Origin of the sequence: Marinobacterium sp. xm-d-579 (assembly GCF_013282935.1) — a bacterium.
Classification (GTDB): domain Bacteria; phylum Pseudomonadota; class Gammaproteobacteria; order Pseudomonadales; family Balneatricaceae; genus Marinobacterium_E.
Window position 1 is genome coordinate 114,205 of the sequence record NZ_WBYP01000003.1, and the last position, 54,229, is coordinate 168,433.

The window sequence follows — 54,229 nt, forward strand, 5'->3', positions numbered from 1 at the left end:
TCCTTTTCAGCCATCCGAAAGACTTTACTCCAGTATGTACAACTGAATTTGGCGCAGTTGCTCAACTGGCCGATGAATGGGCGAAGCGCAATACCAAAGTGATCGGTCTATCGGTTGACGGTGTTGATGAGCACAAAGAGTGGAAGTGCGATATCGAGAGCTTTGCCAATGCAAAGGCTAATTTCCCAATCATTGCTGATGAGTCGCTAGAGGTTTCTAAAGCACTCGATATGTTGCCAGCGGAAGCATACCTTCCTGATGGCAGAACAGCAGCTGATTCTGCTAGTGTTCGAGTTGTATTCATTTTTAGCCCAGATAAAAAGCTTCAGCTTTCGATGACATATCCGATGTCTGTTGGTCGCAATTTTGCTGAAGTACTGCGTGCGCTTGACGCACTTCAAGCTTCTTACGGTGTGCCAATTGCGATGCCAGCTAACTGGGTGCCTGGTGAGGACGTAATCGTAGCTCTATCACTTAACGATGAAGAGGCTAAAGAGCGTTTTGGCGATGTAGACATCAAGCTGCCTTACCTACGCACCACTAAGCAGCCCTCTTAAGACCGGTTCTGTAATAAGACCCAGCCATGTGCTGGGTTTTTTATTGCTTGATGCAGTGCACAATGCGATAGTTGGGTGAGTCCCAACTTCTGGAGCCTTGTTGATGAAGCTAGTCATTGCCCCTGATTCGTTCAAAGAGAGCCTAGATGCAGAAGGCGTCGCACGTGCGATTGCCAAAGGCATTGAGTCAACGCTAACGGATGTCGACATTCACTGCGTACCTGTGGCGGACGGTGGCGAGGGAACGACGGAAGCGCTGATTGCAGCAACCTCTGGGAAGCAACACACGGCCGAAGTGACGGGGCCATTAGGGGGCTCCCTCAATGCTATCTGGGGCGTACTGGGTCACCAAGAGGGTGTGCCACTGACAGCGGTGGTCGAAACAGCGGCAGCCTCAGGATTGGATAAGATACTGCCTGAACAGCGTGATGCCCTAACAGCTTCAACCTATGGTACGGGTGAGCTGATCCTTAAAGCCCTGGATCAAGGCGCGCGTCGCATCATTATGGGCTTAGGAGGCAGTGCCACCAATGATGGTGGAACGGGATTGTTAAGGGCTCTGGGTGCTAAGTTTCTTGATGCGGCAGGTCATGAACTTGCCGAAGGGGGTGCGGCACTGGCTGATCTGGATCGTATAGATCTAACCGGATTTGACCCACGTTTAGCCGAGACAGAGTTCTTAGTCGCCTGTGATGTTGATAATCCGCTGTTAGGTGAGCGGGGGGCTTCTGCTATTTTTGGTCCGCAAAAGGGGGCGACACCTGAACAGGTTCAACAGTTGGATGACGCCCTAACTCGATTGGCCGACGTGAGTGCTGACTTGTTGGGTAAGGATTTACGAGATCGTGCCGGCGCTGGCGCAGCGGGTGGCCTTGGCTACGCGTTGGTTCAGTTTTTAGATGCTCGCTTAGCACCAGGTATCGATCTGGTGCTGGAGGCGGTCGATTTCCATAAAACGCTTGAGGGTGCCGATCTGGTGATTACCGGTGAGGGACGCATGGACGGTCAAAGTCTAAGCGGTAAAACCCCGGTTGGCGTTGCACGTTGGGCTAAACAGCACGACTTGCCTGTAATTGCACTCTGTGGCTCTATTGGTGAGGGTGCAGAGGGCGTGCATGATGTGGGCATTGATGCACTTTTCTCAGTGGTTCCAGGTGTTTGTAGCTTGGAAGAGGCGCTTGCTAATGGCGCTGAAAATTTAGAAAGAACTGGCGCCCAGATTGGACGCCTTTTGAGCCTAAAGACTATTCAGCTTTAGCTGCGGCTTGTTGCTCAATCTCTGCACGAACGGCATCCATATCGAGTTCACCTGCTTTTGTTAGCAGTTCGCGAAGCTGTCCTGCTTGCAGTGCACCGCCTTCGTTGTAGATCAGAATGTTGTCGCGGAAGATCATCAGTGTTGGAATCGAGCGAATGCGGAACTCAGCTGCAATTTGCTGTTCAACTTCAGTATTCACCTTGCCAAAGACAACGTCTGGGAACTCTTCAGAGACGGTATCAAAGGTTGGGCCAAAGGCTTTACAAGGACCACACCAAGGCGCCCAGTAATCGACAATCACAAAGTTGTTTTGCGTAATGGTCGATTCAAAATTCTCTTGGTTTAGCTCAATAACCGCCATGTTGCTCTCCTAATGTTTAGTTTATATTAGAAACAGCTTATCAATGATTGATGGCAGTTAATAGGATTAAAGCGGTCTAGGTCTAAAACACTAGCGTACGTGATACATTAATTAAAATTTAGAAGAGTCCTTTATATGAACATAGATCGTTCTCTTTCCGTCGCAGTGACGGGTGCTACAGGCTATGTTGCTGGTTGGATTATTAAGCGCTTATTGGAAGAGGGGTTAACTATACATGCCACGGTGCGTGATCCCGAGGCCACCGATAAACTTAAAGCGTTGAACGCCTTAGCTGATGGAAGCCCGGGTACGCTTAAATTCTTCAAAACCGATCTGCTCTCCAAAGAGGGGTTTGCCGATGCGATCGAGGGGTGTGGTGTTGTATTTCATACCGCATCGCCTTTTACCTCAAATTTTAAAGACCCGCAGCGGGAACTTATTGATCCTGCGTTGATCGGTACCCGCAATGTGCTCGAGACGGCTAAATCCTTCGAAACCGTTAAGCGGGTGGTGGTCACCAGTTCTTGTGCTGCAATCTATACTGATGCGACAGAGTGTGACTCGGTCGAGGGCGGCGTGCTAACGGAAGCAAACTGGAATGAAACCGCATCCATAGACTATCAGCCCTATTCGTATTCAAAAACTCTGGCCGAACGTGAAGCCTGGCGCATCGCTGAGGATGCATCGTTTGACTTGGTGACGATCAATCCCTGTTTAGTGATGGGGCCAGCGATAGGTGGCATTCCAACGTCAGAGAGTTTCTCGATCATCGAACGTGTGGGTTCGGGTGAGTTCAAACAGGGTGCGCCACGTTTAGGTATTGGTTTTGTTGATGTTCGAGAGGTCGCAGAAGCTCATCTACGTGCAGCCTTCACCCCTGAGGCAGTAGGGCGCTTTATTCTTTCTGGACACTGTAGCGACCTACTAACCGCACTACTGACACTGCAAGCGCGATTCGGAAAGGACTACAAACTTCCCAAGAGAGCTGCACCTAAATGGTTGGTTTGGTTGCTTGCTCCGTTCATTAAATTGGATCGAAAGTTTATTGCTAACAACGTCAACATCGAATGGCGAGCGGACAACAGTAAGAGTCGGGAGGTATTAGGTATTGAGTATCGTCCACTCTCTGAAACGATGAATGATATGTTCGAGTATTGGGTGGAGCATCGATCGTAAAACACCGATCTTTAGACAACAAAAAAGGAGGCATTCGCCTCCTTTTTATATTGTGTGCAGTGCGTGCTTATTCAGCCGCTTCAGCTTCGCCTTGCTCTGCTTTCTGCTGTTCCATTACTTGCTGAACTTTCTGTGCGTACAAAGCATCGAAGTTCACCTGTGCAAGCATCAGTGCAGGGAAGCTAGCTTTAGTCGCTAGGTTGTCTACTGCTTCACGTGCGTATGGGAATAGAAGCGTTGGGCAGTATGCACCTAGAGTGTGGTGCAGCTGTGCTGGCTCAAAGCCGCTGATCTGGAAGATAGCTGCTTGCTGTACTTCGATCAGAAAGGCTGTTTCATCTTCTGTCTTAACGGTCACAGTCAGTGTTAGGTTCACTTCGTAGTGATCATCGCCCAGTACACGGCTAGCCGAATTAACATCTAGACCAACCTGTGGCTGCCAAGCTTTGTTGAAAATTTCTGGGCCAGCAGGTGTTTCAAGTGATGCGTCTTTTAGGTAGACACGTTTCATACCAAACTGTGGTGCTGGTTGCTGATTCTCTTCAGACATGTTGCTTCCTTACTTTTAATCGTTCTAATTATTCGCCGGCGTTGTTTGCCAGCAGTCCGTCCAGTTCACCATTGCGCTCAAGTGCGAACAGATCGTCGCATCCGCCAACGTGGTGCTCGCCGATAAAGATTTGAGGAACGGTACGTCGACCACTGCGTTCCATCATTTCAGCGCGTTTTGTTGGATCCTGATCTACGCTGATCTCGTTAAATGAAACACCTTTGTGATCAAGTAACATCTTTGCACGAGTGCAAAAACCGCATAGAGCTGAGCTGTAAATTTCTACTGTCATTTTGTTACCACTGGCATGCTTTGGTGGCGCCACTCAGAGATGCCTCCGGTAAGACGCATCGCCTGTGTGAATCCAGCCGATTTCATTTTGCGACACGCGGTGCCCGCTGTCTGACCCATGTTACACACTACAATGATCGGCTTCTCTTTGTACTGATCCAACTCAGTCATGCGGCGATCGAAATCAGCCAGTGGAATGTTGATCGAGTTAGTCAGGTGGCCAGTGCTGAAATCTTTGTGCGCTCGGATATCAAGAACAACAGCATCTTCTTTATTGATTAGGCGCGTTGCTTCAGCCGCCGTCACTGATTTACCGCCTTTCATACGCTCAGTAAAGATCAGCATGGCTAGGGTAAATGCCCAAGCAACAACCATCATGGTGTGATTGCCGATAAATTCGATTACGTTTTCCATTTCAGACCTGTGTATGCAATAAAAATTAATGCGCGAAAGTATACATTGCAGAGCCTCAAGGGATAAGGGGGCTGACTGAAAAATCACCAATGTTTAATGGTTTTAACGGGCCTCAACGGTTAAAATCTCTATCAATCTAAAGTCTTATAACCGGAATATTCATAACTATGAGTGATATGCGCACCCCAAGAGCGCTTCTTATCCTAGATGGGTACGGAGTCGAAGCCACTGAATCATCAGCTGTAGCCGCTGCTAATACGCCTGTTTGGGATGGTCTATTGGCCAATAATCCAAACTCACGTATTCAAACATCGGGCATGGCCGTGGGCCTTCCAGATGGTCAGATGGGCAACTCCGAAGTAGGGCACATGAATATCGGTGCAGGCCGAACGGTTTACCAAAACCTGACACGTATTTCCAAAGCGATTGCCGATGGTGACTTCTTCGAGAACAGCGCGCTGGTTAACGCGATGGATGCCGCGATTGCAAAGGGTAATGCGGTGCATATTACTGGCTTGTTATCCCCTGGCGGTGTTCACAGCCACGAAGATCATATTGTTGCGTTGGCTAAAATGGCCGTTCAACGCGGTGCGAAGCAGGTTTACCTACACGCTATTTTGGATGGTCGTGATATGCCGCCTCGCTCTGCAGAGCCGTCTATTGCTCTCGCTGAGAAGGCGTTTGCAGATCTGGGCGTAGGCGCCATCGCTACCGTTGTCGGTCGTTACTACGCAATGGATCGTGATAACCGTTGGGATCGTGTGCAGACGGCATACGATGCCATGACAATGGGTAAAGGTGTTCAAACGGCTGCGTCCGCTCAAGAGGCGCTCTCTGCTGCTTACGCTCGTGATGAGAACGATGAGTTTGTCGCGGCCACCGTGATTACTGACGCATCGGGTGCGCCAGTGGGTACGATCAATGATGGTGATACTCTAATCTGTGCTAATTTCCGCCCGGACCGTGCTCGTGAAATTACGCGTGCCTTTGTTCTGGATGATTCATTCGATGGTTTTGAACGCGCTAAACGCCCAGCACTTGCTGACTTTGTCATGCTGACCGAATATGCAGCGGATATCCCGGCCTCTTGTGCCTACCCTCCTCAAAAGATCAGTAATGATTTGGGTGAGTACCTTTCGGGTATGGGTAAAACTCAGTTGCGTATCTCTGAAACCGAGAAGTATGCACACGTCACCTTCTTCTTTAACGGTGGTCAGGAAGAGGTCTACCCAGGTGAAGAGCGCATCTTGGTGCCCTCTCCCGATGTGGCTACTTACGATTTGAAACCTGAAATGAGCTTACCAGAGGTGAGTGAGAAACTCTGTGAGGCTATACGAAGCCGTCAATACGATCTGATTGTCTGCAACTTCGCCAATGGTGATATGGTCGGTCATACCGGTAAATTTGATGCAGCGGTTAAAGCCTGTGAAGCGGTCGACGAAGCGCTTGCTAAGGTGCTGGCGGCGATGGCAGAAGTGGACGGTGAGACACTGATCACAGCCGATCACGGTAACGTTGAGTTGATGGTTGATCCAAACTCAGGACAGCCTCATACATCCCACACCAACTGGCCAGTCGCTTTGATCTACGATGGTCCTCGTAAAGCGTCGCTAACCCTAGCGGATGGCGCGCTATGTGATCTGGCACCGACGCTGCTGGATCTAATGGATATTGATAAGCCGTCTGAAATGACCGGCTCTAGCCTGGCGTCACGCTAATCCGTGTTGCGCCACTGGCTCCTTCTAGGTCTCTTCTGTTGCTCCCCAGCATTAGCGGGAACGGCTGAAGAGACTGAGCAGAAAATCAAACAGCTGACTGCACAGATGCAGTCACTGCAAAAAAGTGTCGCTAAAAAACAGGGCGACCAGCAAGCGCTCCAGAAAAAACTTCGTGAAGATGAGCGTAAAATTGCTGAAATTTCCTCTAAAAAGCGCGAAGTGTCCCTATCTATCAATAAACTAACTGGTCGAGCGAATACGCTAACCAGTGATCAGACTCGTCTAAAACAGGCGGTCGAAAAAGAGCGCGCATTGTTAATCTCTTTGCTGCAAGAGCAGTACCGTAAAGGTCGTCAGCCAAGACTGAAAATGATTTTGAGTGGTACAGAGCCACAGACGGTTGATCGCATGCTGCGCTACTACGATCACCTCAGCGATGTTTTAAAAACGCGAGTGACTAGCTACCAAAGGCTATTAAGTGACTTTGATCAGAATCGCGCAGACCTCAGTGCGACAGAGTCGCAACTAGTGTCTGAAAAGCAGGCGCTAGTTGAGCAGGAAAATCGCTTAAAACAAGCCTACCAGCAGCGCTTAAAAACCTTGGATGAAATCAAGCGAGACATTGGCAGCGAGAAAAATCAGTTGGTCAAACTTGAGCAAGATCGCAAACAGCTTGAGTCTCTCCTCGTTGAGATAGAGCAGTCGCTGAAAGATAACTTCGTCGATATCGATACGCCGCAGATTGCCAAACGCAAAGGGAAGTTAGATTGGCCGGTGTCGGGTAAGTTGGCTCTTAAATATGGCAGTAAAAAGAGCACGCTATCGACCGATGGTATCTTCATCAGTTCCGATCCAGGTAAGGCTGTTAGAGTGATCCATCCAGGTCGTGTTGTCTTTTCTGAATGGTTAAGAGGCTATGGGCTTTTGATCATAGTGGACCATGGGGATGACTACCTCAGCCTCTATGGTCACAATCAGAGTCTGTTGCGTAACACAGGTGATTGGGTGCAAGCGGGCGAGACCATATCACTCACCGGTAGCAGTGGTGGCTATGATCAGACTGGCCTCTACTTCTCATTACGTCATAATGGTAAGAGTTTTAACCCGGTTCCCTGGCTAAATAAAAAGAGATAATTCGAATCAGTGATAGGTGGTTTTATGTTGTTCCGTTCCGTTAGCTTTCTGCTCCTTTCAAGCCTCTTATCATTGAACGTCTTTGCCTACCCGATAGAACAGACCAGTGAAGAGTCCTCCGAGAATCAGTTGCCACTCGATGAGCTGCGCCGTTTTGCGGAGGTATTTAGCAGTATCAAAAAGAGTTACGTCGAACCGGTTACTGATCAGCAGTTATTAGAAGATGCCATTGCCGGCATGGTACGTGGCTTAGATCCGCACTCGGACTACTTGATTAAAGAGGCGTTCGATAACCTGCAAGAACACACGAACGGCGAGTTCGGTGGATTGGGCATCGAAGTCGGTATGAAGGATGGCTTTGTACATGTCATTACGCCGCTGGACGATACCCCTGCTCAAGAGGCCGGTATCAAAGCGGGTGACCTCATCACTAAATTGGGTGATACGCCGGTTCAAGGTATGTCTCTCAGTGACGCAGTGAAATTGATGCGCGGCAAAATTGGTGAGTCGATTCGCATCACCATCATGCGTGAAGGCGTCGATGCCCCCTTTGAAGTTGAGTTGGTTCGTGCAGCAATCAAGATTCGAAGCGTCAGAAGTCGCCTGTTAGAGCCTGGCTTTGGGTATGTGCGAATCAGTGAGTTTCAAGCTAATACAGGTCAGGATCTGTTAGATGCTCTGGCTAAGCTGCAAAAAGATGAGGCGCTTAAAGGGCTTGTCTTGGATCTGCGAAATAACCCTGGTGGCGTGCTTCAGGCGGCTGTTGCGGTGTCGGATGCATTCTTGGATGAAGGTCTGATTGTCTATACAGAGGGCCGCATTGCTCGATCTGAGTTGGAGTTTAATGCCACAGATGATGTGGCGATCGGTAATGTACCGTTAATCGTGCTGATTAATGGTGGGTCCGCATCGGCGTCAGAGATCGTCGCAGGGGCTCTGCAGGATCAAAAACGTGCCGTAATTATGGGAACCCAGAGTTTTGGTAAAGGCTCGGTACAAACGGTTGTTCCGCTGTCAGAAGATCGTGCTGTTAAAATTACGACGGCACGCTACTTTACACCCAATGGACGATCCATTCAGGCGCAGGGTATCAGTCCTGATGTGGTGGTCGAAGACCTACAGCTGGATCGCAAAGCCCCTAATCTAGATCAGGTACGCGAAGTGGATTTGGCAGGTCACCTTGAGAACGAGTCAGAAGAGACAGTTCAATCCTCAGTGCAGTCCGATTTAGCCGGTGATGACTTCCAGCTCTATCAAGCGCTGACTATGCTCAAAGCGTTGAACATCCTTAATCGATGATTGATCAGTGATGAAGGTTCGAAATTTAGGTTGTTCAGGAGGCTTGGCAGAGGGGCTGTTCACCACCAGCTTTCTATTGGATGAGCGCACACTCTTAGATGGGGGCACTGGGGTTGGTCTCCTTAGCTTAGCGCAGATGAACCAAATCGAAACGGTGCTGCTGACCCATGCCCACATGGATCACATAGCGGGCGTCGCCATGATGCTCGCTTCTCTTTCTGAGCATCGTCACAAGCCAATTATCTTAGCGGCACCTAAAGAGGTGTTAGAGGCGGTTAAGGCGCACATATTGAACTGGGTGATCTGGCCAGACTTTTCAAAAATACCCAACGAGCAGACCCCGGTTCTTGAATATCTTGAGCTAGAGCCCTTACAAAGATTGGAGTTAAACGGCTATCAGGTGATGCCGATTCCTCTGTCGCATACGGTGCCGAGTTTTGCCTACCGGATCAGCAAAGGAGAGGGTGCTTTCTGCTTTTTTGGTGATACCGGACCGACCGAGTTGGTGTGGCAAACCCTGAATCAGCAGCCGGTCTCAGATATCTTCATAGAGCTCTCCTACCGAAATGACTCTGCCGAACTGGCTGGAATCAGTAAGCACTACACATCGGTTACTTTGGCTGAGGATTTGGCCAAGTTAGACGAGCCCATCAAGGTGCATATCATGCACCTAAAACCGGGGGTGGAAGATCAAATCATTGCAGAGTTTTCAGAACGGTCTAAATCACTGCCTCATAGCTTCGATCTCTGCCACGAGATCGAAACCTTCAACATTTAACGCGTTTCATCGACCTTGCCGGTGCCACTGATGGGCCAACCGGCCACCGCTTGTGCAATGAGCAGCAAGACAAGCGTGAGCATCGGCAGTGTCCAAGCTTGTTGCCAGTCGTAAAGAGCGCCGATCAAACTCGGTGCGATGCTTGCGAGCAGATAACCGACCCCTTGGACCATGGCTGACAGAGCGGTTGCTTGGCGCATATCATGCGACTTCATCGCGATCAGAGCCAACGCAAGTGAGAGCGAAGCCCCACCATAGGTACCTAAACAAGCGACCCACAAGTAGCGACCTTCAATGGGCGCTAGCCATATTCCAAAAACGCCCACCAAGCCGATTAAGGTGATGATCGCGACAATGCTGCGTTGCGTTGGCAACTTAGCCGCTATCATCGGGGTTAGGAGTGCCGCCGGTATACCGATCATGGTGAAGATGGCGGTCATCAGCCCTGCTTCTGCATCACTTAACCCTGCATCCATAAAGATGCGTGGAAGCCAAGTCGCTAATACATAGAACTGAATAGACTGCAGTCCCATGAAAGAGGCCAAAGACCAAGCTCGTGGTAAACGCCAAACGCTGCTGCTGACACTGGTCGGTGCAGCCGGTTTAAACTTAACCCGTAACATCGGCAGCCAGACCAATAGAGCAATGATCGGCAAGATGGCCCAAACGATCATAGGCACATGCCAATCATTAAAGGCATCTCGCATCGGGATCGAGGAGTAGAAGCTAAACGCGGCCCCTGTGGTTAGCACCAGTGTATAGACACCGGTCAGTGAGCTCGCGTTCTCTGGGAAGAGTCCCTTAACCAATGATGGAATCAGTACATTCAAAATGGCGATGCCGGCCCCCAGTGCTAGCGTGCCAGAGACCATCATCCCGTAGTCGCCAAAGAGGCGTGCCGCTGCGCCTATGCCAAGAGTCAGCAGCGCCAGAGCCACCACTTTCATCGGTGCTAAACGGTTAGCAACCCAGGGCACGACCAGAGAGAATGAGGCAAAACAGAGCAGTGGCAGTGTCATCAAGAAGCCGAACGCGGCAGCTGAAATCCCAAGGTCAGTCCGAATATCTTCGACTAGTGGGCCGATAACGACTAGGCCGCCGCGAAGGTTGGCCGCGGCCAGCATCAAGGCAAAGATCGCCGCAAAAAAGCTGAGGCGATCTTTGAAGTAGTTGTTGCCCATCAGTTCGATGGGCTTCTGAAGAGACCGATCGACATGCGGGACCACTGTTCTGGCCAGAACTCAGTGGGGCGTTTCTTGAAGTCCGTTCTAACGTACTGGCGAATGCGACCTTCAGCCGTTGCCAAAATTAGGTTGGCGGTAGAGCCGGCTGGAAGTTGGGTGCGAATACCCTCTTTCAACTCGGCTTCGCGTAAGGTCTGTTTAATTTGCGTCTCGATACGCTCGAACAGTTGATTAATTTGACCGCGCAGACGCTCATTTTCGCCCGAAAGCGCATCACCACCGAGCAGTCGGCACATTCCTGGGTTGCGCTCTGAAAAGGCGAGTAGCAGGGTAATGATCTGCTCAACTTGACGAACGGCGCTGACATCGGATTGTGTGATGGTCTTAATGCGTGTGAATAGGGTCTGTTCGATAAATTCGATTAGCCCTTCAAACATGCGCGCTTTACTTGGGAAGTGGCGGTAGAGAGCCGCTTCTGATACCCCAACATCTTTTGCAAGGGCCGCCGTTGTAATACGTTGTCCTGGATTGACCTCCAGCATCTGGGCGAGTGCCTGGAGAATCTGGTCGCGTCGTGAAATTTTGGCCTCGCTCATGCTTCCACCTTCAACGATTTGTTAGAGATCAGAGTGCCGACACCTTCATCAGTGAAGATCTCCAGCATGCAGGAGTGCTCGACACGACCGTCGATGATGTGCGCTGAAGTCACGCCTGATTTTACCGCACTCAATGCACAGTCGATTTTAGGCAACATACCGCCGTAGATAGTACCGTCGGCAATTAGAGCATCGACCTGTTGGGTTGAGAGGCCTGTTAACACTTCGCCCTCTTTGTCCATCAAACCTGCAATGTTGGTCAGTAGGATCAGTTTCTCTGCCTGAAGAACCTCTGCAATTTTACCCGCGACTAGGTCCGCATTGATGTTGTATGAGGCACCGTCAGCACCTACGCCGATTGGGGCGATGACTGGAATGATGTCCGAATCCACCAGCATCTCTAGAACGCTGACGTTAACACGCTCAACTTCACCGACGTGACCGATATCGATGATCTCAGGTGCTTCCATCTCAGGCGTCTTGTGTTTCACTTTCAGCTTACGTGCACGAAGCAGGTCGCCATCTTTACCGGTCAGGCCGATCGCTTTACCGCCGGCGGAGTTGATGAGGCCGACAATCTCTTTGTTGACCATGCCGCCGAGAACCATCTCAACCACATCCATGGTTGCCGTATCGGTGACACGCATGCCATTAATGAAGTGAGATTCGATCTTCAATTTGTCGAGTAGATCACCAATCTGCGGGCCACCACCGTGCACAACAATGGGGTTCAGGCCAATCAGTTTCAGCATAACGATGTCGCGTGCAAAGCTGGCTTTTAGCTTCTCATCGGTCATGGCGTTGCCGCCGTATTTAACGACGATGGTTTTACCGACGAAGCGTTGAATATAGGGAAGCGCTTCAGAAAGGACGGTGGCGGTCGAGATCGCTTGTTGGCGTGTTAATGGCATGGTGAAAAAACCTCTAAATCAAATCTAAAAATTAGTGACGACCCGAAGAGCCAAAGCCGCCTTCGCCGCGATCCGTTTCAGTAAATTCTTCAACAAATTCAAAATCAGCTTGAACCACAGGAACCAAAACTAACTGTGCGATGCGCTCGCCTGGCTCAACTGTGAAAGTGGTTTGACCACGGTTCCAGCACGAGACAAATAGCTGGCCCTGGTAGTCAGAATCGATCAAGCCAACCAGGTTGCCAAGCACGATGCCATGCTTATGCCCCAGGCCAGAACGTGGAAGAATCATTGCGCAGAGGCTAGGGTCTTCAATAAAGATCGACATGCCGGTTGGAATCAGTTCGGTTTGGCCTGGCTCTAGAGTCAGCGGCGCTTCAACACAGGCACGAAGATCCAGACCCGCTGATCCAGTGGTGGCGTAAGTTGGCATGGGAATCGAGTCACCTAGGCGCTTATCTAGGATTTTTACTTGTAGCTTTTGCATATCAATCCATCAATTGTGAAATGTGTGAAATGAGTTGTTCGGCCAATTCGCTCTTACCGGCTTTGGGAAGAGGGAGTTCGCCGTTAGGTCCGACCAGAATGACTTCATTCTGATCAGCATTAAATCCAATATCGGCTTGCGAGACGTCGTTAGCAATCACCAGATCCAGCCCTTTGCGAACCAGTTTGCTGCGAGCGTACTCAACAAGATTTTCAGTCTCAGCAGCGAAACCGATCATTAGTGGGCGCTCAGGTTGCCCGGCAATGGTAGCGATGATGTCTGGATTCTTGGTTAATAGAATCTCCATCACCTCTTCGGCCCCTTTCTTGATCTTCTGCTCTGCGACCAGTTGCGGACGGTAATCGGCCACAGCGGCGGCGCCAATGAAGATGTCCGCCTGTTCTGACGCAACCAAAGCGGCTTCAAGCATCTGCTCTGCTGACTCGACATCAACTCGTCGAACCCCTTTAGGCGTTGGCAGTGATACAGGCCCTGCGATCAAGGTGACATTGGCACCCGCTTTAGCGGCTGCTGAAGCCAGTTCGAATCCCATTTTGCCTGAGCTGTGATTCGAGATGAAACGAACAGGGTCGATCGCTTCACGGGTAGGACCAGCGGTAATCACAACGCTCTTCTCATTGAGCGGACCGTTCGCAATTAGATTGGCGCAACTGGCTAGGATTTCAGTGGGATCAATCATGCGACCAGGCCCAGTGTCACCACAGGCCTGTTCACCCGAACCAGGTCCAAAGATATTGACGCCTTGAGATAGCAACGTCTCTAAGTTCTGCTGGGTGCGAGGGTCACGCCACATAGCCTGGTTCATGGCTGGCGCTAACGCGATAGGCGCGTCCGTCGCTAGACAGAGAGTGGTCAGCAAGTCGTTTGCCATGCCGCCTGCAAATCGAGCCATAAAGTCAGCCGTCGCTGGCGCTACGATGATGAGATCCGCCCAACGGGCCAGTTCAATATGCCCCATGCCCTGTTCAGCTTCCGGATCGAGCAGGGATTGATGCACAGGGTTGCCTGATAGCGCTTGCAGGGTCAGCGGGGTGATGAACTCGGCACCAGCGTCCGTTAGAACAACGCGTACCTCCGCGCCGACTCCTTTGAATAGACGCGTCAATTCAGCTGCTTTATACGCTGCAATACCGCCAGTGATACCGATCAAAATGTGGCGGTTAGTAAGTCTATGCATACCTCGAAAGCCTTATAAACAGTGACAATGTTTAAATTGAATTATCTTCTATACTGGGATCAGAGTATAGCGAAATATCGTTCATCACAGGGAGGTGATATGAAAATTTTGGATTGGCCAAGTTCAGAGAGGCCGCGTGAGAGGCTATTACAACAGGGCGCATCGGCGCTGAGTGATGCTGAACTCCTGGCCGTTTTTGTAGGGCAGGGGTTACCGGGCTGCAATGCCGTCGATCTTGGCCGTCAATGGTTGGATCAAGCGGGTAGCTTAAATGCACTGCTCAATAGAGAGTGTGAAAGCTTTATCGATTTGGCCGGCGCCGGCCTTGCTCGGTACGTTCTGCTTCAGGCAGCTCTGGAGCTGGGGAAACGCTACCTAGCCAGTGAAATAGCACAACGTTCGGTGATCGAGAGTCCGGAATCGGTTAAGGCCTATCTTAGCCATGAGCTGGCCGGCGCCAGCCGAGAGCACTTCGGCTGTCTGTTTCTGGATGCACAGCATCGAGTGATTAAATGGCAGGTGCTCTTTTCTGGTACGTTAAATGCGGCTGCGGTCTACCCCAGAGTTATTGTTGAAGCGGCGCTGTCGCTCAACGCCTCAGCCATTATCCTCGCCCATAACCATCCCTCAGGCGTCTGCGAGCCCTCGATGGCCGATCAAACCATTACCCAAAGAATCTCAGAAGCGCTAGCTCTGATCGACATCAAAGTGCTCGATCATCTGATCATAGCGGGCAGCCAATCGATGAGCTTTGCAGAGCGGGGGCTGCTATAGGGCACGGTTTGCCTACGGCAATTCGTTCCTACAGGGTGGGGGTTGCGATGATGCGTCGCGGTTTGCCTGTGGCAATTTGTTCCTACGGGGTGTGGGATGTGATGATGTGTCACGGTTTACCTGCGGCAATTCGTTCCTACAGGGTGGGGGTTGCGATGATGTGTCGCGGTTTGCTTGTGGCAATTTGTTCCTACGGGGTGGGGGTTGCGATGATGTGTCGCGGTTTGCCTGCGGCAATTCGTTCCTACAGGGTGGCGTTGTAGGAGCGAATTTGAGCGAAGCGAAAAACCGCGAAAATAAAAAACCGCGCATAAAATCGCAAAACACAAACAAATACCGCAAACATAAATTACATAACTCAAGGATGAGTCATGATTAAAAAACCAGGTTACAGTTCGTTAAGAAAAGGCCGTGTTTCGATTCCAGGGCAGATTTATCATCTAACCACGGTGACGCTGGGGCGCCAGTGCTTTTTTGAAGATTTTCATGTGGCTCGATCTCTAGTTAAATGCCTGCACAGTCAACAGATTGAGAGTCTGGCCTATGTCATAATGCCCGATCATTTCCATTGGCTAATTCAACTCAATGAACACTCAGGTTCAATTTCACATGTGATGAGAAAAGTTAAGCTGAGTTTGGTTAAAGGTCAGGGTATCAGCTGGGAAAAAGGCTTTTATGATCGAGCGATTAGGCGATCGGATGATATTGAGAGTATTGCTAGATACATTGTGATGAACCCAGTAAGAGCGGGTTTGGTAACAACAGTCAGAGAATATCCGCATTGGGATGCCATATGGCTTGATTAGACGTGTCACGGTTTGCCTACGGCAATTTGTTTCTTCGGGGTGTGGGTTACGATGATGTGTCACGGTTTGCCTGCGGCAATTCGTTCCTACAGGGTGGAGGTTTCGATTGGGTGTCACGGTTTACCTGCGGCAATTCGTTCCTACGGGGTGTGGGTTACGATGATGTGTCACGGTTTACCTGCGGTAATACGTTCCTACGGGGTGTGGGTTACGATCATTTGTCACGGTTTGCCTGTGGCAATTCGTTCCTACGGGGTGTGGGTTACGATGATTTGTCACGGTTTACCTGCGGTAATTCGTTCTTGCGGGGTGGGGGTTGCGATCATGTGTCACGGTTTACCTGCGGTAATTCGTTCTTACGGGGTGGCGTTGTAGGAGCGAATTTGAGCGAAGCGAAAAACCGCGAAATCTAAAAACCGCGAACAAAACCGCAAAACCACGATCTCACATCACTCCTAAGATTGAACAAAAAACAGACAAAAAGGTGGCGTTTGGGGTGGTTCTTCTGTAATATCACGCGCCTCTGTCTCATTGGTACGGGATTTCTGTCTCGTTTTCGGACGCTCCGCCTGAGATTGCCAAGGTTTTCGTTATGAAAGTGGCATTCAATAAATATCTGACAGAGTAAAAGAAAACACTATTAACTGAGGTTTTAAAATGTCTCGAGTATGTATGGTTACTGGCAAATCCCCAGTAACAGGAAACAACGTTTCCCACTCACAACGTAAAACACGTCGTCGCTTCCTACCAAACCTGCACTGGCACCGTTTTTGGGTAGAGAGCGAAAACAAATTCGTTCGTCTACGCGTATCTTCTAAAGGTATGCGCATCATCGACAAGAAAGGCATCGACGCTGTTCTTGTTGACGTTCGTAAAAATGGCAACAAAGTCTAAGCATAAGGAGCTAAGTCATGGCTAAAGGCGCACGCGAAAAGATCCGACTAGTCTCTTCTGCAGGTACTGGTCACTTCTACACTACAGATAAGAACAAGCGTAACACTCCGGACAAATTCGAATTCAAGAAATACGATCCGGTTGTTCGTAAGCACGTTATCTACAAGGAAGCTAAGATCAAGTAATTGATACAGCATCCCAAAGATACCCGCATTCGGTTACACTGATGCGGGTATTTTTTTGCCCAGCGTTTACCCATTTAAGGATGTTCGCATGACTAAGTCATGGATGAGTGTTGTACCTTTTGCATTTGTTCTGCTTTGGAGCACCGGCTTTATCGGTGCTCGATACGGTTTGCCCTATATTGAACCGTTTAACTACCTATTTATCCGTATGCTGTTCACGTTGGCGGTCTTCTTTTTATTGATTCAGATCTTCCGTGGACGTTGGCCGAGCTGGGATGTCGCTAAACATCAGTTGGTTACGGGATCGTTGATTCATGCAGGCTATTTGGGTGGCGTATTTGCAGCCATCAAGTTGGATATGCCGGCTGGTGTTACAGCCATTATTGTCGGTCTGCAGCCGCTACTGACCGCCTTTATGTCACAGATGTGGCTCAAGTCGAAGTTGAGCCCTATGGGTTGGATTGGATTGTGGCTTGGCTTGATCGGCGTCGTGACAGTGCTCTGGTCGGGTGTGGCTGACGAGGAGATTACTCTTACAGCGGGTGCGATCACGGCCGCCTTGGTGGCACTGTTTGCGATCTCTATTGGCACGCTCTATCAGAAACGTTTTGGTGGGGGTGCGGATCTTCTAACTGGATCGTTCATTCAATACGTGATGACGGCGATTATCATGGGTGCTCTAACCTTCGCTTTTGAGACTCAAGAGGTGGTTTGGCATATTGAGTTAATTGGCGCCTTGACCTGGTTGGTACTTGGTCTGTCGCTCTCTGCCATTTTGCTATTGATGTTGATGATCCGTGAAGGTGAGTCAGCCAAGGTGGCCAGCTATTTCTACCTTGTTCCGCCCGCAACAGCGCTAGAAGCTTGGTATCTGTTCGATGAGCGTCTATCGATGCTAACCCTGGTGGGTGTGGCTGTGACGGTGCTAGGCGTCTTTTTAACCCAACGTGCAGCTAAGGTGAGTTAAGTGCCAGAGTTACCCGAAGTAGAGACAACACGACGTGGCATAGAGCCGCACATTGATCAGCAGCGTGTTGCTGATTTTGTGGTGCGTGAGCCTCGTCTGCGTTGGCTTGTACCTAGTGAAATTCCTGAAAATATCGTTAAAAAAAGAGTCAATAGCGTCGAACGTCGAGGAAAGTATATCCTGATACGTTTTGATGAGGGCGATCTCATGGTGCACTTGGGTATGTCAGGTAGCTTGAGAGTCCTTCCCACAGGAACCGAACCGGCCCAACATGATCATGTGGATCTGGTGATGGAAAATGGCTTGTTGGTACGCCTAACCGATCCTCGCCGTTTCGGTTCTGTGCTCTGGCAGCCCAAAGGCGAGACGCATAAATTATTAGAGAAGCTAGGCCCAGAGCCTTTGTCTGACGCGTTCAACGTCGATTATCTGTTTAAGGCGTCACGTAATCGTTCTCTAGCCATTAAACAGTTCATCATGACCTCTGAAGTCGTCGTCGGTGTTGGCAACATCTATGCTAACGAGTCGCTATTCAAAGCGGGTATCGACCCTCGCAAGCCGGCGGGCAAGGTGTCAAAACAGCGTTATGAGCGGTTGGTCGTTGAGATTAAGAGCGTACTTGAATACGCCATTACGCGCGGCGGTACCACCTTAAGGGATTTCCTCTCCAGTGACGGTAAACCTGGTTATTTTGCGCAAGAGCTCTCTGTCTACGGTCGAGGCGGTGAGGCCTGTAAATCCTGTGGCTCGACGCTTAAAGAGATTCGTCAGGGTCAACGGGCGACGGTATTTTGTCCTAGGTGTCAGCGTTAATGAGCTTTAGGCAGGCGTTCCCCGTTGAGACGGTAGAGCAGAAGGCTCGTCGTCAGGGGTTGGGTATTTCGGATGCGCTGACACATCGTGAAGTGTGGCGATTGGATGCCAGCATTAATGTCGAGATCTACCCTGTCTCGCACAGCGCCCCCAATATTCTGTTTCTCGCAGGGATCGGCACCTATGTCGAGCTCTATGCTGAATTAGCTGTAGCCCTTAATCAGCAGGGTTTTAATGTGATTGCGGTCGATCCTCCGGGACACGGCTACTCTGCAGGTAATCGCGGTCGATATACTGTTGAACAGTTCCAGCATCACCTTTCCCATGTGCTGAATGCCCTTGAATCCCGCTTTACCGGTCCATGGTCCGTCTATGGTTACTCGATAGGGGCTGTCACGGCGGTTGCGTTGGCTGAGCTAGATCAGCGCATTCAATCGGTGCTCTGTACCACGCTGCTGTTAGGGCAAGAGCCTCCCGATATGATGTATGCCTTGGGTTGGAGCTGGACTCGCTTCAGCGCTCTGTGGTTTCCCAATATGCGCCTGCCACTTAAGAGCTTTATCGATTTTGAGTCGCTTCTGGGTGATCACCCCGCAGGGCCCTACATCAATGACGATCCATTGATTATCTTTGACTACCCTCTGGCAACGCTTGCTTCACTGTTTACCCATCAAGCTGGGATTGCTGATTCGGTGTTCCCATTTACATTGATCAATCTGCAAGGTGATCATGATGAGGTGTTATCCAAAGAGTATGCGCTACGTGTGGCTAATAGGATTAAGCAGCCGATGCATTTGGAGTTCATTGAAGGGGCTGGGCATATGATGCCCTGGGATGATCCCGAGGATCTGGCGCATCGCATCGCATTGCTGTTGGGCAAATAGCAGGCAAAAAAATAGGGCGGCCACTCCATGGCACGCCCTGTTGGAAGACTTTCCTTGCAACCTAGTCGCGTCCTGCGATGTCCCTGTGTTGCTTTACTTCCATTGAAACCAATCCTTGGTCTCACCGGGTCAATCCATGACCTCAGTTATTCCGTGGTGCGTACTTTAGGGATTGAGATAGGGTTTGTATATAGTCATAACAGCTAAAAAGAGGTTATTTATATATTATTTAGTTATATGTAAATAACCAAAGCCATTTTTGTGTCGATTTGTTGGTCGGCGGGTTAGTCTTGCCGCCATCTTGAGCGTTATACTTGTTAAAAATCATCTACTAATGAGGTGTCTCGTGGCATTCGATCCTAGCCAACGCATTTTTCCACTCACTCGCATGCGTCGTATGCGTGCTAGCACTTTCTCTCGTGATTTGATGCGTGAGAACCAGCTGACAGCCCAAGATCTGATCTACCCAATGTTTGTGATTGAGGGCGAAGGTGAGCGTGAAACGGTCCCCTCTATGCCGGGTGTTGAGCGACTCAGCATTGATCTGCTTGTTGATGCCTGTCAGGAAGCTTATGAACTAGGTATTCCTGCCGTGGCTCTATTCCCAGTCACACCTGCATCCGCTAAGTCTGAAATGGCCGAAGAGGCATTCAATCCAGAGGGTTTGGCACAGCGTGCCGTGCGAGCGATCAAAGCAAAATTACCAGAACTGGGTGTGATTACTGACGTTGCGTTGGATCCATTTACTACCCATGGACAGGACGGCATCATCGATGAAGAGGGTTACGTACTCAATGACATCACTGTTGATGTATTGGTGAAGCAGGCGCTCTCACACGCTGAAGCAGGCGCTGATGTGGTGGCCCCGAGTGATATGATGGATGGCCGTATTCAGGCGATCCGTGAAGCGCTAGAGGCCGGTGGTCATGTCAATACTCGCATCCTTGCCTACTCTGCCAAGTATGCAAGTGCTTACTACGGTCCTTTCCGTGACGCAGTAGGCTCTGCCGGTAATCTTGGCAAAGGCAATAAATACAGCTACCAGATGGACCCTGCTAACAGCGATGAAGCCCTGCACGAGGTTGCTCTCGATCTAGCTGAGGGTGCTGATATGGTGATGGTAAAACCGGGTATGCCCTATCTTGATATCGTGCGCCGTGTGAAAACTGAGCTACGTGTGCCTACCTATGCTTACCAAGTGAGCGGCGAATATGCGATGCACATGGCGGCGTTTCAAAATGGCTGGTTGGATGAGGAGTCGGTGATGATGGAGTCACTGCTGGCATTCAAACGAGCAGGTGCCGATGGCATCTTGACCTACTTTGCCGTTAAAGCGGCACGCCTGCTTAAATCGAAGGCTTAACCGCTGTTAAGTGATCTGCCTCTGTTGCGATTTGAAATCATCCAGCAGAGGCGTAAATCCGGCTTTGTAGTCCTGGTATCGACAGACAAAGCCACTCTCCCTCATCGCTCTGTTAGCGATGCGTTTATTCCCGCCACGCTGTATCGGCTCCTGATGATGGGCTGCCACGCCCAGTTGCTCTGCAAGCCACTTGGTAATCTCATGAATCGGTGCTGGGTGACCGTCGCTGGCTAAATAGAGCTCTTGAAGGGGTTGTTGGTCGATCGCTTTGCCAATTAAGTGCACAACAAAATCGGCCAAGTCGTCACTGTGTATACGATTGCTAAAATGAGTCGGCGTCTCTAACGCAATGGTTCCACTGAGGATGCGTTTTAGAAGGTGGGTACGGCCAGGGCCGTATATGCCGCTGCTGCGGATCAGGGTGCAAGCTGATCGCTGTTTAAACTGTGATTCGCCTTCCAAAAGTAGAACGGAGTGCGCCGTGTTAGGTTCAGCAGCGCTGAATTCATCAATCCACTCACCACGGTTTTGAGCATAGACGCCGGTTGAGCTAACCACAAAAGAGCGTATCGGTGCAGTTGGCAGTGCTTTTAATATGGCAGCCGGGGCATCGACGTATATCTGTCGGTAGTGCTCAATATCGCGTGATTTTGCGGCGGCCGAGAAGATGACGTAATCGACTTCTGGAAGGGGCGGGAGATTTTCAATTTCATAAAAGTCGCACGCTATTGGTTGTACGCCTTCCGATAGCTGGTCTATATTACGTCTAAGACCATAGACCTTATGTTGTTGACTGATGAGCTTGGTTGCAATGGTATTGCCCAAGTCACCACAGCCAATGATTAGAAAACGTTTCGACACGGTAGTGTTCTCCCTTTAGTCGTTAAAGATTACCAGAGGATCGAAAATGACGCTTACAGAACTTCGCTACATCGTCACGCTAGCTCGTGAACAGCACTTCGGCCATGCCGCCGAAAAATGCTTTGTCAGTCAGCCGACGCTCTCTATCGCCGTTAAAAAGCTGGAAGATGAGCTCGGTGTCGCGTTGTTTGAACGCAGTAAAAACGCCGTACGCGTGACGCCCATAGGTGACAAAGTAGTGCGTCAAGCACAGCGCGTATTAGAGCAGGCTGAAGCGATTAAAGAGCTCTCCCGTGAAGGTAAAGATCAGCTGGCTACCCCGTTACGTGTGGGTGCGATTTACACCATCGGTCCCTACCTTTTCCCTCGTCTAATTCCCGAAGTTCAGCAGATTGCTCCGCAAATGCCTCTCTACATCGAGGAGAATTTGACCGAAGTTCTTCGAAGCAAAATACGCACTGGTGAGTTGGATGCGATCATCATCGCGTTGCCTTTCCATGAGCCCGATGTGCTGACTCGGGCGGTTTATGATGAGACCTTCAGTTTAATTACTCCAAAAGGGCATGAGCTGAGCAAAACGGGCTCAGTGGACTCTCAGAAGTTGAACGAGCTGGATATGCTGCTGCTAGGTGAGGGGCACTGTTTCAGGGATCAGGTACTGGAGGCCTGCCCAAGCTTGAATCAGTCGTTCCATGATCAACACAGAGTCACTGAAGGCAGTTCACTAGAGACCATTCGTATGATGGTCGCCTCTGGCTTAGGAACCAGCGTGTTACCAGAGTCGGCTTTAGCGAACCACCCCTCCAATGCGTTGGTTGATATTGTGCCGTTCAATGATCCCAAACCGATGCGATCGGTTGCTGTTGCTTGGCGTGCCAGTTTCCCTCGTCCACAGGCGATTGATGTGTTGGTTGATGCCATCGCTAAGTGCCGAGCGTTGGATAGTTAACTGGCCGTGTCTTCTCAGGTAGCCCATCGAAAGGTCACTGAGCTAAAGGGTGTTGGCGCTGCGCTAGCGTCCAAACTTGGCAAGCTAGGTATTCATAACTTTCAGGATCTGCTGTTTCACTTGCCGTTGCGCTACCAAGATCGAACGCGCATCACTGCGATAGGAGCGATGCGCCCCGGTGATGAGGTGGTGGTTGAGGCGCGTGTAATCGCGTGTGACATCGTGATGGGGCGCCGCCGAAGCCTGGTCTGCCGTATTCAGGATGGCACTGGTACCCTAACTCTGCGTTTTTTCCACTTCAGCGCTGCGCAAAAGAGCGGCTTGATCAATGCGGATATTCGCTGTTTTGGCGAGGTGCGCCCTGGTGCAAATGGTTTAGAACTGATTCATCCCGAGTACAAGCTGATGAAGGGCGATGGCTTTGATCAGTTGGAAGAGACGCTGACCCCAATCTATCCATTGACTGAAGGTTTGACTCAACCGCGCCTTAGAAGCCTGGTAGGGCAGGCACTCTCCGCTTTAGGTTCTGAACCCTTAGATGAGTTGCTGCCGGACTCTGAGCTAGCGCGCAACCATTACCCCTCACTAACCGATGCCGTGCGCTTTCTTCACCAGCCTCCTGTTGGTGTGGATTTGGAGTCGCTACTTGAAGGGCAGCATCCAGCGCAGAGACGCTTAGCTTTCGAAGAGTTATTGGCACATAACCTATCGCTTCGCGTGGTACGTCATCAGATGCAGACGCAAGGTGCGCCAGCGCTGAAATCGACGGGTCGACTCACGCTGCCGTTTCTAGATCGGCTGCCTTTTTCACTTACAGAGGCTCAGCTTCGTGTGGCACGAGAGGTGGCCCGTGATATGGGGCGCCCTTTGCCGATGTTGCGGTTGGTGCAGGGTGATGTGGGCTCAGGTAAGACCATGATTGCTGTATTGGCCGCGTTACAAGCGGTTGAAAACGGCAAACAAGCGGCGGTTATGGCTCCGACAGAAATTCTGGCCGAACAGCATCTAATCAACTTTAAAAGTTGGCTGGAGCCGCTTGGGATTAAGGTCTCGTGGTTGGCGGGTAAGGTAAAAGGTAAAGCACGGGAAGCGGCATTAGCTGAGATCAGTGGTGGTGAGGCTCAGGTGGTTGTCGGAACCCACGCCCTGTTTCAAGGTGAGGTCGCCTTCCATGATCTGGCGATGGTTGTGATTGATGAGCAGCATCGATTTGGCGTCGATCAGAGGCTAAGTTTGCGTGAAAAGGGGCGAAATGACGGTAAAATACCTCATCAGCTCATAATGACCGCTACCCCCATCCCTCGTACACTAGCAATGAGTGCTTACGCTGACCTGGACTGCTCCATCATCGATGAGCTACCACCGGGCCGAACGCCAGTGCAAACGGTCGTGATTGATGACAGTCGTCGCGATCGAGTGGTTGAGCGCGTTGAACAGAACTGCAAACAGGGCCTGCAGGCCTATTGGGTCTGTACGCTGGTAGAGGAGTCCGAAGCGCTGCAGTGTCAGGCAGCCGAAACGACTGCCGAAGAGCTGCGCGAGGCTCTGCCCGATCTTAGAATTGGTCTGGTGCATGGTCGTCTGAAACCGGCCGAAAAAGCGGATGTGATGGCGCAATTCAAAGCGCATGAGTTGGATCTTTTGGTGGCTACGACGGTGATTGAGGTCGGCGTAGACGTTCCGAATTCGAGTTTAATGATCATCGAGAACCCCGAACGACTGGGATTATCACAGTTGCATCAGTTACGCGGCCGTGTAGGTCGAGGGTCGCGAGAGAGTTTTTGTGTTTTGATGTATCATGCGCCTCTTTCGCAGCAGGGTCGCGACCGTTTGGCAATCATGCGTGAGACCAGTGACGGTTTCCGTATTGCAGAGCGTGATCTTGAGTTGCGAGGCCCGGGTGAGGTGTTAGGCACCCGCCAGACAGGCATGATGAGTTTCAGAATCGCCGATCTGCAACGTGACGCTGACATGCTCGACAGTGTCCAGCAGACAGCAGAGCGCATAGAGACATCAACAGAATTAACCCGTCAGCTGTGTGATCGATGGATCCTCAATGCTGATCAATACGCACAGGTTTAAGATGCAACCAACAGAGAGACAGCTTCAAATAGTACGCCAGCAGATCGGTCGCGAGCCTCGCGGTATCGAGGCGATAGCGGCACAAACCCCTAGTGGTGTGCCATTGGTGTTACAGATGCGAAGCCTGATCGATGATAAGCCTTTCCCAACCCTCTATTGGCTGAGCAGTAAGGATTTAAGTGTTGAGATCAGTCGTGTCGAGATGACGGGCTGGATTAAGCGTTTTGAGGAGGAGCTGCAAGAGGATGCAGAGCTTCGTGATACCTACATGGCGCAGCAGAAACACTACATGGAGCGCCGCTGGGAACTGATGCGTCCGGAGGACAGACAGCGAATCGAAACTCTTGGGTTCACTAAGATGTTCAACGAGGTAGGCATTGGCGGTATTGCTAACTGGGACAAAGTTCGTTGTCTGCACATGAACTACGCCTACCACTTGGTGGAGCCCAATGTGGTTGGCCAGCGTCTTGATCAAGAGTTTCAGATGAACGAGCTGGCGCCGGAGTTTTAGGTTAATCAGGCACAAAAAAACGCGACCCAAGGTCGCGTTTTTTTGTCTTTGAGTTCGATTAGCCAACCAGCTTCTCGTACTTGATCATCAGTTGCTCTTCAGTTTCAACGTGATCAGGATCTTTTGGAATACAGTCAACCGGACAAACCTCAACACACTGTGGCGTGTCGTAGTGGCCTACACACTCAGTACATTTACTTGGCTCGATCTCGTAGATCTCATCCCCTGGGCTGATCGCCTCGTTAGGACATTCTGGTTCACACACATCACAGTTGATGCATTCGTCGGTAATCATTAGTGCCATCGTGTCTACCTCACTCTAGGCTCAAATCTAAACTAGTTAGAAAAATGTCGTTTCAATGCCGCATCGACAGCCGGATGAACAAACTCTGTCACGTCTCCACCTAATGACGCGATTTCGCGAATCAGCGTCGATGAGATGTACGACAAGTGTTCAGCCGGTGTTAAAAACAGGCTCTCAGCTTGTGGAGCCAACTTTCGGTTCATATTGGCAAGCTGAAACTCATATTCAAAATCTGAAACCGCTCGCAAACCTCGTAAAATGACGTCGCATTGATGATCTTTCAAAAGATCGATCAGTAGGCTGTTAAAGCCAACCACTTCTACGTTGTCGAGGTGTGCCAAGGATTCGCGTGCAAGTTCTACTCGAACATCCAAATCCAGCAGGGGACGTTTTTTTGGGCTCTCTGCCACAGCTACTACAATCTGACCAAACAGTTTGGAGGCTCTCTCCACCAAATCTACATGGCCGTTCGTAATAGGATCAAACGTTCCTGGGTAAGCTACCCTTTTCATCCCAGCTACTCCTAATAGCGGTAATATTCCCGCGGATGGTAACGGAATTGCGTCAAGGCGACAAATTATAGGAGAAACTTTTAATAATTAATAGATATATTAAATTATTTATATATAACTAAAATTAATTTCTTTTATACAAGCGGTAGCTGACGTCACCTGCCTGTTTGTCGCGATACAGTTGCCAGTTATCTGGAACTAATAGGGTACTTAGCGATCTCTCAGTCTCTATATATATCATCGATCCATCTGCAAGAACTTGATTTTCCTCAAGTAGCTGACAGATGCCTGAAACTAAGTCTTTGTTGAAGGGGGGGTCTAAGAAGACCAGGTCGTATCGAAATTCACGGCTCGCTTGCTGCAGGAGCCATTGAGTAGCGTCTGTTTCGAGCACTTCAGCGTTTTGTGCCTTCAGCTCTTGCAGATTGTGTTTAAGTGAATTGCAGACCAAGCGCGATGCATCAATCAGTGTGGCGTGAGCTGCACCGCGCGACAGCGCTTCAAACGCCAGCGCACCGCTGCCGCTAAACAGATCCAGGCATTTGGCTGCTGGTGTGTAAGCTTGTAACCAGTTGAATAGCGTTTCTCGAACCCGATCCGGTGTTGGGCGAAGTCCTTCACTCTCTGGAAAGCTCAGTTTTCGTGAGCGCCAATCTCCGCCGATGATGCGAACGAACGAGTCATTTGCTCGATTATGAGGGGCGGGTTTGCTGTTTCTGTTGCGTCTAGGGCTCATTGAAAAAGGTCTCTGCCAAAGCAGTTTTAGGTAAACAGAAATTTTAACCTCAGCTTAGGCTAATAGATAGGCTTTCACAGCGTCTGATGTGGTAGAATTCTGGACTTATATTTTGACTGTTTAGTTCCCTCTGATTAGGACTGTTTAGACTATGGAATCTCTCTACAACTGGATGCTTGATAACGGCTATGATCCAGCCATTATCCCTTACGTTGCGGCCGCTTTTGCCGTCGTCATTTTGATTGTGATGATGCGTTATCTGAAAGGGGATAAAACTGAGGCTATTCAGGATTCTGCTTCAGAAAAAAGCGTTGAAGAGAGCGTTACAGAGGCCCCAGTTGAAACACCATCGGTTGACGAAGCGCCCGTTGAAGAGCCGCCTGTTGCTGAAGACGCAGTCGAAGAGGTAGTTGAGCCAGCAGCTGCAGAAGAGACGGTTGAGCCAGAAGCTGTTGAGACCGAAGTGGAGGTTGAACAGACTCCTGCAGAGCCAGAGCCAGAGCCAGAGCCAGAGCCAGAGCCAGAGCCAGAGCCAGAGCCAGAGCCAGAGCCAACAAAAAGCTTCTTCGATCGTGTTAAATCCGGTCTAAGTCGCACGAAAGCCGGCCTGACTGAGCAGATTACAACCCTCTTCGCCGGTAACCCTGAGATCGATGAAGATCTTATGGAAGAGATCGAGACCTTGTTGCTGATGGCCGATATTGGCGTTGAGGCAACGACAGAGATTATCGAACGTTTAACCGATCGTGTAGAGCGTAAACAGCTCTCGGATGGCGACGCTCTGCAGGCGGCTCTGAAACAGGAGCTGGCCGAGCTATTAGAACCCGTTGATCAACCGCTTGAATTACAGAGTGACAAATCCCCAATGGTGATTCTGATGGTGGGTGTTAACGGTGTCGGTAAAACAACGACCATCGGTAAACTGGCCAAGAAGTATCAGGGTGAAGGTAAGTCGGTGATGTTAGCGGCGGGTGATACCTTCCGTGCCGCGGCGGTTGAACAGCTTCAGGTTTGGGGTGAGCGAAATAACGTCCCAGTGGTTGCTCAACATACCGGTGCAGACTCAGCCTCTGTTCTATTTGATGCGCTTGAGTCAGCTAAAGCGAAAAACGTTGATGTATTGATTGCAGATACAGCGGGTCGTTTGCAGAACAAAGATAACCTGATGCAAGAGTTACAGAAGGTTGTTCGTGTGATGCAGAAGTTAGATCCTTCGGCGCCACATGAAGTGATGTTGGTACTCGACGCGGGTACGGGTCAGAACGCCATCAGCCAGGCTAAAGAGTTCAAAGAGGCGGTGGGCGTGACGGGCATTACCCTAACGAAACTCGATGGCACAGCGAAGGGCGGTATTATCTTTGCCATCGCCAAACAGTTTGGTCTGCCTATTCGATTCATCGGTGTCGGTGAGCAAGCTGATGACCTACGTCCTTTTGAAGCGAAAGCTTTTGTTGAGGCGTTGTTCGACTAACTCCTATGGCGGCTATTCAATTCACTAACGTCAGTAAGCGCTATGACTCTGGTCAAGAGGCCCTAAGGTCTGTCGACTTTACTTTGGAGTCGGGCGAGATGGCCTTTTTGACAGGCCACTCGGGAGCAGGGAAGAGTACCCTGTTAAAACTGCTGACGCGCGTTGAGCAACCTAGCCGTGGTGATGTGTGGGTCGGTGATCAAAATCTATCTGAATTGTCTCGCAGCGAGATTCCGCAATATCGCCGAACCCTGGGTGTGGTCTACCAGAATCATCGTCTGTTAGAAGATCGCACTGTTTACCAGAACATTGCACTTCCACTGCGTATCGCAGGCTATAACGAAGAGGATATTGGTCGTCGCGTACGCGCGGCACTCGATCGAGTAGGACTGTTGGAGTCAGAGCAGAAGTTCCCACAGGCGTTATCGAGTGGCGAGCAGCAGCGTATCGGTATTGCACGCGCCATTGTTCATAAGCCTAGGGTGCTGATTGCCGACGAGCCGACCGGTAACCTCGACCCTAGACTCTCTCTCGACATCATGAGTCTATTCGAGCAGTTCAACCGCATTGGAACGACCGTCTTGATCGCGACCCATGATGTGGCGTTGATCAAGCGAATGCGTCATAGAGTGCTGATTTTAGATAAGGGGCGACTGCGTCATGTCCAGTAGTGAGACTCGATCACGCGGCGCCTCTGATATCAGCGTCAGCCGTTGGCAGCGCATTAAACACTGGGCGGTACAGCACCGTCTAGAGAGTGCCGATGCCGTTAAGCGTCTTCTGCATAATCGACTGTCGACGCTGGTGACACTGCTGCTATTGGCGGTTGTACTCGCTGTTCCTACCTTCATGTACTCGTTGTTGGGTAATTTGAAGCAGCTGACACCGGGTACTGACTTTGAGCCTCAGCTTGCCCTCTATTTAAGCCCAGAACTCAAAGCCGACGAATTGGATCGATTCAGCCGTTCACTCCTGCTGCGTGATGATCTTCTCTCTGTTGAATTGATCAGTAGCGATGTCGGAGCCAGCGAGTTTAAAAGCCACTCAGAGCTAGGGGAGCTGATCAGCCTGTTGGACGAGAATCCACTCCCAGCGGTTGTGCTCGCGACGCCGCGCGATAAAGATCCTGCGACCATGAAAGCACTGCGTGAAAGTATGGCAGCCTTGCCAGAGGTGGATGTCGCCGAGTTAGACGTAGAGTGGTTAGAGCGTCTCGAAGTGATTTTAGGCACATTCTCCAGCATCAGTTTTGTGCTGGCGCTATTATTGGGTATGACCGTGCTTCTGGTGATCGCCAACACCATTCGTACTATGATCAGCAGTCGCCAAGAGGAGATTGAGGTCAGTTTGTTGATAGGCGCAACCGCTGCCTGGGTGAGACGCCCATTCCTCTATGCCGGACTGCTGTATGGACTCTTTGGTGCTCTGTTGAGCCTAGTATTAGTCTACTTCTCACTGGCACTTGTCGAAGCGCCATTGGCTGAGTTAACAGAGCTCTATATGGGTCGTTTTGATCTTCAGGGGCCTGATTTGTCATTAATCATGGCACTGTTAGTGGGTGGGACTATACTAGGATGGATAGGGGCATTTATTGCCGTATCCAGACAGATGGGGCAGTTGAATCAGGGCTCTGATTGATCGGATTTAGCCGGATTTGCGTTTATTTGTAACTCTGGTATCTTTTTCTGCCCAGTGTTGGTAAATATTAGTAATTACTAATGAACTTTTTTGTCAAAACTGGGTCTAACTAGACAGTTAAAACGATTTAAAACAGTGTAAAAAACGAAAGTTTTTGAGGTTTAAAGAGAAATGGGCACTAGCTTGCAATTAGTTGAACATCTGACACCGGGGCGCGATCTTGACGCTTACGTTCAGAATGTCAGCACTATCCCAATCCTCACACCAGAGGAAGAACGGGAGCTTGCCGAGCGTCTGCATTTTGAGCAAGACCTTGATGCGGCTCGCCAGTTGGTTATGTCACATCTGCGCTTTGTTGTGCACATTGCGCGCAGCTACAAAGGCTACGGCCTTCCTCTTGGTGATTTGATCCAAGAGGGTAACGTTGGTTTGATGAAAGCGGTTAAACGTTTTGATCCAACCGTCGGTGTTCGTCTAGTGAGCTTTGCCGTTCACTGGATCAAAGCCGAAATGCACGAATTCATTCTTCGCAACTGGCGTATTGTTAAAGTTGCGACGACCAAAGCTCAGCGTAAGCTGTTCTTTAACCTACGCTCACAGAAGAAGAGCCTAGGTTGGATGAACAACGATGAAGTTGAAGCGATCGCAGAAGATCTAGGCGTTGATGCTGCAGTAGTGCGTCAGATGGAGGGTCGCATGGCCGCCACTGACATGGCCTTTGATGCGCCTGCTGCTGATGATTCTGAAGAGAGTGCGCCTGTTGCACCGGCACTGTTCTTGGAAGACAAGTCTGCCGATCCAGCCGAGCTACTTGAAGAGCAGGATTGGGAAGATAATTCTAACCGCCAGTTAGCCGCAGCGATGGGGCAGTTGGACGAGCGCAGTCGAGATATCTTGGCACAGCGTTGGTTACTTGATGAAAAAGCGACGCTGCATGAGTTGGCCGCTAAGTATGAGGTCTCTGCAGAGCGTATCCGTCAGCTTGAAAAGAACGCGATGAAGAAAATTAAAAACGCTTTAGTCGTTATCTAACGGATAAAAGTGTTGTGAAAAAGCCGCATTAGCGGCTTTTTTTGTGTATGCTTGCGGCCCAAATGAGGTGATGATGCACGCGAAACGTTTTTTGATGATTGGTGCGCTTTTAGCGATGTTTTCGGTGATTTTTGGCGCTTTTGGTGCCCATTTGCTGAAAAATACCCTGTCAGCTGTTCGCTTTGAAACTTTCAGTACCGCTGTTGATTACCAGTTTTGGCAGGCTCTCGGTTTGATGGTTGTCGGTATTGCCGGTTTTAAACTCAATAGTAAAAGCTGGCGCCTTGCTGGGTATTCGTTGTTGGCAGGGACGTTGATCTTCAGTGGCAGCCTCTACCTGCTAATCGCAACTGATACCGGTTGGTTAGGAGCGATCACCCCCATCGGTGGTATATTAATGATTATTGGCTGGGCACTGTTTGCCTGGTCGTTACGAACTTTACGGATAGAACAATGAGCGACACAGAACAGCAGCGCCCACATCGTACGATTAGAAGTTTCGTCGTACGCGCTGGACGTATGACAGAAGGGCAAGAGCGTGCAATGAAAGAGAACTGGCCACTGTATGGGCTAGAACTTGAAGATGGCATGGTCGACTTTAAAGCGCTGTTTGGCGATGATCGCCCCGTCACTCTAGAGATCGGTTTTGGTATGGGAGCGTCTCTGGTAGAGATGGCGCGCCGCTCACCTGAGAAGGGCTTTATAGGAATCGAAGTACATCCTCCTGGCGTTGGTCGTCTGTTAGCCGACGCGCGTGCCGAAGGGGTCGATAATATTCGTGTCTACTGTGAAGATGCGATCGAGGTACTGGCACAGTGCATACCGGATGGCTCTTTGGCGGGTGTGCAGCTCTTCTTCCCAGATCCTTGGCATAAGAAGAAGCACAATAAACGCCGCATCGTACAGCCTGAATTTGCTCAAACCATTCGCCAAAAGCTGGCGATTGGCGGTGTCTTCCATATGGCGACCGACTGGGAGCCCTACTCAGAGCACATGATGGAAGTGATGAGTGCAGCCGAGGGTTATCAAAACCAGATGGGCGAAGGTCAGTTTTCGCCGCAGCCAGACTTCCGACCTGTGACGAAGTTCCAAAAACGGGGTGAAAAGCTAGGTCACGGTGTTTGGGATCTGATGTTTGAGCGCGTCAATTAAGATGGATAATCAACCGAATAATCCACTGCACGGCGTTAAGTTGGCTGATGTTGTTGAGCGTCTTGTGGATCATTACGGCTGGGATGAGTTGGGCGAGCGGATCGATATTAACTGTTTTCAGATCGATCCATCCGTTAAGTCATCCCTAAAATTTTTACGCAAACAGCAGTGGGCTCGCGATAAGGTAGAGCAGCTCTACATTGATACCTTTTGCTGAATAGAGAGAGTTAATTATGAAATTGTTAGTCCGTAATTTGGATCGTTCAACCACAGAAGCTGAGATTAAAGAGCTCTTTGAAGGTTACGGTAGCGTTCAGTACTGCACTCTGGTGATGGACGAGAAAACGGGCTCATCGAAGGGCTTTGGGTTTGTTGAAATGCCTAAGCCAGGTGAAGCGAAAGCGGCGGTTAAAAACCTAAACCACACACTGGTTGGCCGTAATATGATCCGTGTAAAAAAAGCGGAAGAGAGAGCGGATTGATCGCTCGAGTCACTTCTCAACTTAATTAAGGAGCCGATATGACAGCAATACTCCTCTCAATACTCTCTTCGTTGATCGGTGTGTGGGTGTTGGTATGGTTAATCGGCAATCTGCTGTTTAAGAAAAAGAACTCGCCGCAAAAAGAGCTCTTCTCGCTACCATTAGCTTGGATGATGGCCTCCATTGCTGGGGGTTACGCCATTGCTAACGGCGGTCCGCCACGCTTTGATGTGTCCCTACTTCAATACGGTATTGGCGCCTTTCTGCTGCTGATCTACTACGTCTCTGCCAGCTTTGCGAAAAAGCGCAGTAAAGATTCCGAGTAGTCATTCGGTGATCCAATGGGTTAAAGCTCACTTATAGAAATTAACTCTTTAAGCTGAGATCGCCCATGCTGCCCAGTCAAAATGTACAGTGTCCCTATTGTTGGGAGATGATCGAGATTGTCTACGAGCCCGATGAGGCTGAGATGTTTGTCTGTGACTGTACGGTCTGTTGCCACCCCATCCACTTTTCTGTCTCAGTTGATGGGTATGGCGATTATTACATTACACCGCACTCAGAAGATGATTTCTGATCAGTCTTATTCGCGGCCTTTGTAAGACCGCTCAAACAGTTCTCTAACAGAGCTCCCACACTGGGTTGGAGCCTTATCGAAGATGAGGCGATAGATCAGTACTGGTTGATATCCTGATCACTCTTTTTATTGAACAGTGCGCGCAAAGCAATCAGCGCGATTACTGAGATGATCCCAACAATCAGTAGCTCATCGATTACGCCAGAATCCAATAGGGTCGGGATCAGATTCAACTTAATTAATAGGCCCGTTAGGATTGACCCGATACCGAAGCTGATAGAGATGTAGGCGAGGTTCAACACCATCTCAATGATGATGAGCCCCAGTCCAAGAATCAGCCAGCCGTTTCCGTTTGTAAAAAAATCCATCATTTACTCTTTAATCCGTCGCCAACCGTTTGTGCCAGTAGTTCTAAAGAACCAATGGCCTTAGTGATGTCTGTCGGCATGATCACTGTTTTGCTGTTGTCGGCTGCTGCAACTTCAGACAGTGCTGCAACCTGTTTCTGTAGAATATCGAAGTTGATCGCCGATTGCCCGCCGTTATTAATTGCATCCGCTATCATGCGCGTCTGCTCGGCGGTTGCTTCGGCTTTCACTTTTATCGCATAGGCATCTGCATCGGCCGCGACTCTTACCGCTTCAGCTTGCTTTTGTGCTTCGTACAGTTGTGCCTCTGCATTCAGCTCCACAGAGCGTTTTTGGCCTTCTGCCTGCGCAACCTGTGCACGACGCTGGCGCTCTGCATTCAGTTGCTGACGCTGTGCCTCTTTGGTCTGCTCATCGACTTGAACATCGGTGATCTCAGTACGAGTAATCTCAATTCCCCAGACTTCAGCTGCTTTTTGCAGATTGGTCAGGATCTCTTCGTTCATCTGAGCGCGCGATGATTGCAGCTCATCAAGGTCCAATTTGCCCGCTGCAGAGCGAACAATCGATTCGGCTGTGGTCTGAATGGCTTGATCGATGTTCTGAATACGGTAGACCGAGCGGGCCGCATCGGTGATACGGTAGAAGTTGGTCGCCTCTAGGATCACCTCAACGTTATCTTTGGTAATGACACTGATCTCAAAGGCCGGTAGCTGGCGTTCAAGTATAGAGATGCGGTGACGCACTTGGTCGATCATAGGGACAATAAAGTTGATCCCTGCGTTCAGGGTTTTGGAGAACTTACCAAAACGTTCAACGACAAATACCTGTGACTGTGGAACAACCTTAACGGCAGACCAGGCGAGTACGAGGAAGAAGATTGCAAAAGCTAAGGTGACGATCATGCCGCCACTAAGGAATTCACCGTTCATTGATCACTCCAAATTGATACTGTTTTACTTAGCATAGTACATAGATTCAGATTAATCTTTGATGGAAAGCTTTAAGATTCGTTTTGGTGCCTGAGTGCATTTATCGCGGCCTTTTTAAGACCGCTCCAACAGAGCGCCAATAGTTCTCCAGCACTGGATTGGAGCCTTATCGAAGATGAGGCGATTGCTCTCTATTGTTGCTGTAGAGACCACATACCAGCATAAACGCCCTGTTGGGCAAGGAGTTCTGTGTGAGTACCCTGTTCCACCACTTCGCCTTTGCGCATCACTAGGATGTTATCGGCATCGATAATCGTCGACAGACGGTGCGCGATCACCAAACTCGTATGGTTTTTCGAGAGTGATGTAAAGGCGTTAAGGATCGCCTGCTCATTGTCGCTATCCAACGCTGAGGTCGCTTCATCAAAGAGCAAAATGGGTGGGCGTTTCAGAATCACGCGGGCAATCGCAATGCGTTGTTTTTCACCGCCAGAGACTTTTAGGCCACGTTCGCCAACCAGGGTATCCACCCCCTCAGGGAGTGCCGCAATGAAGTCGTTTAGGTTGGCCAGCTCAATCGCTTTGAGAACCTCTTCTCTGCTTGAACCTGGGCGTCCATAAGCCACGTTGTTGTAGATCGTATCGTTAAACAGGACGGTATCCTGCGGAACCACGCCAATCGCTTGTCGTAATGAGTGCTGAGTCACTTGGTCGATCGGCTGGCCATCTATGCTGATCTGCCCCGACTGAACATCATAAAATCGAAACAGCAGTCGCGCTAAGGTCGATTTGCCCGATCCACTTGGCCCGACGATGGCGACCTTTTTACCCGCTTCTACTTTGAAGCTGACACTTTTCAAAATTTGACGGTCGGGGTGGTAAGCAAAGTTGACGGAGTCAAAGCAAATGGCGCCCCCTTGAGTTATCAAGTCGGTTGCATCGGGGCGGTCGACAATCTTAGGCTGCTTCTTCAACAACCCAAACATATTCTCAATGTCTGTCAGGGCTTTGCGCACTTCACGGTAGACCATGCCAAGGAAATTAAGCGGCATGAATAGCTGTAAGATGTAGGCATTAATCATGACTAACGAACCCAGGGTCATGGCTCCGCTTGCAACATCCTCTGCGGCCAGCCAGAGCATTAAGATGATCCCTAGCGAGATGATGAATGCCTGACCGCTGTTGAGGATCATCAACGTCATGCGCGTTTTTAAACGAGCCGTTTCCCAGCTGGCTAGGTTTTTATCGTACTGGCTGGCCTCATACTCCTCATTGCCAAAGTATTTTACGGTCTCATAGTTGAGCAGGCTATCAATGGCTCGAGTATTGGCTTGAGAGTCGAGTTGATTGGTTTCTCGCACGTAGCGGTTGCGCCATTCGGTAGTGAGTATGGTGAAGTAGATGTAGATACCAACGCAGACCACAACCACCAATGCGTACCAGACACTGAAGCTGAAGAGCAAAATGGCAGCAACGAGGCTGATCTCAATCAGCGTTGGTACGATGTTAAAGACCATCATCCTCATCAAAAAGCTGAAGCCATTACTGCCACGGTCAATGTCGCGAGAGATACCACCGGTCTGCCGAGAGAGATGGAAATCGAGTTCTAATGAGTGGAGGTGGCGAAAGACTTTGAGCACCATCCGGCGCATCGCTCTCTCTGTGACTCGGCTAAACACCGCATCGCGAGCTTCTGCAAAGAAGACCGAGCCAAAGCGGAGCATCCCATAGGCTACGACCATCGCAATGGGCACTGTAATCAATGGATTCAGAGAGGCATCTAGACCATCAACGATCTGCTTCAAAGCCAGTGGCATAGCAACCACTGCAAGCTTGGCGGAGATCAGCAACAGAAATGCGACCGCCATGCGACGGCGATACTCCCACAAGTAAGGCCAGATCATTTTAATGACCGACCAAGCCTCGCTCATGCCAACAGTGTTGCTGCTATTGGAGTCGCTCTTGTAGTGCCGGCCGCCGCCGTGTCGTGACATATTGAGTCTCTGATCAGTAGTTGATACTAACTTTGCCGGCAGCGGTTACCGCCTTCTCGATGGCCGCTTCAACGCTGTCAGCCTGACAAAGCGCCACACCTAGGCGGCGACTTCCAGCGATTTCGGGTTTTCCGAATAGACGCAGTTGCGTGTCGTTATCACTCAGCGCTTCCCTAACCCCATCAAATTGAATGTCTGTAGAGTGTCCATCACCCAAGATGACCGCTGATGCAGAAGCACCAAGCTGGCGAATGTTACCGATAGGGAAGCCGAGAATGGCACGGGCATGCAGCGCAAATTCAGAGAGATTCTGGGAAATCAGTGTGACCAATCCCGTATCGTGTGGTCGGGGTGACACTTCGCTGAAGTAGACCTCATCGCCTTTGATAAACAGCTCGACACCGTAAATGCCAAAACCCGCTAAGTTCTCGACCACTTTGCGAGCGGTCTCTTGTGAGCGTTGTAGTGCAAGATCTGACATCGCTTGTGGTTGCCAAGATTCACGGTAGTCACCCCCTTCCTGACGGTGGCCAATCGGTGCACAGAAGTGGATGCCATCAACGGCGTTGACCGTCAGCAGTGTGATCTCGTAATCAAAATCGACAAACCCTTCAACGATGACACGGCCTTTCCCGGCACGGCCACCCTCTTGAGCATATTGCCAGGCCGGTGCCACATCCGATTCAGAACGAACCAACGACTGCCCTTTGCCGGATGAGCTCATGATCGGTTTCACGACACAGGGAATACCAATCTCTTTGATAGCCTCTTGATAGTCAGCCTCAGTATCTGCGAAGCGATAAGCTGAAGTCGGTACTCCTAGTGTTTCAGCCGCTAGGCGACGAATACCTTCACGATCCATTGTCAGACGCGCGGCACGTGCGGTAGGGACTACCTTGAATCCTTCGCTTTCAAGCTCAAGCAGTGTCTCGGTTGCTAAGGCTTCAATCTCAGGCACGATATAGTCCGGTTTTTCGCTCTCAACAACGGCACGCAGTGCATCACCATCCAGCATGTTGATGACGTGGCTTCGGTGAGCGACATGCATAGCAGGCGCATTTGCGTATCGATCGACGGCAATCACTTCTAAACCCAAGCGCTGAAGTTCGATGACAACCTCTTTACCGAGTTCACCAGAACCCAACATCATGACGCGTGTTGCGCTGTTACAAAGAGCGGTACCTAACATTTTTGACTCCTAAAATTTTTACTCCATATTACCATGCTAACAGGAGATCTGAGAGGGTATTAGAATATCCCCAACTTTGATTCTGAATGCGCTAGACTTTACCTAAAATGGGATGGAATAGATAAAATGGCAGTCACAATTAACGAGACATCTTGGCCGCAGCTGCAGCGCTTAAGGTTTATTGAGCGTCAGCTGTTGTGGGAGCGTGAAGTCACCGCGCCTATGTTGGTTGGGGCCTTTGGTATTGCTCGTCCAGAGGCGCAAGAGGCGATTAATACCTACTGTGAGTTCGCGCCTGAAAATGTTCGCTCCTATTCGCCATCTGATCGCAGTTACAAACCCACTCAGGGGTTTAAGCCTAAGCTGATTCCAGATTCGGCTGACTCGTTGATCACCATCTCCCGCCTATCGACTCCGGCGAACCCCGACTTCTTCTCTGTACCCGTATTGAATCGATCGACTGCGCCCGGCGCGTTAGCCACTATTTTGGCAGGCATTGAGAATCGAAGCCGTATAGAGGCGGTCTATGTTTCGATGCAGAATCCAGAGGGTTCACTTCGATCGATTACACCCTGTGCCATCATCAGTGCCAGCAATCGATTGCATGTACGTGCCTATTGTTGGGAGCGACAAGCTTATCGTGACTTTGTGTTAAGTCGCTTCCGCGGTGCTCTGACTCTTAAAGAGGGTGGAGATGAGCTGCCGGTCGACAATGCGTGGAATGAATCACTCTCTGTTCGACTGGTCGTTAATGACGCGCTTACAGCGGCACAACAACGACTGGTCATCGATGATTTTGACCTGGAGCAGCTTGAAGCGTTTGAGATTCGTAAAGCGCTGATCGGTTACTTTTTGCAGGCGAATCTACTACCCACCAGTGAGTCAGAGCTTAATGAGGCCAAAACTCACCCTGAGCGCTTCCCCGTGTTAGCGGTTAGTAACTCAGGTGAGTCGGTCATTAGTTACGCGTTTTAAGCATCGATGCAGAGCTGGTGCTGCTCACCGAGCCCTTCGATGCCAATTCGCACCCTATCACCAGCCATAAGATACTTTTGGGGTGATTGACCCATACCGACACCAGGGGGAGTCCCCGTCATAATGACGTCGCCAGCTTCTAAGGTCATAAATTGGCTCAAATAGGCGACGATCGTTTTGACATCAAACACCATCGTATTGGTATTTCCGTCTTGGAAACGCTCACCGTTAATCTCTGTAAACATCCTTAGATTTTGCGGATCAACGATTTCATCTTTGGTCACTAAGTAGGGCCCGATAGGAGCAAAGCTGTCATGGGATTTCCCTTTGTCCCAGCTGCCTAAACGCTCAAGTTGAAAAGCTCGTTCGGATAGGTCGTTGGCAAGACAAAAGCCAGCAATATGATCCATCGATTGATCTTCTGAAATGTATTTTGTTTTTTTGCCAATGACGATGGCCAGCTCGACTTCCCAGTCTGTTTTATCGGCACCACGTGGAATTTGTATAGGGTCATTTGGGCCTGAAATCGCGCTGGTGGCTTTCATAAAGAGAACGGGTTCTGAGGGAAGCTCCATGCCCGCTTCTGCGGCATGATCTGAGTAGTTCAAGCCGATACAGACTATTTTGCCAACCTCACCAATACAGGGGCCGACTCTTTCTGATGAATCGATAATGGGAAGTGAATCGAGATCTACCGCTCTTAATCTCTCGAGCGCTTGATTCGATAATAGATCGCCGTTGATATCTGGAACAACAGAAGAGAGGTCTCGAATCTGTTGATCTTTATCCAGAATGGCAGGTCTCTCTTGCCCTATGGCGCCGACTCGTAACAATTTCATTAGGAGCTCCTTATAGTTTAGGCCTAATTAACTATGCGGACCTAGTCAGGTCAAGAGAAACTAAAAAGGGAGCCGAAGCTCCCCACACTGCAAAAGGTTCTAACCTATTGTTGGTTTCAAAAACTCATTCAGAGCCTGCAGTGGTGTCTCTTAGTGTTTGCCGCCTTTACCACCTTTGCCGTGGCCGTCTTTACCAGAGTGCATGTTTTCGAACTTAGCGATTTGATCTTCTGTCAGCAGCGATTTTATATCTTTGTGCATCTGGTCACGCATGCCATCACGCGCATTGGCTTTCATGTTTTCACGCTGCTCTGCCGTTAGGGTCGCTTGCATCTGTTCACGATCCGCATCACGTTTTGTGAACATAGCTAAAAGCTGTGATTGTTGGTCGGCTGATAGATCCAGACGCTGAGTCAGTTTCTCAACACGATCTTCAGCGCTTTTTGGGCCACCTTTACCCCCTTTTTCATGTGCGTATACCGCGCCTGATAGTGCACCGATTGTTAGTGTTACAGCAGTAATTGAAGCGATGATTGTCTTTTTCATGTGAACTCTCCGTTCGTTGTTCGTTTCGATGTATCCATTATTGATGATGGCAATGCTAAGTTGGGTTGCGAGTTCGTAAAGTTGCGTAAAGTTTTGGGAGTTTGACGCAGCCAAGCGTAAACTGGGCCCAAATAGGAGTGAATATGAGCACACAAATACTGTTAGTTGATGACGATCTTGATCTGACGGACATGCTGGGTGAATACCTTGAGAATGAGGGGTTCTCAGTGACTCAAGCAGGGTCAGCAGAGCAGGCTATCGAGTTGTTTGATGCTGGCAATCAGTTTGATCTCTGTGTGTTCGATATCATGATGCCTGGCCTATCTGGACTTGAGTTGCTGCAGCAGGTTCGTCCTAAGGTCTCTACACCTGTCATCATGTTGACCGGTAAAGGGGATGATATTGATCGCATCCTGGGACTAGAGATGGGGGCTGATGACTACCTGTCTAAACCGGCCAACCCGCGCGAGCTGCTGGCGCGTATTCGTGCCGTGTTACGCAGGTCTGTTCCCGTTAAAGAGGAGACTAACAAACAGACGCTTTCGGTTGGGGCAGTGAATCTTACCCCAGCTCGTCGAGTGGCTTGTGTTGATGAGATAGAGTTACAGCTAACCGCAGCTGAATTTAATGTGCTGGCTTTGTTGATGGAGCGTGCTGGGCAGGTCGCGTCAAAAGAGTGGCTGACCGAACAGGTACTGCACCGCAAATTAACGGCTTACGATCGATCGATCGATGTCCACGTCAGCCGTGTTAGACAGAAGCTTGAGCAGGCAAAGCCTGGCTTAGCCGAGATGATTAAAACAGTCCGTGGTGAAGGCTACCAGATGGTCGTTGGGGTGGAGGGTTAATGCGCTGGTATCAACATCTATTCTGGCGCATCTTCGGCGCCGTCTGGCTGGTCAGCACGCTTGGTATTCTTATCAGCTTGACCCTGTTCATCTCTGTCACTGATACTCCCGATCGCACCGAGAGCCAAAAGCAGAAAGCGACCATCATCGCAGAGCAGTTAATCTCCGATTATCAGTATGGGATGCAACGTAAAGAGCAGCGCCGACGTCTACCGCTTTGGATCTATGAGAAGCGATCCAATCAACTGATCTACTCGTCAGGTAGACGGTCACAACCCAAGGATGCAATGGTGACAGAGATCATCGCTGCTGATGGCACCCCATACCTCGTCTACTTCCCACCCGAACGAAATGAAGAGCTGTTTGAACGGATGTGGGGGTTCTTACTCTCCTTCCAAGTTTTGTGGGTCATTGCGGTCTCCTTTGGCAGCAGCCTTCTGGTCACGTGGTTAGTCGTCAGACCGATTAACGACTTGAAGGGGTTTGTTCGCCGCCTTCATCAACAGGGTAATTTAAGCAGTCGAGCCGAGGGTAAGCTCGTCAAACGAGGCGATGAGCTGGGCCAGCTGGCACGTGAGTTTAACCAGATGGTTGATTACGTTGAGCAGACGCTCGATAGCCAACGGCATCTTCTGCAGGATGTCTCTCATGAGCTACGAGCACCTTTAGCCCGTCTTCAGGCGGCAGCAGGTTTGGCAGAGCAGAAGTGGGGTGAGGATGATCGTACCCTGCAACGCATTAATAAAGAGTGCGTTAAATTAGACGGTTTAATCTCTGAAATACTCACACTGGCCCGAGCTCGAGATGCCGAAGCGACTGCACCAATTTTGGATCTGGCACTGCTGTGTCGGGATCTGGTGCAGGACGCCCGTGTCAGCGGCCCACAGCATCAATTCGACCTATCACTTGATGTCACTGATGGAGCAACCATTCGGAGTGAACCACTGAGTCGAGTCGTCAGCAATCTGTTGAATAACGCCATCAATCACACGCCACAGGGTACGTTGATTAAGGTATCTGTCGCTACTGATAACGGCAGGCTAACGATTCGAGTGGTTGATAATGGACCCGGATTACCAGAATCGATTCTAGATTCGATTGGGCAGCCATTTAGACGTGGGGCCAACTCAGGCGGTTACGGTTTGGGTTTGAGTATCGTGACTCGAGCGACTGAACGCGTCGGTGGGGAGGTTCAGTTCCAAAACCTCGCGCCAACGGGGCTTCAAGTAGATATAAAAATGCCGCTAGCGAACTGATCGGTAGCGGCATTTTTGAAATGGATCGAAGCTTAAAGCGCTTCTGAACCCGTCTCGCCAGTACGAATACGTACCACTTGCTCAACTGGCATAACGAAGATTTTACCATCACCGATCTTGCCAGTATTGGCCGTAGAGCTGATCGCTTCAATGACTTGATCTAGCATGTCGTCGTCGATCGCGACTTCAATTTTTACCTTAGGAAGGAAGTCCACTACGTACTCGGCACCACGGTAAAGTTCTGTGTGACCTTTCTGACGACCGAAGCCTTTAACTTCAGTCACTGTAACACCTTGGATACCAATGTCAGACAGCGCTTCGCGCACATCATCCAGTTTGAACGGTTTGATAACTGCCGATACCAGTTTCATAGTTTCTCCTTGTTGAACTGGGCAGGCAAAACTGTCCCAATTCGCTGTAAATTTTCATCCATTATGTACATGGATGGTTTAACCTTCAAGTTTCCTGATCAACCTGTTTGTCCAGAAACGAAAAAAACCCTACCTGGGGGTAGGGCTGAGAAGAGGGGTGTATCGCTACACCCCGGGTTTCAACAGAAACTGAGTTCCCTATTACTTACGTGAAGTGACGAACTCTGGGTAGGCTTCCATACCACATTCAGAGATATCGACACCTTCGTACTCTTCCTCTTCAGTCACTCGGATGCCCATCACAGCTTTGATGATGCCCCAAACCACTAGGCTGACAACGAATACCCATACGAAGATTGTTAGGGCGCCGATGATCTGGCCAGAGAAAGTAGAACCGTCGTTAGTTACTGGTGCCAGTAGTAGACCAAGAAGACCTACAACACCGTGTACAGAGATCGCACCGACAGGATCGTCAATTTTTAGTTTATCCAGCGTTAGGATAGAGAAGACAACCAGAACACCACCGATCGCACCGAAGATGTGAGCTTGTAGTGCAGAAGGGGTTGAAGGCTCTGCTGTGATCGCTACTAGACCTGCTAGTGCACCGTTAAGTGCCATTGTAAGGTCAGCTTTACCGAACAGTAGGCGAGCAGTGATTAGTGCTGCTACCACACCGCCAGCCGCAGCTGCGTTAGTGTTCATGAAGACAACAGCGACCGCGTTTGAGTTTTCAACGTCAGAGGTTGCTAGAACCGAACCGCCGTTGAAACCGAACCAACCCATCCAAAGGATGAATGTACCTAGTGTTGCCATTGGTAGGTTAGCACCAGGGATCGCATTGATCTCGCCGTTCTTACCGTATTTGCCTTTACGTGCACCTAGTAATAGGACACCTGCTAGTGCTGCTGCAGCACCTGCCATGTGTACGATACCTGAACCCGCGAAGTCAGAGAAACCAAGGTCACCTAGAGTGTACATGCCGAATACAGCGTTGCCGCCCCAAGTCCAAGAACCTTCCATTGGGTAGATGAAGCCAGTCATCACAACCGCGAACGCTAGGAACGCCCAAAGCTTCATACGCTCAGCAACCGCACCCGATACGATAGACATTGCTGTTGCAACGAATACGACCTGGAAGAAGAAGTCAGCTGATGGTGCGTACGTCCACTCATCGGCAACACCGTCACCCGTGATGCTAGATAGGAAGTAATCACCGCCGTACATGATCGCGTAACCGCAAACGAAGTACATGATGCAAGAGATCGCGAATAGCGCGATGTTCTTAGTTAGAATTTCAGTGGTGTTCTTAGAACGAACAAGACCCGCTTCTAGCATTGAGAAGCCTGCCGCCATCCACATAACCAGCGCACCACATACCAAGAAGTAGAAGGTATCGAGTGCGTACTTCAGCTGGGTTACATCACCAGCTGTTGTATTCAAAAGTTCTTCCATTGTTATGCCCTCCAATAAGGCCAAAAATCAAAACGTTATAGAGCTTCGTCGCCGGTCTCACCGGTACGGATGCGAACCACTTGTTCAAGCGCTGAAACAAAAATCTTACCGTCACCAATTTTGCCGGTTTGCGCGGCATTGGTGATCGCTTCGATAACCTGGTCTACGATCTCATCAGAGACAGCAGCGTCTAGGCGAACTTTAGGTAGGAAGTCCACAACATACTCTGCACCACGGTAGAGTTCGGTGTGGCCTTTTTGACGGCCAAAGCCTTTAACTTCAGTCACGGTGATACCTTGTACACCGATCTCTGATAGCGCTTCGCGCACGTCGTCAAGCTTGAATGGCTTAATTACGGCTGACACTAGTTTCATCAGATTTCTCCTTAATGTGAAAAGGGAGGATTAATTTTTTCCTGTGAACTCTATTTGCGAAACTTGTGCCAACTTTTAAAAATAACTTATAAAACATTGACTTATAAATTTTTCATGGGTCTCTTTACCGTTTTATCAACCTTTATAGTGCACGCCAGTATGCACCACAAAAGTGCATGCACTACTTTGGTGCGCCATATTGAGGCTAAAATAGTGATCATAGACGCTTGTCTTAAAAGGGTTCTGGTATAGTGCATCTATTGAGACGCATATCGATGTTAAAGGGGGCTGAGATGCTTGATCCTAAGATGTTTGAAAACCTAAGTCAGACGATGACCCAATTCCTTCAGGGTAACTCATCACTTCCAGGTCAGGAGGCGATGCAGCAGCAAATTAAAACTGTACTTCAATCAAGTTTTGCTAAACTGGATTTAGTCACTCGGGAGGAGTTTGACGCTCAGGCCGCTGTACTTCAGCGAACTCGAGAAAAATTAGAGCAGTTGGAAGCGATGGTTGCTGAGTTGGAGTCAAAAGAGTCCTAAAGCAACGCTAGGCCAACTGCAGGACCCAAGGATGGCGTCATGGCATTGGCAACTCTTTATAGCCGAGCTCAGCTCGGTATCGAGGCACCTCGCGTTCGCGTTGAAGTGCACCTTTCAGGAGGCTTACCCTCCTTTGCAATTGTGGGTATGGCAGAGACCGCGGTGCGTGAAAGCCGCGAGCGTGTGCGCAGTGCACTGTTAAACGCCGGCTTTGAATACCCGCAACGACGAATCACCGTTAACTTATCACCGGCCGATCTCCCCAAAGAGGGCGGACGCTATGACCTAGCCATTGCGCTTGGCATTCTGTTGGCATCCAATCAGCTTAAAACAACTCACCTGCAGCAGGCAGAGCTCTACTCAGAATTGGGCTTGGACGGCAAACTGCACCCTATTAGAGGCCTATTTCCGGCCGCCTATGCCTGTGCTGAAGCGGATTCACTGATTGTTATTGCCCCCGATAATAGCCAAGAAGCCTCTCTCGCGGGTGCTAAGCAACAACTTTCAGCTAAGACGCTGTACGATCTATGTCAGGCGTTGAGTGCTGAAAAGCTACCTGAAATAGACCCTCAACCCCCAGTTCATTCTCCGCCGAGTTACCCCGTAGATCTTTCAGAAGTTCGGGGACAACCGATGGCCCGTCGTGCCTTGGAAGTGGCCGCCAGTGGAATGCATAACCTGCTTTTGAGCGGTCCTCCGGGCAGTGGTAAAAGTATGTTGGCCCAAGCACTGCCATCGATCCTACCGCCACTTTCGCAATCCAGTTGTATCGAAACGGCCAGTATCTATTCGGTCTCGGGTTTGCCGGTCGAGCGATTGTTTCGGGGTGAACGACCCTACAGAGCACCGCACCACAGTGCATCATCACGGGCGATGGTGGGGGGTGGATCTTCCCCTAGGCCGGGTGAGATCTCACTGGCGCATCAAGGGGTTCTATTTCTGGATGAGCTGCCAGAATTTCCCCGTTCTGTTCTGGAAGTTCTGCGAGAGCCGCTTGAAACCGGTGAGGTCAGTATTTCTAGAGTGGCGGGCACGCTGACCTACCCTGCGCGTTTCTCTTTGATGGCGGCGATGAATCCTTGCCCCTGCGGTTACTACGCTGATGGGACCGAGCGATGTCAATGTTCGCAGACTGCGATCGATCGATACCAGGGGCGAGTCTCTGGCCCCTTGTTGGATCGATTTGATATGCGGTTGGCTTTAAGTGCGGTGCCAACAGAAGAGCTATTACTCGGCGAATCGCATGAGGAGCGCTCTGACGCAGTTCGTAAGCGAGTTAGTCAGTGTCAGCAGCGACAGTATGATCGGCAGGGCAAGCTCAACTCTGAGCTAACAGGCAGTGAAGTCCAAAAAGAGCTGAATGCTTCAGAGTCATTATCAAAAGAGTTTATGGTGATAGCGACACGCTTACAGCTCTCCGCTAGGGCTTGCCATAGAGCACTTCGCGTGGCTCGCACACTGGCGGATATGAATGCAGATCAGGCGATCGAAAACAGCCACATTATGGAGGCGCTCAGCTATCGACAGCTTTAACTGATGAGCAGATCTTGGGCTTGCTGATGTCAGGGTGTACACTGTGCGCCCTAATATCGAGTCTGCTCATCAAACATGTCACGCCTTAACCCCCGTCAGAAAGAAGCCGTCGAATACATCAGTGGTCCACTGCTGGTATTGGCTGGCGCTGGCTCAGGTAAAACCAGTGTCATCACGCGAAAAATCGCTTATCTCATTGAAGAGTGCGGCATTGAGGCGCGCCACATTGCGGCGGTTACCTTTACCAACAAAGCCTCGCGTGAGATGAAAGAGCGAGTCATGTCGCTGGTGGAGGGTAAAGCGGCACGCGGTTTGATTGTCTCAACCTTCCACAATCTTGGTCTAACCATCTTGCGCCGTGAGCATAAAGCGCTCGGAATGAAGCCAGGCTTTTCGTTGTTTGATGACCAAGACAGTCGCATCTTAATTCGAGATCTTCTAGTCCATCACGATGAGGACACGGATAAGATCAATGTCGTTCAGAGCCAAATCTCCTCTTGGAAGAATGAGATGATCACGCCTCAACAGGCTCTGGAGACTGTCTCAGAGCCGATCGACATTCTCTGCGCCAGAGCCTATGAGGCATATGAGCGCCACCTTCGTGCCTATAACGCGGTCGATTTTGATGATCTTATTTTGGTGCCTGTGCGGCTGTTTGATCAAAAGCCAGAGGTGTTAGAGCGTTGGCAAAACCGCATTCGCTACTTGTTAGTCGATGAGTACCAAGACACCAACTTGTCACAGTACCGTCTAGTTCGACAGCTGGTGGGGCATCGTACAGGTTTAACCGTCGTAGGTGATGATGATCAGTCGATCTACGCATGGCGTGGTGCTCGTCCAGAGAATCTGGCCCAACTGCAGCACGACTTTCCAAGTTTAAAACTAGTAAAGCTAGAGCAGAACTATCGCTCTACAAGCCGCATACTCAAGGCGGCTAACACCTTGATTGCGAACAACCCCCACGTGTTTGATAAGACGCTGTGGAGCGAAATGGGCATGGGTGATCCGCTGCGTCTGATACACCTACCCAGTGAAGATGCGGAGTGTGAGCGCATCGCGACCGAGATTCTGGAACGACACCTGCGAGAGCGCGCACCCTTTAAAGATTTTGCTGTGCTCTATCGTGGCAATCACCAAGCCAGGTTGCTCGAGATTAAAATGCAGAACTTTAAGGTGCCTTATAAGCTCAGCGGCGGCACCTCGTTCTTTGCTCGCGCCGAGATCAAAGATTTGATGGCTTACTTCAAAGTGTTGATCAATCGCGACGACGATAACGCCTTCCTTCGTATCATCAACTTGCCGCGTCGAGAGATCGGGCCCACCACGTTGCAGCAGCTCGGGGAGTATGCAACCGAGCGACATATTAGTATGTTTGCAGCGGTCGATGAGTTGGGTATCGAGCAGGTTATGAAGCCCAACGCGCTGGCTCGGCTGCGTGCCTTTACTGAGATGATAGAGCGTTTGCACTCACTCTGTTTGGGGTCGGATCCCATTGGGGCGATTCGTGAACTGATCGCCGAAATTGGCTACGAAGAGTGGATTACCGCTAACGCCTCAAGCGATATTGTCGCGGAAAAGCGTATTCAGAATGTCTGGTTCCTAGTCGACTCCCTTCGTGCCTCCTTGGAGCGTATCCAAGAAGATGATCCTGATGCGGGTATTGAAGAGGCGATTGCGCGACTTGTGCTGCTCGACTTGCTAGAACGCCAAGAGGAGGAGGATGACTCCGATCGTGTTCAGTTAATGACGCTACACGCCTCGAAAGGATTGGAGTTCCCCCATGTCTATCTAATGGGCATGGAAGAGGATCTGCTACCGCACCGAAATAGCATCGAATCGGACACCATTGAAGAGGAGCGTCGTCTCGCTTATGTGGGTATCACACGAGCGCAGCGTACCTTAGCGATGACGTTAGCGAAGAAGCGTAAACAGTTTGGAGAGTGGCAGAGTTGTGAACCGAGTCGATTCTTAGACGAACTGCCCGACGAGGATATTGAGCGTGAAGGGCATGGCGAAGTCGATCCAGAGCGAAACCGAGCCAGAGGTAAACAAACCTTGGCAGGTTTAAAAAACCTTTTAGATGATTTCTGATATTACAAATAAAAACAGCGCCCTCAGGCGCTGTTTTTCATCAAGCATCGCTTATTGAGCAATCATGTACTCGATGGCTGCTTTGATGTCGTCATCAGAACAGTCTGCACAAGTACCACGTGGAGGCATCGCACCAATACCGCTGATGGCATTGCTGACTAAGGTATCTAGTCCTTTGGCATCTAGGCGAGCAGCCCATTCACCCGAACCGATTTTAGGAGCGCCTAACACACCCGTGCCGTGACATGAGTTACAAGCGGTAGCGACGGTATCTTCAGCGGTTCGTGCGCCACCCGCCGGTGCAGCAGATGCTGACCCACAGCTCTCATCACCTTGTAGACACACTTTGCCAACAGGCATTAGACGTTCTGCAATGACATCTTCAGAAGTAACGGCTTGCGCTGATAGAGCTGTAAAGGTTAGACCTAGAGTACATAGTGCTGTTGAAGCCTTAGAAATGATTGCTTTCATTGGCTGCTCCTCTCTGTATTGAAGTCGGCTCTACTTGTTACCTTGTGGGTAACCTAGACCGAAGGCTAAAAATTCTGCGCGCATTATAACGATTATTAGTTTTATTCGAAATAACGCTATCTTTGGTTCTTATCGTTTAAAGATGTAAGGGGTTGGTATAACTAGCATATAGGGGCAACTTGTGACTGTTTTAGTGCTTTATCGAGGATCAGAGATGATCGGTGGGATTGGCTTTAGACTAAAAGATGAGAAGATTAAAGGTGAAAGGATAAGAGAGCCGAAGCTCTCTTATCCTTATCCTTAGGGACGCACGACTTAGGGTTTAACGGTTGTGAAACCGAGTGTTTCCCAATCCTGCATACCACCACGGTACCACTTGATCTTGTCAGCCGGGTAACCGAAATCAAGCAGCGCTTTGATGTTGGTTGGCGATTGGCCACACCACATACCGTTACAGTACATCACTAGAGTTTTAGCTTTACCGTACTTCCATAAGCCATCAAACTCTTCACCACCGAAATCTTCCACGATGATCTCGCCGATAGAGATAGGGTCTGCCCCCTTACGTGTCGATAGCTTAGTCCATGGAATGTTTACAGCTCCAGGAATCATACCGCGAGCAGCCCAATCTGGGGTGCGTGAGTCAATGATAAGGATTGAGTCATCACCTGATGAGACCGCTTCCATATAGCCGACCATCTCAACTTCACCAATGGTCTCAACACCGGGTGCCAGTACGATTGGCTGAATACAGAATGGCGGACAAGGGCGTGATGTCATGGCGAAAGAAGGGTTTACGGTGTTTTTACTGTCTTGGTTACGCATGACAGTGACTTTTTGACCGTTATGCATGACCTCAGTCGACATTAGGCTGCCAGTGATACCCACAGGTTTGGTTGCTGCAGCCGACTCTGTTTTAGTTGCAGCAGAGTTACAGCCAGCCAGTGTGAGAGCGGCCAGTGATGCGATTAGAATTTTTTTCATTGGATCTTCCTTATTTTTGGGCAAAAAAAAGCGCAGTCATTAACAACTACGCTTTTTTGTTCAACTAGGTATAAAACCCCAATTAAGGCTTAACAGTAGTTAGGCCAAGGTTTTCCCAGTTCTGCATACCGCCACGGTACCACTTGATTTTGTGTGCTGGGTAGCCGAAGTCTAGAAGTGCTTTGATGTTAGTTGGCGACTGGCCACACCACATACCGTTACAGTACATTACTAGAGTTTTAGCGTTACCGAACTTCCAAAGACCGTCGAACTCTTCAGCACCGAATGTGTCAGTGAAGATCTCACCAATAGAGATTGGGTCAGCACCTTTACGAGTTGATAGCGCTGTCCATGGTAGGTTGATCGCACCAGGGATCATGCCACGCGCAGCCCAGTCTGGAGTACGTGAGTCGATGATTAGGATAGAGTCGTCACCTGCAGACGCTTTCTCCATGTAGCCAATCATCTCTACTTCACCAATGGTTTCAACACCAGGTGCTAGTTTCATTGGCTGAATACAGAAAGGAGGACAAGGACGTGAAGTCAATGCGAATGATGGGTTAACAGTGTTCTGGTTGTCAGCGTTACGCTCAACCGTCACTTTGCTGCCATTGTGCATGACTTCGATCGACATTAGGTCGCCAGTGATGCCGACTGGTTTGTCGTCCGAGTGAGAGCCAGCCATTGAAAGGCTCGCCATTCCTGAAGCAACTACGCCTACTAGGCCCATAACAAGTGATTTACGGATCATATTTGATTCCTCAGTGATGTTTCTTTTTTTATAAGTTATTGAGTGTTGAACTTAATCACACTCGGGTTCTGGCTCACCCTCTGGTACACACAGTGAACCGTCATCGCAGTAGATGGATTTTGCTTCACCCTCATCAGCAGCCTGAACTGGTGATACAAATGCGAAAGCCATCATCAACGAAGTAAGGATTGCGGCTAGAAATTTGAAATTCATTTCTTTCTCCATTTTGTAGAAAAAACAAAACTGACTTATAACTTTTAGTCAGTTTTTTCATTTCTGCTAACACCTTAATTTGATATTTCTCAATTTTCAAAGTTTGAGAATAAAAATCGTAGAATAATTAGTAATTAAACGCTGTTACTAAGAAATATCAGTTATTTTCGACGTTGGTCGTACAAGGGAAGTTGTTTAGCATCATCTGAGTAATTGCCTCAGTTCCACTGTCGGGAATTTGGCGGTTCTGCCAATAGTCTAAATAGGTTGAATAGATAACGGCATCCGCATCGGGACGCATAGGAATCACAAAACAGCTACTAGAATCTGTGCTGTGCTTCAGTGCATCGGTCACGCCTAACACATACCCCTGAACGACCATCGACTCTTGTGATAAAGCTTCATAAATGTCACTTCCCGATATAAAGGTGTAGTTATCTGTATCGGCTAATACAGGTGCTGTTACAGACAGGGCCAAGAGCAAAGCGGTTATGTTTGTCATTTTTTCACTTATGAATCTGCGGTCTAAGTTGGTGAAGCCTGGTTCGATCGATACAATAGACGATCAACTAATCAGGATTACTCTAAGCTATGTTCAACGGTTCAGCAAAGCGACTCAATAAATTTATCAGTGAGAGTGGTATCTGCTCTCGACGAGAAGCCGATCGCTTTATTGAACAGGGTAATGTCTTTATTAACGGTAAACGGGCTCAGATTGGAGACCAAGTACACCCTGGAGATCAGGTTCGCGTCAATGGTCAGATGATCGACCCACCAGAGCCCGATGACTTCGTCTTTATTGCCCTAAATAAACCTGTAGGGATTGAATCGACTACAGAAAGCTCTCGTCCCAACAATATCGTTGATTTCGTTAATCACGGTGTGCGTATCTTCCCAATCGGCCGTCTAGATAAAGACTCTCAGGGTCTGATTTTTATGACCAATAATGGCGATTTGGTTAACAAAGTCCTGCGCGCGGGTAATAACCACGAGAAAGAGTATGTGGTCACGGTTAATAAACCGATCACTCCGGCGTTCATAGAAGGGATGGCGGGCGGAGTCCCCATTCTTGGCACAATGACCAAAAAGTGCCCCGTGAAAAAGCTAGATACTCGTGTATTCAACATAACGCTTGTTCAAGGGCTTAACCGACAGATTCGCCGTATGTGTGAACATTTTGGCTATGAGGTCGTAAAGCTAGAGCGTACCCGCATTATGAACGTCGACCTGAAGGGCCTAGCGCTTGGCGATTGGCGAGATCTGACACAAAAAGAGTTAACAACACTGTTAAAATCAGTAGAGCACTCCTCGTCAGAGGCGAAGCCCGGAACACGTAAGTCACGCAGCCCGAACAGATCAAAGCCCTCTCAATCCACACACAAGAAAGGGCATGCAAATCGTAATAGCCACGGAGAGGGTAAAAAACCCAATTCCAACGGACCAAAACGAAATGCTGCAGGCAAACCGATCGTGCGTAAACCAACAACCAAGCATCCTGATCGAGGAGCAAAACGCGGTGGCGCGGCTAAAAGCGGAAAGTCTTCCAGTGGGTCTGGCGGTCGTGCCAGAAAGCGATAACCGATTAGACGGATATCTCCAATAAGCTATTCTAAATTCGCACTGCATAAAGAAGCACTATTAGCTGCTTCTCCTCAATTTTTTGTAACTCCAATCTCATAATAAATTTTTAAGCTTGGTTTTATCTTGCTCAAGGCAAGATCTCATTCAAGTTGAGAAATTTGAATAAACCTTTGGAGTATTCAATGAAAAAAGAGATCAGGGTTTGGGATCCATTAGTCCGTGTTTTTCACTGGGCGCTCGTGTTGAGCTTTGCGATCGCTTGGATAAGTGCAGACGAATTTGACACTCTACATTTCTGGGCCGGTTATACCATTGCCGCTTTAGTAGCTTTCCGTATTGTGTGGGGTTTTATTGGCACCCGCCACGCACGCTTCAGCGATTTTGTTTACCGTATAAATACGATTAAAAGCTATCTGATTGATCTGGCTGCTTTGCGTCCTAAACACTATGTGGGGCATAACCCGGCAGGTGGATTAATGGTGATTGTCCTGCTTCTCTCTCTTGGATTACTCACTTTTACAGGCATGGCTTCTGTAGCGCCAGATGGCATAGGACCGCTTGCTGGCACTTGGGTAGAGTCGATTTCAGGGTACTGGATGGAAGACGTTCATGAGGCCGTTGCTAATCTAGTTCTAGCCTTCGTGTTGTTCCATATATCAGGTGTCTTAATCAGCAGTTTAGTCCATGGGGAAAACCTAGTTCGAGCGATGATCAACGGGAAAAAAGAGATCGAGGAGAAGGGCGATGAGAATTAATAAATTTGCTATCGCACTGATAGGTTCACTCTTTGTAGTGGCTGCAAATGCAACGCCAGTGAGTGATCGCATGGTGGCAGCCTTCGAGGCGGCTAGTGGTAAAAGTGCTAATGCAGACGCAGGTAAAGCGTTGTGGAACCGAGACTTTAACGGTAAGAGCTGTACAACCTGTCATGGGTCTGATGTGAAACTGGTAGGCCAGCATGCAAAAACCAAAAAGGCGATTGATCCTCTAGCGCCAAGCGTAAATCCGGAGCGACTTACGCAGGATCATAAGATTAATAAGTGGTTCCTAAGGAACTGTAAATGGACGCTTGGCCGCGAGTGCACCCCAGCAGAGAAAGGAGACATCCTACTCTGGTTATCTAATCAATAAGAGCGAGATAGAAATATGAAACTTAGCATTAAAACGGTCCGTTGGATTTTGGGTACGACACTGCTTACTAGTGCTCTAGGGGTTGGAATGGTTGGTGTTGTTAATGTCGCCTTCGCTGATGAGGGCTGGAAAATCTTCGGTCAAGATGACGATGAGTACGGTGAGCGTCGAAATGGTGCTTTAAAACAGACAGATAATTCGCCAGCACGCCAGCTCTATATTGATGAGTGTGCAGACTGTCATATGGCCTATCCTACAGGATTTCTACCTGAGCGAAGTTGGCAGAAGATGATGGGTAATTTAGATAATCACTTTGGTGAAAATGCCGAGTTGGATCCTACATCACAACAAGCGATTACTCAGTATCTGGTTGATAATGCGGCTGAAAACAGTTCAAATCGAAGGGCACGTAAGTTTTTACGCAGCGTATCAGATAACGCTACACCACTGCGTATTACTGAGTTACGTTACTTTAAAAAGAAGCATGATGAGGTACCGGATCGTATGGTAACCGGTAATCCAGATGTTGGTAGTTTTAGCCAGTGTCAGGCTTGTCACGGGGATAGAGCAGAGCAGGGCTACTTTGATGACGACTCGGTCAATATTCCGAATCACGGCCGCTGGGATCATTAATCTCCTAGCACTTTCGTTGCCTTCTATTGCGGGAGATAACCTCTCACAGCGGGAGGCGAGGGAGTTGTTGGAGTCGGGTCATATCCTCTCACTTTCGGAACTACAGGACAGACACGCACAGACATTTATCGGCAAAATCTTAGATCTTGAGCTAGAACGCAAAGATGGCAAATTGATCTATGAATTTGAGGTTCTCGGTGGTGACGGTGAGGTGCGTGAGTATTACATCGACGCAGCTTCGGGTGAGCTT

At 49.6% G+C, this 54,229-nt stretch carries 66 protein-coding genes (2 of these 66 running past the window's edge); 39 read left to right on the top strand and 27 right to left on the bottom strand.

The annotated features are described in order from the left end of the window. On the top strand, positions 1–557 hold the 3' portion of the coding sequence (locus XMD579_RS07730) for a peroxiredoxin (protein WP_173481858.1). The gene continues 97 nt to the left of window position 1, outside the view; the window shows 557 of its 654 coding nt (coding positions 98–654); its start codon lies off the left edge, out of view; it ends in the stop codon at positions 555–557. A 103-nt stretch (positions 558–660) separates the two neighbouring features. Further along, a complete protein-coding gene (locus XMD579_RS07735; RefSeq protein ID WP_173481859.1) occupies positions 661–1,815 on the top strand; it encodes a glycerate kinase in 1,155 nt (384 codons plus the stop codon). Here the strand turns inward: XMD579_RS07735 and trxA are convergent. Next, positions 1,802–2,176: a thioredoxin gene (trxA, locus tag XMD579_RS07740; protein WP_173506165.1), complete on the bottom strand. Its 375-nt coding sequence runs from the start codon at positions 2,174–2,176 to the stop codon at positions 1,802–1,804. The genes XMD579_RS07735 and trxA overlap by 14 nt on opposite strands. A gap of 135 nt (positions 2,177–2,311) precedes the next feature. Between trxA and XMD579_RS07745 the strand changes: the two genes are divergently transcribed. After that, positions 2,312–3,352, top strand: a complete 1,041-nt coding sequence (locus XMD579_RS07745) for an NAD-dependent epimerase/dehydratase family protein (RefSeq protein WP_173481861.1) — start codon at positions 2,312–2,314, stop codon at positions 3,350–3,352. Between the two features lie 67 nt (positions 3,353–3,419). On the opposite strand, the gene secB is transcribed toward XMD579_RS07745, so the two are convergent. From secB to XMD579_RS07760, 3 genes are read right to left on the bottom strand one after another with little or no spacing between them, the layout of a single operon-like run. Then, positions 3,420–3,902 (bottom strand): protein-export chaperone SecB, encoded by a 483-nt coding sequence (secB, locus tag XMD579_RS07750; RefSeq protein WP_173481862.1) that lies wholly within the window; start codon positions 3,900–3,902, stop codon positions 3,420–3,422. A gap of 28 nt (positions 3,903–3,930) precedes the next feature. Further along, positions 3,931–4,194: a glutaredoxin 3 gene (gene grxC, locus XMD579_RS07755; protein ID WP_173481863.1), complete on the bottom strand. Its 264-nt coding sequence runs from the start codon at positions 4,192–4,194 to the stop codon at positions 3,931–3,933. Next, positions 4,191–4,607, bottom strand: a complete 417-nt coding sequence (locus XMD579_RS07760; protein ID WP_173481864.1) for a rhodanese-like domain-containing protein — start codon at positions 4,605–4,607, stop codon at positions 4,191–4,193. The genes grxC and XMD579_RS07760 overlap by 4 nt, the downstream gene beginning before the upstream one ends. A 167-nt stretch (positions 4,608–4,774) precedes the next feature. Between XMD579_RS07760 and gpmI the strand changes: the two genes are divergently transcribed. The 4 genes from gpmI to XMD579_RS07780 are packed head-to-tail and all read left to right on the top strand — an operon-like array spanning position 4,775 to position 9,536. After that, entirely contained in the window at positions 4,775–6,325 is a 1,551-nt protein-coding gene (gene gpmI / locus XMD579_RS07765; protein ID WP_173506166.1) for a 2,3-bisphosphoglycerate-independent phosphoglycerate mutase, read from the top strand. Between the two features lie 3 nt (positions 6,326–6,328). Next, positions 6,329–7,459, top strand: a complete 1,131-nt coding sequence (locus tag XMD579_RS07770; protein ID WP_173482631.1) for a peptidoglycan DD-metalloendopeptidase family protein — start codon at positions 6,329–6,331, stop codon at positions 7,457–7,459. Between the two features lie 24 nt (positions 7,460–7,483). Then, positions 7,484–8,758, top strand: a complete 1,275-nt coding sequence (locus XMD579_RS07775; RefSeq protein WP_173484173.1) for a S41 family peptidase — start codon at positions 7,484–7,486, stop codon at positions 8,756–8,758. Between the two features lie 10 nt (positions 8,759–8,768). Beyond that, complete coding sequence (locus tag XMD579_RS07780; protein WP_173506167.1) at positions 8,769–9,536, top strand: 3',5'-cyclic-nucleotide phosphodiesterase; 768 nt, start codon at positions 8,769–8,771, stop codon at positions 9,534–9,536. Here the strand turns inward: XMD579_RS07780 and XMD579_RS07785 are convergent. The 5 genes from XMD579_RS07785 to coaBC are packed head-to-tail and all read right to left on the bottom strand — an operon-like array spanning position 9,533 to position 13,912. Further along, the gene (locus XMD579_RS07785; protein ID WP_173506168.1) at positions 9,533–10,717 is read right to left on the bottom strand and encodes an MFS transporter; all 1,185 of its coding nucleotides are present in this window, start codon (positions 10,715–10,717) and stop codon (positions 9,533–9,535) included. The two genes, XMD579_RS07780 and XMD579_RS07785, sit on opposite strands and share 4 nt — an antisense overlap. After that, positions 10,717–11,316 carry a nucleoid occlusion factor SlmA gene (slmA, locus tag XMD579_RS07790; protein ID WP_173506169.1) on the bottom strand — a complete coding sequence of 200 codons (600 nt, stop codon included), beginning with the start codon at positions 11,314–11,316 and terminating at the stop codon, positions 10,717–10,719. Before slmA ends, XMD579_RS07785 begins: the two co-directional genes overlap by 1 nt. Further along, entirely contained in the window at positions 11,313–12,227 is a 915-nt protein-coding gene (argB, locus tag XMD579_RS07795) for an acetylglutamate kinase (protein WP_173481871.1), read from the bottom strand. The genes slmA and argB overlap by 4 nt, the downstream gene beginning before the upstream one ends. 31 nt (positions 12,228–12,258) lie before the next feature. Further along, positions 12,259–12,714, bottom strand: coding sequence for a dUTP diphosphatase (gene dut, locus XMD579_RS07800; protein WP_173481872.1), 456 nt, complete (start codon positions 12,712–12,714; stop codon positions 12,259–12,261). 1 nt (position 12,715) lies between these two features. Beyond that, complete coding sequence (coaBC, locus tag XMD579_RS07805; RefSeq protein WP_173506170.1) at positions 12,716–13,912, bottom strand: bifunctional phosphopantothenoylcysteine decarboxylase/phosphopantothenate--cysteine ligase CoaBC; 1,197 nt, start codon at positions 13,910–13,912, stop codon at positions 12,716–12,718. Positions 13,913–14,011: 99 nt separating this feature from the next. Here coaBC and radC point away from each other — a divergent pair, with 99 nt between their 5' ends. From radC to hemB, 8 genes are all read left to right on the top strand, one after another. Next, entirely contained in the window at positions 14,012–14,686 is a 675-nt protein-coding gene (gene radC, locus XMD579_RS07810) for a DNA repair protein RadC (protein ID WP_173481874.1), read from the top strand. Between the two features lie 371 nt (positions 14,687–15,057). After that, positions 15,058–15,492 (top strand): transposase, encoded by a 435-nt coding sequence (locus tag XMD579_RS07815; protein WP_173481875.1) that lies wholly within the window; start codon positions 15,058–15,060, stop codon positions 15,490–15,492. Positions 15,493–16,149: 657 nt separating this feature from the next. Continuing rightward, positions 16,150–16,386, top strand: a complete 237-nt coding sequence (rpmB, locus tag XMD579_RS07820; RefSeq protein ID WP_173481876.1) for a 50S ribosomal protein L28 — start codon at positions 16,150–16,152, stop codon at positions 16,384–16,386. 17 nt (positions 16,387–16,403) lie between these two features. Next, positions 16,404–16,571 carry a 50S ribosomal protein L33 gene (gene rpmG, locus XMD579_RS07825; protein WP_027854336.1) on the top strand — a complete coding sequence of 56 codons (168 nt, stop codon included), beginning with the start codon at positions 16,404–16,406 and terminating at the stop codon, positions 16,569–16,571. Positions 16,572–16,659: 88 nt separating this feature from the next. Next, complete coding sequence (locus XMD579_RS07830) at positions 16,660–17,538, top strand: DMT family transporter (protein WP_173506171.1); 879 nt, start codon at positions 16,660–16,662, stop codon at positions 17,536–17,538. Then, positions 17,539–18,351 carry a bifunctional DNA-formamidopyrimidine glycosylase/DNA-(apurinic or apyrimidinic site) lyase gene (mutM, locus tag XMD579_RS07835; protein WP_173506172.1) on the top strand — a complete coding sequence of 271 codons (813 nt, stop codon included), beginning with the start codon at positions 17,539–17,541 and terminating at the stop codon, positions 18,349–18,351. Beyond that, positions 18,351–19,235, top strand: a complete 885-nt coding sequence (locus XMD579_RS07840; RefSeq protein WP_173481879.1) for an alpha/beta hydrolase — start codon at positions 18,351–18,353, stop codon at positions 19,233–19,235. The genes mutM and XMD579_RS07840 overlap by 1 nt, the downstream gene beginning before the upstream one ends. 346 nt (positions 19,236–19,581) lie before the next feature. Beyond that, a complete protein-coding gene (gene hemB / locus XMD579_RS07845) occupies positions 19,582–20,598 on the top strand; it encodes a porphobilinogen synthase (RefSeq protein WP_371731467.1) in 1,017 nt (338 codons plus the stop codon). Between the two features lie 6 nt (positions 20,599–20,604). Here the strand turns inward: hemB and XMD579_RS07850 are convergent, their stop codons facing one another. Further along, entirely contained in the window at positions 20,605–21,459 is an 855-nt protein-coding gene (locus tag XMD579_RS07850) for an NAD-dependent epimerase/dehydratase family protein (protein ID WP_173506173.1), read from the bottom strand. Between the two features lie 46 nt (positions 21,460–21,505). Here XMD579_RS07850 and XMD579_RS07855 point away from each other — a divergent pair, with 46 nt between their 5' ends. The 3 genes from XMD579_RS07855 to XMD579_RS07865 are packed head-to-tail and all read left to right on the top strand — an operon-like array spanning position 21,506 to position 25,001. After that, on the top strand, positions 21,506–22,408 hold the full coding sequence (locus tag XMD579_RS07855) for a hydrogen peroxide-inducible genes activator (protein WP_173506174.1): 903 nt from the start codon (positions 21,506–21,508) through the stop codon (positions 22,406–22,408). A gap of 6 nt (positions 22,409–22,414) precedes the next feature. Further along, positions 22,415–24,490 (top strand): ATP-dependent DNA helicase RecG, encoded by a 2,076-nt coding sequence (recG, locus tag XMD579_RS07860; RefSeq protein ID WP_173506175.1) that lies wholly within the window; start codon positions 22,415–22,417, stop codon positions 24,488–24,490. Then, on the top strand, positions 24,465–25,001 hold the full coding sequence (locus XMD579_RS07865) for a DUF501 domain-containing protein (RefSeq protein WP_254442848.1): 537 nt from the start codon (positions 24,465–24,467) through the stop codon (positions 24,999–25,001). Before recG ends, XMD579_RS07865 begins: the two co-directional genes overlap by 26 nt. 58 nt (positions 25,002–25,059) lie before the next feature. Here the strand turns inward: XMD579_RS07865 and XMD579_RS07870 are convergent, their stop codons facing one another. The 3 genes from XMD579_RS07870 to rsmD form a co-directional block, all read right to left on the bottom strand. Further along, positions 25,060–25,305 (bottom strand): YfhL family 4Fe-4S dicluster ferredoxin, encoded by a 246-nt coding sequence (locus tag XMD579_RS07870; protein WP_173481884.1) that lies wholly within the window; start codon positions 25,303–25,305, stop codon positions 25,060–25,062. 32 nt (positions 25,306–25,337) lie between these two features. After that, positions 25,338–25,817 (bottom strand): pantetheine-phosphate adenylyltransferase, encoded by a 480-nt coding sequence (gene coaD, locus XMD579_RS07875; RefSeq protein ID WP_173481885.1) that lies wholly within the window; start codon positions 25,815–25,817, stop codon positions 25,338–25,340. A 124-nt stretch (positions 25,818–25,941) separates the two neighbouring features. Then, positions 25,942–26,553, bottom strand: a complete 612-nt coding sequence (rsmD, locus tag XMD579_RS07880) for a 16S rRNA (guanine(966)-N(2))-methyltransferase RsmD (RefSeq protein ID WP_173481886.1) — start codon at positions 26,551–26,553, stop codon at positions 25,942–25,944. A gap of 247 nt (positions 26,554–26,800) precedes the next feature. On the opposite strand from rsmD, the gene ftsY reads away from it, so the two are divergent. The 10 genes from ftsY to XMD579_RS07930 all read left to right on the top strand — a co-directional run bounded on the left by ftsY (position 26,801) and on the right by XMD579_RS07930 (position 32,905). Continuing rightward, entirely contained in the window at positions 26,801–28,024 is a 1,224-nt protein-coding gene (gene ftsY / locus XMD579_RS07885) for a signal recognition particle-docking protein FtsY (RefSeq protein ID WP_371813276.1), read from the top strand. 5 nt (positions 28,025–28,029) lie between these two features. Then, the gene (gene ftsE / locus XMD579_RS07890; protein ID WP_173499186.1) at positions 28,030–28,695 is read left to right on the top strand and encodes a cell division ATP-binding protein FtsE; all 666 of its coding nucleotides are present in this window, start codon (positions 28,030–28,032) and stop codon (positions 28,693–28,695) included. After that, a complete protein-coding gene (ftsX, locus tag XMD579_RS07895) occupies positions 28,685–29,662 on the top strand; it encodes a permease-like cell division protein FtsX (RefSeq protein WP_173506176.1) in 978 nt (325 codons plus the stop codon). The genes ftsE and ftsX overlap by 11 nt, the downstream gene beginning before the upstream one ends. Before the next feature lie 171 nt (positions 29,663–29,833). Then, on the top strand, positions 29,834–30,694 hold the full coding sequence (gene rpoH, locus XMD579_RS07900; protein WP_173482621.1) for an RNA polymerase sigma factor RpoH: 861 nt from the start codon (positions 29,834–29,836) through the stop codon (positions 30,692–30,694). 73 nt (positions 30,695–30,767) lie between these two features. Then, the gene (locus XMD579_RS07905) at positions 30,768–31,151 is read left to right on the top strand and encodes a DUF423 domain-containing protein (protein ID WP_173506177.1); all 384 of its coding nucleotides are present in this window, start codon (positions 30,768–30,770) and stop codon (positions 31,149–31,151) included. Next, positions 31,148–31,846, top strand: coding sequence for a tRNA (guanosine(46)-N7)-methyltransferase TrmB (trmB, locus tag XMD579_RS07910; protein ID WP_173506178.1), 699 nt, complete (start codon positions 31,148–31,150; stop codon positions 31,844–31,846). The genes XMD579_RS07905 and trmB overlap by 4 nt, the downstream gene beginning before the upstream one ends. A 1-nt stretch (position 31,847) precedes the next feature. Then, on the top strand, positions 31,848–32,063 hold the full coding sequence (locus XMD579_RS07915) for a VF530 family DNA-binding protein (protein WP_173481892.1): 216 nt from the start codon (positions 31,848–31,850) through the stop codon (positions 32,061–32,063). A gap of 16 nt (positions 32,064–32,079) precedes the next feature. Continuing rightward, the gene (locus tag XMD579_RS07920; protein WP_173481893.1) at positions 32,080–32,328 is read left to right on the top strand and encodes an RNA-binding protein; all 249 of its coding nucleotides are present in this window, start codon (positions 32,080–32,082) and stop codon (positions 32,326–32,328) included. Between the two features lie 38 nt (positions 32,329–32,366). Beyond that, positions 32,367–32,654, top strand: a complete 288-nt coding sequence (locus XMD579_RS07925) for a hypothetical protein (RefSeq protein WP_173506179.1) — start codon at positions 32,367–32,369, stop codon at positions 32,652–32,654. Positions 32,655–32,719: 65 nt separating this feature from the next. Further along, positions 32,720–32,905 (top strand): CPXCG motif-containing cysteine-rich protein, encoded by a 186-nt coding sequence (locus XMD579_RS07930; RefSeq protein ID WP_173481895.1) that lies wholly within the window; start codon positions 32,720–32,722, stop codon positions 32,903–32,905. A 95-nt stretch (positions 32,906–33,000) separates the two neighbouring features. Here XMD579_RS07930 and XMD579_RS07935 read toward each other — a convergent pair whose 3' ends face one another. The 4 genes from XMD579_RS07935 to purT all read right to left on the bottom strand — a co-directional run bounded on the left by XMD579_RS07935 (position 33,001) and on the right by purT (position 37,388). Next, entirely contained in the window at positions 33,001–33,273 is a 273-nt protein-coding gene (locus XMD579_RS07935; RefSeq protein WP_173506180.1) for a hypothetical protein, read from the bottom strand. Further along, positions 33,273–34,205, bottom strand: coding sequence for an SPFH domain-containing protein (locus XMD579_RS07940; RefSeq protein ID WP_173481897.1), 933 nt, complete (start codon positions 34,203–34,205; stop codon positions 33,273–33,275). Before XMD579_RS07940 ends, XMD579_RS07935 begins: the two co-directional genes overlap by 1 nt. A gap of 191 nt (positions 34,206–34,396) precedes the next feature. Continuing rightward, positions 34,397–36,199, bottom strand: a complete 1,803-nt coding sequence (locus XMD579_RS07945) for an ABC transporter ATP-binding protein/permease (protein ID WP_254443779.1) — start codon at positions 36,197–36,199, stop codon at positions 34,397–34,399. Between the two features lie 13 nt (positions 36,200–36,212). Continuing rightward, positions 36,213–37,388, bottom strand: coding sequence for a formate-dependent phosphoribosylglycinamide formyltransferase (gene purT, locus XMD579_RS07950; RefSeq protein ID WP_173506181.1), 1,176 nt, complete (start codon positions 37,386–37,388; stop codon positions 36,213–36,215). Positions 37,389–37,514: 126 nt separating this feature from the next. Here purT and XMD579_RS07955 point away from each other — a divergent pair, with 126 nt between their 5' ends. Then, a complete protein-coding gene (locus XMD579_RS07955) occupies positions 37,515–38,363 on the top strand; it encodes a WYL domain-containing protein (RefSeq protein ID WP_173481899.1) in 849 nt (282 codons plus the stop codon). Here the strand turns inward: XMD579_RS07955 and XMD579_RS07960 are convergent. Beyond that, positions 38,360–39,202, bottom strand: a complete 843-nt coding sequence (locus tag XMD579_RS07960) for a fumarylacetoacetate hydrolase family protein (RefSeq protein WP_173482617.1) — start codon at positions 39,200–39,202, stop codon at positions 38,360–38,362. The genes XMD579_RS07955 and XMD579_RS07960 overlap by 4 nt on opposite strands. A gap of 150 nt (positions 39,203–39,352) precedes the next feature. After that, the gene (locus XMD579_RS07965; protein ID WP_173481900.1) at positions 39,353–39,748 is read right to left on the bottom strand and encodes a hypothetical protein; all 396 of its coding nucleotides are present in this window, start codon (positions 39,746–39,748) and stop codon (positions 39,353–39,355) included. 143 nt (positions 39,749–39,891) lie between these two features. Between XMD579_RS07965 and XMD579_RS07970 the strand changes: the two genes are divergently transcribed. Both XMD579_RS07970 and XMD579_RS07975 read left to right on the top strand, forming a co-directional pair. Next, on the top strand, positions 39,892–40,596 hold the full coding sequence (locus XMD579_RS07970; protein ID WP_173481901.1) for a response regulator transcription factor: 705 nt from the start codon (positions 39,892–39,894) through the stop codon (positions 40,594–40,596). Further along, a complete protein-coding gene (locus XMD579_RS07975) occupies positions 40,596–41,852 on the top strand; it encodes a HAMP domain-containing sensor histidine kinase (protein WP_173481902.1) in 1,257 nt (418 codons plus the stop codon). Before XMD579_RS07970 ends, XMD579_RS07975 begins: the two co-directional genes overlap by 1 nt. Positions 41,853–41,884: 32 nt before the next feature. On the opposite strand, the gene glnK (XMD579_RS07980) is transcribed toward XMD579_RS07975, so the two are convergent. The 3 genes from glnK (XMD579_RS07980) to glnK (XMD579_RS07990) form a co-directional block, all read right to left on the bottom strand. Beyond that, the gene (gene glnK, locus XMD579_RS07980) at positions 41,885–42,223 is read right to left on the bottom strand and encodes a P-II family nitrogen regulator (RefSeq protein WP_173481903.1); all 339 of its coding nucleotides are present in this window, start codon (positions 42,221–42,223) and stop codon (positions 41,885–41,887) included. A gap of 201 nt (positions 42,224–42,424) precedes the next feature. Beyond that, on the bottom strand, positions 42,425–43,675 hold the full coding sequence (locus XMD579_RS07985) for an ammonium transporter (protein WP_173506182.1): 1,251 nt from the start codon (positions 43,673–43,675) through the stop codon (positions 42,425–42,427). 35 nt (positions 43,676–43,710) lie between these two features. Continuing rightward, positions 43,711–44,049: a P-II family nitrogen regulator gene (gene glnK / locus XMD579_RS07990; protein WP_173481905.1), complete on the bottom strand. Its 339-nt coding sequence runs from the start codon at positions 44,047–44,049 to the stop codon at positions 43,711–43,713. Between the two features lie 293 nt (positions 44,050–44,342). Here glnK (XMD579_RS07990) and XMD579_RS07995 point away from each other — a divergent pair, with 293 nt between their 5' ends. The 3 genes from XMD579_RS07995 to rep all read left to right on the top strand — a co-directional run bounded on the left by XMD579_RS07995 (position 44,343) and on the right by rep (position 48,215). Then, entirely contained in the window at positions 44,343–44,591 is a 249-nt protein-coding gene (locus XMD579_RS07995) for an accessory factor UbiK family protein (protein ID WP_173481906.1), read from the top strand. Positions 44,592–44,630: 39 nt separating this feature from the next. Then, positions 44,631–46,124, top strand: coding sequence for a YifB family Mg chelatase-like AAA ATPase (locus XMD579_RS08000; protein WP_173506183.1), 1,494 nt, complete (start codon positions 44,631–44,633; stop codon positions 46,122–46,124). A gap of 75 nt (positions 46,125–46,199) precedes the next feature. Then, positions 46,200–48,215 (top strand): DNA helicase Rep, encoded by a 2,016-nt coding sequence (gene rep / locus XMD579_RS08005; RefSeq protein ID WP_173506184.1) that lies wholly within the window; start codon positions 46,200–46,202, stop codon positions 48,213–48,215. Positions 48,216–48,266: 51 nt separating this feature from the next. Here rep and XMD579_RS08010 read toward each other — a convergent pair whose 3' ends face one another. The 5 genes from XMD579_RS08010 to XMD579_RS08030 all read right to left on the bottom strand — a co-directional run bounded on the left by XMD579_RS08010 (position 48,267) and on the right by XMD579_RS08030 (position 51,136). Beyond that, positions 48,267–48,686 carry a cytochrome c5 family protein gene (locus tag XMD579_RS08010; RefSeq protein WP_173506185.1) on the bottom strand — a complete coding sequence of 140 codons (420 nt, stop codon included), beginning with the start codon at positions 48,684–48,686 and terminating at the stop codon, positions 48,267–48,269. Positions 48,687–49,001: 315 nt separating this feature from the next. Then, positions 49,002–49,670 (bottom strand): rhodanese-like domain-containing protein, encoded by a 669-nt coding sequence (locus tag XMD579_RS08015; RefSeq protein ID WP_173506186.1) that lies wholly within the window; start codon positions 49,668–49,670, stop codon positions 49,002–49,004. Between the two features lie 82 nt (positions 49,671–49,752). Next, positions 49,753–50,421, bottom strand: coding sequence for a rhodanese-like domain-containing protein (locus XMD579_RS08020; RefSeq protein ID WP_217364104.1), 669 nt, complete (start codon positions 50,419–50,421; stop codon positions 49,753–49,755). 51 nt (positions 50,422–50,472) lie between these two features. Continuing rightward, entirely contained in the window at positions 50,473–50,634 is a 162-nt protein-coding gene (locus tag XMD579_RS08025) for a hypothetical protein (RefSeq protein WP_173495347.1), read from the bottom strand. 157 nt (positions 50,635–50,791) lie between these two features. Next, a complete protein-coding gene (locus tag XMD579_RS08030; RefSeq protein WP_173495346.1) occupies positions 50,792–51,136 on the bottom strand; it encodes a hypothetical protein in 345 nt (114 codons plus the stop codon). An 89-nt stretch (positions 51,137–51,225) separates the two neighbouring features. On the opposite strand from XMD579_RS08030, the gene rluF reads away from it, so the two are divergent. From rluF to XMD579_RS08055, 5 genes are all read left to right on the top strand, one after another. Continuing rightward, entirely contained in the window at positions 51,226–52,212 is a 987-nt protein-coding gene (gene rluF / locus XMD579_RS08035) for a 23S rRNA pseudouridine(2604) synthase RluF (protein ID WP_173482615.1), read from the top strand. A 185-nt stretch (positions 52,213–52,397) separates the two neighbouring features. Further along, positions 52,398–52,970 (top strand): cytochrome b/b6 domain-containing protein, encoded by a 573-nt coding sequence (locus tag XMD579_RS08040; RefSeq protein WP_173481914.1) that lies wholly within the window; start codon positions 52,398–52,400, stop codon positions 52,968–52,970. Further along, the gene (locus tag XMD579_RS08045; protein WP_173481915.1) at positions 52,960–53,346 is read left to right on the top strand and encodes a DUF1924 domain-containing protein; all 387 of its coding nucleotides are present in this window, start codon (positions 52,960–52,962) and stop codon (positions 53,344–53,346) included. Before XMD579_RS08040 ends, XMD579_RS08045 begins: the two co-directional genes overlap by 11 nt. A 15-nt stretch (positions 53,347–53,361) precedes the next feature. Then, positions 53,362–53,979 (top strand): diheme cytochrome c, encoded by a 618-nt coding sequence (locus XMD579_RS08050; protein ID WP_173481916.1) that lies wholly within the window; start codon positions 53,362–53,364, stop codon positions 53,977–53,979. Positions 53,980–53,995: 16 nt separating this feature from the next. Continuing rightward, positions 53,996–54,229, top strand: partial view of a PepSY domain-containing protein gene (locus tag XMD579_RS08055; RefSeq protein ID WP_173489352.1) — the 5' portion only. Its footprint extends 24 nt past the window's final position; 234 of the gene's 258 nt are visible here — the first part of the coding sequence; it begins with the start codon at positions 53,996–53,998; its stop codon lies off the right edge, out of view.

What these genes read in the sequence shown, in the direction of transcription:
- XMD579_RS07975 (WP_173481902.1), top strand. Translation starts at nt 40,596, where the DNA reads ATGCGCTGGTATCAACATCTATTCTGGCGCATCTTCGGCGCCGTCTGG.
- XMD579_RS07965 (WP_173481900.1), bottom strand. Translation starts at nt 39,748, where the DNA reads ATGAAAAAGACAATCATCGCTTCAATTACTGCTGTAACACTAACAATC.
- glnK (WP_173481903.1), bottom strand. Translation starts at nt 42,223, where the DNA reads ATGAAACTGGTATCGGCAGTTATCAAACCGTTCAAACTGGATGATGTG.
- XMD579_RS07925 (WP_173506179.1), top strand. Translation starts at nt 32,367, where the DNA reads ATGACAGCAATACTCCTCTCAATACTCTCTTCGTTGATCGGTGTGTGG.
- XMD579_RS07815 (WP_173481875.1), top strand. Translation starts at nt 15,058, where the DNA reads ATGATTAAAAAACCAGGTTACAGTTCGTTAAGAAAAGGCCGTGTTTCG.
- XMD579_RS07830 (WP_173506171.1), top strand. Translation starts at nt 16,660, where the DNA reads ATGACTAAGTCATGGATGAGTGTTGTACCTTTTGCATTTGTTCTGCTT.
- XMD579_RS07745 (WP_173481861.1), top strand. Translation starts at nt 2,312, where the DNA reads ATGAACATAGATCGTTCTCTTTCCGTCGCAGTGACGGGTGCTACAGGC.
- rpmG (WP_027854336.1), top strand. Translation starts at nt 16,404, where the DNA reads ATGGCTAAAGGCGCACGCGAAAAGATCCGACTAGTCTCTTCTGCAGGT.
- slmA (WP_173506169.1), bottom strand. Translation starts at nt 11,316, where the DNA reads ATGAGCGAGGCCAAAATTTCACGACGCGACCAGATTCTCCAGGCACTC.
- rpoH (WP_173482621.1), top strand. Translation starts at nt 29,834, where the DNA reads ATGGGCACTAGCTTGCAATTAGTTGAACATCTGACACCGGGGCGCGAT.
- secB (WP_173481862.1), bottom strand. Translation starts at nt 3,902, where the DNA reads ATGTCTGAAGAGAATCAGCAACCAGCACCACAGTTTGGTATGAAACGT.
- XMD579_RS07920 (WP_173481893.1), top strand. Translation starts at nt 32,080, where the DNA reads ATGAAATTGTTAGTCCGTAATTTGGATCGTTCAACCACAGAAGCTGAG.
- ftsY (WP_371813276.1), top strand. Translation starts at nt 26,801, where the DNA reads ATGATGCGTTATCTGAAAGGGGATAAAACTGAGGCTATTCAGGATTCT.
- XMD579_RS07775 (WP_173484173.1), top strand. Translation starts at nt 7,484, where the DNA reads ATGTTGTTCCGTTCCGTTAGCTTTCTGCTCCTTTCAAGCCTCTTATCA.
- XMD579_RS07785 (WP_173506168.1), bottom strand. Translation starts at nt 10,717, where the DNA reads ATGGGCAACAACTACTTCAAAGATCGCCTCAGCTTTTTTGCGGCGATC.
- XMD579_RS08050 (WP_173481916.1), top strand. Translation starts at nt 53,362, where the DNA reads ATGAAACTTAGCATTAAAACGGTCCGTTGGATTTTGGGTACGACACTG.
- ftsX (WP_173506176.1), top strand. Translation starts at nt 28,685, where the DNA reads ATGTCCAGTAGTGAGACTCGATCACGCGGCGCCTCTGATATCAGCGTC.
- XMD579_RS07915 (WP_173481892.1), top strand. Translation starts at nt 31,848, where the DNA reads ATGGATAATCAACCGAATAATCCACTGCACGGCGTTAAGTTGGCTGAT.
- XMD579_RS07905 (WP_173506177.1), top strand. Translation starts at nt 30,768, where the DNA reads ATGCACGCGAAACGTTTTTTGATGATTGGTGCGCTTTTAGCGATGTTT.
- XMD579_RS08000 (WP_173506183.1), top strand. Translation starts at nt 44,631, where the DNA reads ATGGCATTGGCAACTCTTTATAGCCGAGCTCAGCTCGGTATCGAGGCA.
- XMD579_RS07865 (WP_254442848.1), top strand. Translation starts at nt 24,465, where the DNA reads ATGCTGATCAATACGCACAGGTTTAAGATGCAACCAACAGAGAGACAG.
- purT (WP_173506181.1), bottom strand. Translation starts at nt 37,388, where the DNA reads ATGTTAGGTACCGCTCTTTGTAACAGCGCAACACGCGTCATGATGTTG.
- gpmI (WP_173506166.1), top strand. Translation starts at nt 4,775, where the DNA reads ATGAGTGATATGCGCACCCCAAGAGCGCTTCTTATCCTAGATGGGTAC.
- trxA (WP_173506165.1), bottom strand. Translation starts at nt 2,176, where the DNA reads ATGGCGGTTATTGAGCTAAACCAAGAGAATTTTGAATCGACCATTACG.
- XMD579_RS07945 (WP_254443779.1), bottom strand. Translation starts at nt 36,199, where the DNA reads ATGTCACGACACGGCGGCGGCCGGCACTACAAGAGCGACTCCAATAGC.
- grxC (WP_173481863.1), bottom strand. Translation starts at nt 4,194, where the DNA reads ATGACAGTAGAAATTTACAGCTCAGCTCTATGCGGTTTTTGCACTCGT.
- rluF (WP_173482615.1), top strand. Translation starts at nt 51,226, where the DNA reads ATGTTCAACGGTTCAGCAAAGCGACTCAATAAATTTATCAGTGAGAGT.
- dut (WP_173481872.1), bottom strand. Translation starts at nt 12,714, where the DNA reads ATGCAAAAGCTACAAGTAAAAATCCTAGATAAGCGCCTAGGTGACTCG.
- coaD (WP_173481885.1), bottom strand. Translation starts at nt 25,817, where the DNA reads ATGAAAAGGGTAGCTTACCCAGGAACGTTTGATCCTATTACGAACGGC.
- XMD579_RS07970 (WP_173481901.1), top strand. Translation starts at nt 39,892, where the DNA reads ATGAGCACACAAATACTGTTAGTTGATGACGATCTTGATCTGACGGAC.
- XMD579_RS08010 (WP_173506185.1), bottom strand. Translation starts at nt 48,686, where the DNA reads ATGAAAGCAATCATTTCTAAGGCTTCAACAGCACTATGTACTCTAGGT.
- XMD579_RS07955 (WP_173481899.1), top strand. Translation starts at nt 37,515, where the DNA reads ATGGCAGTCACAATTAACGAGACATCTTGGCCGCAGCTGCAGCGCTTA.
- XMD579_RS08040 (WP_173481914.1), top strand. Translation starts at nt 52,398, where the DNA reads ATGAAAAAAGAGATCAGGGTTTGGGATCCATTAGTCCGTGTTTTTCAC.
- radC (WP_173481874.1), top strand. Translation starts at nt 14,012, where the DNA reads ATGAAAATTTTGGATTGGCCAAGTTCAGAGAGGCCGCGTGAGAGGCTA.
- trmB (WP_173506178.1), top strand. Translation starts at nt 31,148, where the DNA reads ATGAGCGACACAGAACAGCAGCGCCCACATCGTACGATTAGAAGTTTC.
- XMD579_RS07760 (WP_173481864.1), bottom strand. Translation starts at nt 4,607, where the DNA reads ATGGAAAACGTAATCGAATTTATCGGCAATCACACCATGATGGTTGTT.
- XMD579_RS08030 (WP_173495346.1), bottom strand. Translation starts at nt 51,136, where the DNA reads ATGACAAACATAACCGCTTTGCTCTTGGCCCTGTCTGTAACAGCACCT.
- coaBC (WP_173506170.1), bottom strand. Translation starts at nt 13,912, where the DNA reads ATGCATAGACTTACTAACCGCCACATTTTGATCGGTATCACTGGCGGT.
- argB (WP_173481871.1), bottom strand. Translation starts at nt 12,227, where the DNA reads ATGCCATTAACACGCCAACAAGCGATCTCGACCGCCACCGTCCTTTCT.
- XMD579_RS07940 (WP_173481897.1), bottom strand. Translation starts at nt 34,205, where the DNA reads ATGAACGGTGAATTCCTTAGTGGCGGCATGATCGTCACCTTAGCTTTT.
- XMD579_RS07735 (WP_173481859.1), top strand. Translation starts at nt 661, where the DNA reads ATGAAGCTAGTCATTGCCCCTGATTCGTTCAAAGAGAGCCTAGATGCA.
- XMD579_RS08025 (WP_173495347.1), bottom strand. Translation starts at nt 50,634, where the DNA reads ATGAATTTCAAATTTCTAGCCGCAATCCTTACTTCGTTGATGATGGCT.
- XMD579_RS08015 (WP_173506186.1), bottom strand. Translation starts at nt 49,670, where the DNA reads ATGAAAAAAATTCTAATCGCATCACTGGCCGCTCTCACACTGGCTGGC.
- XMD579_RS08020 (WP_217364104.1), bottom strand. Translation starts at nt 50,421, where the DNA reads ATGATCCGTAAATCACTTGTTATGGGCCTAGTAGGCGTAGTTGCTTCA.
- XMD579_RS07995 (WP_173481906.1), top strand. Translation starts at nt 44,343, where the DNA reads ATGCTTGATCCTAAGATGTTTGAAAACCTAAGTCAGACGATGACCCAA.
- glnK (WP_173481905.1), bottom strand. Translation starts at nt 44,049, where the DNA reads ATGAAACTAGTGTCAGCCGTAATTAAGCCATTCAAGCTTGACGACGTG.
- XMD579_RS07780 (WP_173506167.1), top strand. Translation starts at nt 8,769, where the DNA reads ATGAAGGTTCGAAATTTAGGTTGTTCAGGAGGCTTGGCAGAGGGGCTG.
- XMD579_RS07840 (WP_173481879.1), top strand. Translation starts at nt 18,351, where the DNA reads ATGAGCTTTAGGCAGGCGTTCCCCGTTGAGACGGTAGAGCAGAAGGCT.
- XMD579_RS07985 (WP_173506182.1), bottom strand. Translation starts at nt 43,675, where the DNA reads ATGGAAGAACTTTTGAATACAACAGCTGGTGATGTAACCCAGCTGAAG.
- ftsE (WP_173499186.1), top strand. Translation starts at nt 28,030, where the DNA reads ATGGCGGCTATTCAATTCACTAACGTCAGTAAGCGCTATGACTCTGGT.
- rpmB (WP_173481876.1), top strand. Translation starts at nt 16,150, where the DNA reads ATGTCTCGAGTATGTATGGTTACTGGCAAATCCCCAGTAACAGGAAAC.
- rep (WP_173506184.1), top strand. Translation starts at nt 46,200, where the DNA reads ATGTCACGCCTTAACCCCCGTCAGAAAGAAGCCGTCGAATACATCAGT.
- XMD579_RS07935 (WP_173506180.1), bottom strand. Translation starts at nt 33,273, where the DNA reads ATGGATTTTTTTACAAACGGAAACGGCTGGCTGATTCTTGGACTGGGG.
- XMD579_RS07960 (WP_173482617.1), bottom strand. Translation starts at nt 39,202, where the DNA reads ATGAAATTGTTACGAGTCGGCGCCATAGGGCAAGAGAGACCTGCCATT.
- XMD579_RS08045 (WP_173481915.1), top strand. Translation starts at nt 52,960, where the DNA reads ATGAGAATTAATAAATTTGCTATCGCACTGATAGGTTCACTCTTTGTA.
- XMD579_RS07870 (WP_173481884.1), bottom strand. Translation starts at nt 25,305, where the DNA reads ATGGCACTAATGATTACCGACGAATGCATCAACTGTGATGTGTGTGAA.
- rsmD (WP_173481886.1), bottom strand. Translation starts at nt 26,553, where the DNA reads ATGAGCCCTAGACGCAACAGAAACAGCAAACCCGCCCCTCATAATCGA.
- XMD579_RS07855 (WP_173506174.1), top strand. Translation starts at nt 21,506, where the DNA reads ATGACGCTTACAGAACTTCGCTACATCGTCACGCTAGCTCGTGAACAG.
- XMD579_RS07930 (WP_173481895.1), top strand. Translation starts at nt 32,720, where the DNA reads ATGCTGCCCAGTCAAAATGTACAGTGTCCCTATTGTTGGGAGATGATC.